This is a genomic window from Lentzea sp. NPDC037011 (assembly GCF_055607425.1).
Genome location: NZ_JBVJRT010000002.1, coordinates 734,634 through 789,742, shown reverse-complemented (window position 1 = coordinate 789,742; position 55,109 = coordinate 734,634). Strand labels below are relative to the sequence as shown.

The window sequence follows — 55,109 nt, the reverse complement described above, 5'->3', positions numbered from 1 at the left end:
TCCCCGGCCAGCACACCGGCCACCGCTCCCGGCTTCTCGACCGGCGGCAGGTGGCCGCAGTCCTCGATGACGTGGAACGACGCGGCGTTCAGCTGCTCCATCGCCTCGGGCGGCACCACGACGTCGTGCCGTCCGGCGATGGCGTGGACCGACCGTTCCACCTCCTCGGCCTGGAACCCGGCAAGTGCCTCGCAGGCCCAGGCGTAGGAGTCGTCGTCGACCTCGGTGAGGGCACGCAGCATGGCACCCGCCACGGCCGGTTCGCGGTCGATGAAGCCCGGCGCGAACCAGCGCCGTGAAGCGCCCTCGACCAGGACGGAGGTGCCCGCCCTGCGGACGAGCTCGGCGCGCTCGTGCCACATCATGGGGTCGCCGATCCTGGAGGCCGCGGCGATGCAGAAGACCTGGTCGAAGACACCTTTCGTGGCGAGCTCGAGCCCCACCGCGCCGCCGAAGGAGACGCCGGCGTAGGCGGTGGGGCGGTCTGGCGTGGGCCTTTCCAGTGCGTTTGCGATGTCCTGCACCGTGAACGGCCCGGTCGCGTTCTTGCCGTTGCCGTGGCCGGGCAGGTCCCAGCCGATCACCTCGACGTCGTCCAGCTGCTCGGCGCAGGTGCGCCAGAGCTGGGACACCGAGGAGCCCAGGGACGGGCCGACGATCAGCAGGCGCTGGGAGTTCTCGGTGCCGGCGAGGCGGGTCAGGGTGAGTTCAACCGCCATTGTTGTCAGACCCCTTTGAGATGATGGGAGTGGGGACTTGCGCGCCCCCTGGAGGGGGACCAGTCGGAATCGATTCGGCTGGGACCGCGATTGGTGGGGCGGCGTTTGCTGGGATGGCGTCCGCTGAGGCAGCGTCTATCGAGGCCGCGTCCGCTGGAGCTGCGCCCGCAGAGGTTGCGTCCGCCGGAGAAGCATCCGTTGGAGCTGCGCCCGCCGGAGCAGCGTTCGCTGGAGCCGCGCCTGTGGAGGCCACGTCCGCCGCGGCGTCCGCTTGAGCCGCGTCCGCCCGAGCCGCGTCCGCCCCGGCCGCATCCGCTGGAGCTGGCTCCGCCGAAGCCGCACTTGCAGCTACTGGTTCCGGTTCCGTTGGAGCCACGTTCGCCGACGCCGGTTCTGCCCCAGCCACGCCCGCTCCAACCGGGCCCGCTGAAGCCGCGCGCACCGACGCCGGCTCCGCTGCAGCCGCGCCCGCCCCAGCCACGCCCACCCCAGCACCGCCCACCGGCAACACTCCCAACGCCAGCGACTCCGCACACCGCCGCAGCACGTGATCGACGAACACCCCCGCAGCCCCGAGGTAGCCGCCCGGTTCCCCGTCACCACCCCGCTCAGCCAGCAGATCCGCGGCGACCTCCGCCACCCGCCGCGCCATCACCTCGGGGAACACCCGCAACCCCTCGGCCAGCTCCGCCGCCTGCGACGCCGCCACCACGGTCAGCTCCACCAGCCCCAGCAGCGCGGGCCACTCCGCGTGCCAAGCGCCGTCCGGTCGTTCGTCCACCGCCCGCGCGGCGCACAGGTGCAGCTGCGCGCCCAGCCCCGGCGCCCGCAGCGACGCGCTGTTCACCAGCACCGCGAGCACCGGGTTCTGCTTGTGCGGCATGGTCGACGACCCACCGCGACCCGCGACCGGGGCCTCGCGCACCTCGCCGATCTCTGGCCGGCCCAGCGTCAGCACGTCCGCCGCGAACACTCCGAGCGCGTCGGTCACCCGCACCAGTGCGTCGCCGATGCGCGTGATCGGTGCCCGCTGCGTGTGCCACGGCAGGCCCGGCCACTCCAGGTCCAGCTCACGCGCGAAAGCCGCGGCGGCCTCGACCGGGTCGGCCCGCAGCGCCGCCCGCGACAGCGTTCCGGCCGCTCCCCCGCACTGCACCGGGAACCGCACCCCCTCCAGGTCCGCGAGCGCGTCCAGCACGGAGTCCAGCCACCGGGCCGCCTTGAGCCCGAACGTGATCGGCACGGCGTGCTGCGTCAGCGTCCGCCCGGCCATCACCGAGGACCGGTGCTCGTCCGCGAGCCGTGCCAGTGCCGATGCCACCCGTACGAGGTCCGCCCGCACCCGCGCAACCGCGTCGCGTGCCAGCAGGACCAGCGCGGTGTCCAGGACGTCCTGGCTCGTCAGTCCCGTGTGGACCGGGGCCGGGACCCGTGAGCGCAGTGCGGTGACCAACGGCAGCACCGGGTTCCCGGCCGCCTCGACCTCGACGGGGTCCAGCTCGGGCGTCCAGTCCCGCAAGGCGGGCTCGATGTCGGAGCCGAGCACGCGCGCCCACGCGACCTCGACCCGCACCATCGCGCGGACGAGGTCGCTGTCCGCCCGGTGGGACCCCGGCAGCACGCGTCAGCTCCGGTGCCGGGGGAACGAGAAGAACACCGTCTCGTTCTCGCCCTGCAGGTGGATGTCGAACCGCAGCCCGCCGTCGTCCTCGCGCCGCGCCACGAGGCCGTCCACCGCGCCGTCGGTGCCGGGCAGGTAGATGCGCGTGAACAACCGGTCCAGCAGGCCGCGGGCGAACACCGCCACCGCGAAGAACGGCGCCGGGCCACCGGGTTCGACGGTGCTGAACCAGTAGCGGCCCGTCCGGTCGGTGCAGGACCGGCCCCAGCCGGTGAAGGCGGAGCCGCGGCGCCGCAGCGACCCCTCGCTCTCGGGTACGGCACCGGTGGCGTCGGCCTGACGGATCTCGATCATCGCGTCCGGCACCGGGGCGCCCGCGCCGTCGTGGACGTACCCGTGCAGCAGCACCGATCCCGCCGCGCCGAACGGCACCAGCTCGCTGTCACCGGGGTACGCCAGCGCGTGGTGGAAGAACGGCCCGACCGTCTGGCCGGGGGTCGCGCTAGTCATCGGAGGCCTCCAGGTGGGTGGCGTGGCTACCGGTCAACACGATGTCCCACCGGTAGCCGAGCAGCCACTCGTGCTCGGACAGCGAGTGGTCGTAGGAGGCGATGAGCCGGTCGAGGGCTGCGGGGTCGGTGATGGACTGCGCGATCGGGTCCAGCGCCAGCAGCTGGTCGCCGGGGAAGTACATCTGCGTGATCAGCCGCTGGGTGAAGTCCGTGCCGAACAGCGAGAAGTGGATGTGCGCCGGCCGCCAGGCGTTGTGGTGGTTGCGCCACGGGTACGGGCCCGGCTTGATCGTCGTGAAGTCGTACCAGCCGTCGTCGTCGGTGAGGCAGCGGCCGACGCCGGTGAAGTTCGGGTCGAGCGGCGCCGGGTGCAGGTCGCCCTGGTGGGAGTAGCGGCCGGAGGCGTTGGCCTGCCAGATCTCCACGAGCTGACGGCGCACCGGCCGCCCGTCCCCGTCGACGACCCGGCCGCGCACGCGGATGCGCTCCCCGATCGGTTCCCCGCCGCGCTGCACGGTCAGGTCGGCCTCGACCGGCGCCACGTCGGAGTGCCCGAAGACCGGCGCGACCAGCTCGACGCCCTCGGGGTCGGCGTGCCGCGGCTCCTTGGTCGGGTGGCGCAGCAGGGAGCTGCGGTAGGGCGGGTAGTCCAGCAGCGGCGCACCCCCCGGTGAGTCGGCCTTGATCTTCGCGATCTCGTCGCTGATCTCGTGCTGGCTGGTCGTCACCCACTGCACGCTAGAGATCAGCGGCGCTCGTAGTCGAGTCCGGCTTTCCACTCACCGGAAGCCGCTGCGGACTGCGCCGCCTCGTGACGGCCCCCGGTGGGCGGCCCGCTCAGTCGGTGCGGCAGGGCGCGCTGTTGAGCGTGAACGCCGTCGGCGCGCTGTTCGCCCCGGTCGCGGCGCCGTTGAAGCCGATCGAGATCGACCCGTTCGGTGTGATCAGCGCGGCGTAGTCGGCGTTGGTGGCGCTCACGACCGCGCCGTCCTGAACGTGGCTCGCGTTCCACATCTGACTCACCGTCTGGCCGTCGGTGAAGCGCCACCGCAACGTCCAGCCGTTGATCAGCACACCGCTGACGTTGCGCACGGTCACCTCGGCCTGGAACGCGCCGGGCCACCGGCTGGTCACCCGGTACGTCACCGCGCAGGGCGGCGGCGGCGGGGTCGTCGTGGAGGGTGCGGGAGGCGGCGGCGGGGCGACTGTCGCGCACTCCAGCGACCACAGGCCGATCTTGCCCTGGGCCGCGTCGCCCTCCGCCTGCGTCAACGGCCCACCGTCCACACCGGTCGTGCGCGCCACGCCGCTGCGCACCGCCAGCAACGCGTAGTCCGTGCCGTCCTCCAGCACCAGGCTGACCTCGCCAGGCGTGATGCTGCTGACCCGGACCTCCTTGTCCTGCAACGTCTTCCTGGCGAACTCCAGGGCCGCCTCGCCGCCGCAGCCGCTCGGTTCCGCGAGGTAGGAGATGCGCGCCTTCGTGCCGTCCGCGAGCTCGACCGTGCGCCCGTCGACGACCGCCACGACCCGGACCGGCGGCTGCTCGTCGCTCACCGACGAACGCGTGTTCGCCGGCGACGCCGCCGGGTGCGGAACGGACGCCACCTCTGCGGTGCAGGCGGCGGTGAGCAGGGCCAACAGCACCAGGAAGTGCTTTCGTGCTGCCATTGGACGACCGTATCGCTGCACGCTAGCCACGCAATCACCTGTTCGGACTTGATCGACTGTGGCGATCAGCCGTGGTCACAGCATTAGTTGCACCCCCGGTCGCCCGCCGTTCACCCCGTCTTGATGATCGGTGGACATGATCACGAGGTCCGCACCCCGCTGATGGAGGTCTGAAGTGCACACCCTGCAACCGCACTGGACTCACCGCCTGCTCGCCGCCTTCGCCGTCGTCGCCTCACTGCTGGTCTTCGCCACCCCTGCCGCCGACGCCCGCGTCTACCAGTCCTGCGGCATCTCCGGCTGCGCCGCGGCCCGCTCCGCCGACTCGATCTGGGAGTCGAAGGGCTATCCCTCGACCCGCGGCTGGAACAACTGGCCCGACGGCCGGTGCAACTTCGCCGGCGGCACCTACTACAACCGCGACGGCCAGCTGCCGGCCGGGCACCGCTACCAGGAGTTCGACGTGTACCCGCGGGCGGGCGGGGCGGCACGGGACGCGGCCCGGATCGTGGTGGACCGCACGAGCGGCCAGGTCTACTTCTCGCCGAACCACTACGCGGACTTCTACCTGGTGTACTGAGGTCCGTGCCGGGCGCTGCGGCGAACACCGCAGCGCCCGTTCGCAGGTGACCCACCCCACGTCCACGGACGTGGCGCAGCCCACTGCCCCACGGGAATCTCCCGGCCCGGTCGTCCGTTGTACAGGATGGTCGGTGCGGTCCGTGTCCCCCGGGCCTCATCTAACCGCCTTCGAGGATTACCGTCCGGCTGGAGCCTCGTTGTGCCTTTCGCCGAGAGGCGACCGCCGCACCGACCCCCGTACTCGCCTCCAGTCGTTCTCGAATCCCCCCGCGGCGACGGCTGGAGGCTGCCTCACCTACCTGCCCAGTGCGGTGAGCGCCTGCTTCAGGCACTCCTGCGCGGTGGCGGCGGCCGAGTCGACCACGAGGTGGTCCTCGGGCCAGTCCTCCCACAGGCCGCGCATGCGCTGCACGTGCTCCCACGGAACCGTTGCGCGCCAGCCGGGAATGCCGCGGTCGCGGCCTTCGACCCGTTGGCGGTGCACGGTTTCGTCGGAGCACACGCACTCGACGCCGGCGAACACGCCGCCGAGGCGTTCGGTGAGGGTGCGCAGGCGGGCGCGTTCTTCGCGTGTGTGGGCGGTGAGGTCGAGGACCACGTCCACGCCCAGCTGCACCTGCCGGGCCAGCAGGGCGGCGATGCTCGTGTCGACCACGTGCCAGGCGTTGTCGTCGGTCAGCACCTCGAACGGAACCAGGGCGCCGATCACCCAGTCCGCGGAGAACACCGGGGCGCGCAGGTGCCGGGCCAGGCCCTCGGCCAGGGTGCTCTTGCCGGCGCCCGGGATGCCCGCCACCAGCACGACCGTCGGCCGCGCGGTGGTCGGTGGCAGCGCCAGGTACCTCTCCAGTGCCCGTTCGGCGATCTCCCCCGGCGTCATGGAGCGACGCTATACCTCGATCCGCGCTCCCATGATCACTGTTCGCTCTCGGGGTAGACCGAAGTGCTCAGCGGCGTCCGCGGTGATGTACGAGGTGGCCACGAACAGGCGTTTGCGCCAGCCCGCCATCGTCGGTGCCGTGCCGCGTTGCAGCTCGATCTTCGACAGGAAGTACGAGGCGCGGTCGAGGTCCAGGGTGCCCTCGGTCTGCTCGGAGGTCAGCAACGCCAGCGCGGCCGGCACGTCCGGGGTCTCCATGTACCCGAAGCGCGCGCTCACGTGGATGATGCCGTCGTCGCCGTGCCCGAGGTCGTCCACGTCTACCCGGCGGTCGGACGGCACGCGCGGCACCGGTTCGGTCTCGATGGACACGATCAGCACGCGTTCGTGCAGCACCTGGTTGTGCTCCACGGTGGCGCGCAACGCCAGCGGGGCGGTCTGCTTGCCGCGGTTGAGGAACACCGCCGTGCCGGGGACGCGGACCAGCGACCGCTCGCGCAGCTCGTCGACGAACTCCTGCAGCGAGCCCTCGGCGTTCTGCCTGGCCTTCGTCACGATGGACCGGCCGCGCTGCCACGTCGTCATGACGGTGAACGCGGTCAGGGCGATCAGCAGCGGCAGCCACGCGCCGTGCAGCAACTTGGTCAGGTTCGCGGCGAGGAACAGCAGGTCCACGCCCAGCAGCACCACGCAGCCCAGTGCGATCGCCCACACGGGCGCACCGAACTTCCAGCGCGCGAGGAACAGGAACAGCGTCGTGGTGATGGTGATCGTGCCGGTGACCGCCATGCCGAACGCGAACGCCAGCGCCGCCGACGAGCGGAACGCGAACACCAGCGTCAGCACCGACACCATCAGCACCCAGTTGATCCACGGCACGTAGATCTGGCCGATCGTGGACTCCGAGGTGTGCGCGATCCGCAGCCGCGGCAGGTACCCGAGCTGCGCCGCCTGCGAGGCCACCGAGTAGGCGCCGGTGATCACCGCCTGTGACGCGATCACGGTCGCCGCCGTCGCGAGGACCACCATCGGCCACCGGCCCCACTCCGGCACCAGCAGGAAGAACGGGCCGCTGATGTTGGCCGGGTCGGCCAGGACCAGCGCACCTTGACCCATGTAGCTCAGCACGCACGCCGGGAACACGAGCAGCAGCCAGCCGCGGGCGATCGCGGGCCGCCCGAAGTGCCCCATGTCCGCGTAGAGCGCCTCGGCGCCGGTGACCGCGAGCACGACCGCGGCCAGCGCGAAGAACGCGATGTGGAAGTGCCCGAAGAAGAACCCGAGCGCGTACGTCGGTGACAACGCCTTGAGGATCTCCGGGTGGCTCGTGATGCCGACGACGCCCGCGGCGCCGATCGCCGTGAACCACGCGATCATCACCGGCCCGAAGACCCGGCCGACCACCGCCGTTCCCCTGCGCTGCACCAGGAACAGCCCGACGATGATCACCGCCGTGATCGGCACGACGAACTCGCCCAGCTCCGGCTCGACGATCTTCAGCCCCTCGACGGCGGACAGCACCGAGATCGCCGGGGTGATCATGCTGTCGCCGAAGAACAGGGCGGCGCCGAATATGCCGAACGCGGCGAGCGTGGCGGCGGCCTTGCGGCCCTGCTTCGACTTCCACCGGCGCAGCAGCGTGATGAGGGCCATGATGCCGCCCTCGCCGTCGTTGTGGACGCGCATCGCCAGCAGCACGTACGTGACGGTCACGATGATCGTGACCGACCAGAAGATCAGCGACACGACCCCGTAGACGTTGTTCGCGTCCACCGGCACCGGGTGCGGGTCGGCCGGGTTGAACACGGTCTGGATCGTGTAGATCGGGCTCGTGCCGATGTCGCCGAACACGACGCCGAGCGCCCCGACGACCACCGCGAGCCGTGCGGTGTCGTGCGCGAGCCCGGTGCGGGCCGCCACCTGTCGATCACTCACGAGCGGACGATAGCCGTGCGGACCACCGCCTGCCGAACAGAACTTTGACATACCCATACCCCCCTGGGGTATAAATGCGGTGAGCGCTCACCGCGCCCCCGGCAGCACGGCCGGCCGCGCGGTGGCCGGAGAAGGAGCGGGACGTGCACGGCTACACCGAGAACAAGGCTTCCCACCTGCGCCGCCTCAGGAGGATCGAGGGGCAGGTCCGCGGCCTTGCGCGGATGATCGAGAACGACGAGTACTGCATCGACGTGCTCACCCAGATCTCCGCAGCCACTCGGGCGTTGCAGGCGGTCTCACTGGGGCTGCTCGACGAGCACCTCAAGCACTGCGTGAGCCAGGCCATCGCCGAGGGCGGGACGACGGCCGACGCGAAGATCGCGGAGGCCGGCGACGCCATCGCACGCCTGGTTCGCTCCTGACCTGGAACGAGGAGAAACCATGAACGAGTCCGTCACCACCGCGTACACCGTCAAGGGCATGACCTGCGGCCACTGCGCCACCTCGGTCACCGAGGAGGTCAGCGCGATCGACGGCGTCGGCGCCGTGGCGGTCGACCTGCCGACCGGACAGGTCACGGTCACCAGCAGCGCGCCGCTCGCCCTCGACGACGTGCGCGCGGCCGTCACCGAGGCCGGCTACGAGCTGGTGGCCTGATGAGGACCGGGTACGGGGTCGCCGCGTACGGGCTGGCGCTGGCCGCCGTGTTCGGCGGCACCTGGGCAGCGGGCGCGGCGACCGGCACCACACCGCCACCGCCGGAACCGGCGACGGCGCACACCGGCGACGGCACGGACGCCGCCGGTCACGGCAACACCCACGGCAACACCCACGGCAACACCCACGGCGACACGGGTGAGAAGGCACCCGGCGCCGTCCCGCCCGGACTGTCCGTCTCGGACAGCGGGTACACCCTGGTGACGGGTGACCGGAGCTTCCGGATCACCGGGCCGGACGGCAAGCCGGTCACGCGGTTCGCGGTCGAGCACGAGAAGCGGCTGCACCTGGTCGCGGTGCGCCGCGACGGGTCCGGGTTCCGGCACGTGCACCCGGAGATGGCGGCGGACGGCACGTGGTCGTGGCCGCTGCAGCTCACCGAGCCGGGCAGCTACCGCGTGTTCGCCGACTTCCGGCCGGAGGGCGGGCCGAAGCTGACGCTGGGCACGGACGTGCAGGTCGCGGGCGACTACCAGCCGAAGCGGTACCACCACGACAGCAGGACGTTCACGGTCGACGGGTACGAGGTAACCCTGGACGGGACGCTCACCGCGGGTGCGGCGTCCGCGGTGGCCGTCACGGTCGTGAAGGACGGGCGGCCGGTCACCGACCTGCAGCCCTACCTCGGGGCCAGGGGCCACCTGGTCGCGCTGCGGGCCGCGGACCTCGCGTACCTGCACGTGCACCCGGAGGACGGGGAGCGGGTGAGGTTCGCGGTGGAGGTGCCGACGGCCGGGACGTACCGGCTGTTCCTGGACTTCCGGCACGACGGCGTGGTCCGCACCGCCGAGTTCACGATCACGACGGGAGAGGGGGACGGCCATGACCACGGCAACTGAGGCGAACCGGATCGAGCTCTCGATCGGTGGCATGACCTGCGCCTCCTGCGCCGCGCGGATCGAGCGCAAGCTCAACAGGCTCGACGGCGTGCAGGCCTCGGTCAACTACGCGACCGAGAAGGCGCGGGTCAGCTACCCGGACGGGTGCACGCCCGCCGACCTGGTGAAGGTCGTCGAGGCCACCGGGTACACCGCGGAGCTGCCCGCTGCTCCCGCGGACGCGGAGCCGGCCGAGGCGGTGGACCAGCTGGCGCCGCTGCGGCAGCGGCTGGTCACCTCGACCGTGCTGACCGTGCCGGTGGTCGTGCTCGCGATGGTCCCCGCGCTGCAGTTCACCTACTGGCAGTGGCTGTCGCTCGCGCTGGCCGGTCCGGTCGCGGTGTACGCGGCCTGGCCGTTCCACAAGGCGGCGTGGACGAACCTGCGGCACGGCGCGGCGACGATGGACACGTTGATCTCGATCGGCGTGGTCGCGGCGTTCCTGTGGTCGCTGTACGCGTTGTTCCTCGGCACCGCCGGTGTTCCCGGCATGACGCACCCGTTCACGTTCACCGTCGAACGCACCTCGGGTGCGGGCAACATCTACCTCGAGGTCGCGGCGGGCGTCACGACGTTCATCCTGGCCGGCCGCTACTTCGAGGCCCGCTCGAAGCGGCGGGCGGGTGCGGCGCTGAGGGCGCTGCTGGAGCTCGGCGCGAAGGACGTCGCGGTGCTGCGCGACGGCCGCGAGGTCCGCGTCCCCACCGACGAGCTGCGGGCCGGTGACCGGTTCGTGGTGCGGCCCGGCGAGAAGATCGCCACCGACGGCGTCGTCGAGGAGGGCAGCTCCGCGGTCGACGCGAGCATGCTCACCGGTGAGTCCGTGCCGGTCGAGGTGCGCCCCGGTGACGCGGTGGTCGGCGCCACGGTCAACGCGGGCGGGCGGCTGGTCGTGCGGGCCACCCGCATCGGCGCGGACACGCAGCTCGCGCAGATGGCGAGGCTGGTCGAGGACGCGCAGAACGGCAAGGCCGAGGTGCAGCGGCTCGCGGACCGGATCTCGGCGGTGTTCGTGCCGATCGTGATCGCGCTGGCCGTGGGCACGCTGGGCTTCTGGCTCGGCACGGGCGGCGGCACCGGTGCGGCGTTCACCGCGGCGGTGGCGGTGCTGATCATCGCCTGCCCGTGCGCGCTGGGCCTGGCCACGCCGACCGCGCTGCTCGTCGGCACCGGTCGCGGCGCCCAGCTCGGCATCCTCATCAAGGGACCGGAGGTGCTGGAGTCGACCCGGCGGGTGGACACGGTGGTGCTGGACAAGACCGGCACCGTCACGACCGGCCGGATGAGCCTGGTGGGCGTGCACGTCGCGGACGGCGAGACCGAGGAGCAGGTGCTGCGGCTGGCCGGAGCGCTGGAGCACGCCTCGGAGCACCCGATCGCGAAGGCCATCGCCGTCGCCGCCGGTGACGTGCCCGCCGTCGAGGACTTCCGCAACCTGGAGGGCCTCGGGGTCCAGGGCGTCGTGGACGGGCACGCGGTGCTGGTCGGGCGGTCGCGCCTGCTCGGCGACCGGAGCGTGCGGGTGCCGTCGTCGCTGGCCGACGCCCGGCGCGAGGCCGAGCAGCAGGGCCGCACGGCGGTGCTGGTGGCGTGGGACGGCGAGGCGCGCGGCGTGCTGGTGGTCGCGGACACCGTGAAGCCCACCTCCGCCGCGGCGATCAGGGGCCTGCGCGCGCTCGGGCTGCGGCCGGTGCTGCTGACCGGCGACAACGAGGCCGCGGCCCGTGCCGTGGCGGCCGAGGTGGGCATCGACGAGGTCGTCGCCGAGGTGCTGCCCGCCGACAAGGTCGACGTCGTGAAGAGGTTGCAGGACGAGGGCCGCGTCGTGGCGATGGTCGGCGACGGCGTGAACGACGCCGCCGCCCTCGCCCAAGCCGACCTGGGGCTTGCGATGGGCACCGGCACGGACGCGGCGATCGAGGCCGCCGACCTCACGCTGGTCCGCGGCGACCTGACCGCCGCCGTGGACGCGATCCGGTTGTCGCGGCGCACGCTCAGCACGATCAAGGGCAACCTGTTCTGGGCGTTCGCCTACAACGTCGCGGCACTGCCGCTGGCGGCGTTGGGCCTGCTCAACCCCATGATCGCGGGCGGGGCGATGGCGTTCTCGTCGGTGTTCGTGGTGAGCAACAGCCTGCGGTTGCGCCGGTTCGCGTAGCCTGGGAACCGCCGAACGAGTGGAAGGGGCGGGTGTGCGGAAGCCGGCTTGGGCAGCGGTGGTGCTGGTAGCGCTCACGGCCTGCTCGACTCCCCCACCCGCCCCCTCCCCCACCTCCAGCGCGCCACCACCGTCGTCCGCGTCGGCCTCGGCCTCGGCTGCGGAGAAGGTCCACGTGTCGATCGGCGACTCGTACGCGACCGGCTTCGGCCCCGGCGGCACCACCGGCGAGAGCTTCGCCTCCCTGGTCGCCCGGCAGTCCGGCCTGCGGCTGGTCAACCTCGCCTGCAACGGCGCGACCTCGGCCGACCTCGCCACCAAGCCGGCCTGCGGCCCGGACGCGGGCGGCCGCACCCAGCTCGATGCGGCCGTGGAGACGTTGCGCGGCAAGGAGGTCGACCTGGTGACGGTGGTGATCGGCGGCAACGACCTGACCCCGTGCGCCCTCGACCGGCAACCCCTGGAGTGCGCGAACCGCACCCTCACCGACGTCCGCGCGAACGTCGTCGCCGCGTTGACCAAGCTCCGCGCCGCGGCCCCGGACACGACGATCGTGGGCCTGACCTACCCGGACGTGTTCCTCGGCGCGTGGGTGAACCCGTCGTTCCCCGACGGCAAGAACCTCGCCCGCCTGTCGGTGTCGATGTTCGAGCAGTTCAACGGCGTGCTGGCGGCCGAGTACGGGAAGTTCGGGGCGAAGTTCGCGGACGTCACGAAGGCGACCGGGGCCTACCAGCCGCTGACGCAGACGACGCAGGACCCGAAGTACGGGGCGGTTCCGGCGTCCGTGGCGCAGGTGTGCTCGCTGACGTACTTCTGCGACCGGACGGACGTGCACCCGACTCCGGCTGGGCACAGGGCCATCGCGGAGGCGGTCAGCGCGGCCCGCTGAGCTCTCCGGCAGGCACGGCGACGGCGGCGGCACAGGCCCGAACGCTCACCACAGCGACTCCGGGAGCACCGCGGCCAGACCGTCGACCTCCTCGTCGGTGAGCGGACAGAGGTGGGCCAGGGCGTTGCGCACGTTCCGGGCTTGGAACAGCAGCGAGGTGTCCGGTTGGGACAGCCGCACCCGGCCCGTGCCGACCGCCCACGCCATGGAGCCCAGCTCCAGCGTGCCGTCCCTGGTACGGCGGCGCTCGGTGAAGTCCTGCCCGCGCTCGATCTCCTCGACGACTGCTTTCGACGCCTTGGAGCGCAACGCCTTCTCCAGCCGCGCCCGGCAGTCGTCCACGATCGGGGTGAGCACACGGCTCTGTCCACGCCAGACCAGTGTCTCGAGGCTGCCGCGTTCGGCGGCGGCCACCTTCGCCGCCGGACTCACCCGCACCCTCCCGTCCCACCTGTCCAGAACACCTCTGCGCCAGGCGGCTCTGAGCGCGTGGGGAGGACGTACGCCGTCCGCGCGGCCGTCCACGGTCACCGGCAGGACGTCGTCGGCCGTGTCGTACGGCAACGCCTCCACCTGTTCCAGGAGGGTGCCCACTCGACCGTCCCACCAGCGGGCCAGGTGGTCGGCCAGCAGCAGGTCGGGTCCGGCGACCTCGACCAGCACCTCGGTGGCGACCTGCTCGCGCAACGCGCGTGCCCTGCCCTTGGAGCTCCGCCAGCGCGACTGCCTGCGCACGGCAGCGGCGACGGTCGCGGTGTCCAGTCGCCCGAACACGTCCCACCACCAGTGCACCCTGGTCGTGAGCGGGTCGGCACCGTTCTGGGCCGACGGGGGAACGTCGTCGGCCTTCACGACCACCAGCAGCCGCGGCCTGAGCTCCGGCGAGACGCCGTGCTCCTTCAGCACGGCGGTGAACCTGGTGACGCAGGTCCCCAGATCCGCCACGTCCCAGCCGTCCCACCCGCACAGGACGAGCACCTTGCCCGCGACCTGGTCGTGCCGCACGAGCCGGGTCAGCGGATCACCCTCGGGCGAGATCTCGAACAGCTCGCACAGCTTGTCCACCACCGTCTCCACCGGCCGGTCCACCTCCGCCGGGACCGCGAACGGCGGCTCGTCGTCGTGTTCCAGCAGTCCCAGGCTCTGCTGAGCCCACGAGGGCAGGTTCGCGACCGGGTCCCTGCGGCGAGCCTCCGGCGGCGGAACGCGGCGCCGCTGCGGCGCCTGCACCCGCACGCTGTCCACCCACCCGCTCAGCAGGTCGACGAGGTCGTCGGCCGCTCCCCTCTCGACCAGCTCGTCCGGCAGCACCCAGACGCAGGTGAACCCGTCGGCCAAGTCGTTCGACACCGCCTCGAGGTGTGCCTGCGGCCCCGGCAACGCCGCCAGCTCCCACGCCGGTCTCATGACGACGCGCACAACGTCGCGAGACAGCGGTGCACCATCCGGTCGAGGGAGACGCCGAAACTGCCCTCGTCGAGCACCTCCAGCTCCGCGAGCTCCTCCAACAGCTCCGTCGTACTGGCGAGATCGATCTCCAGTGCGGCCGCGACGTCCGCGGGCGACACGGAGTCACCGGGGTCGAAGTACTCGACCCACACTCCGATCCGCTCCCGCAGACCGGCGCTCACCCCCGCCCGTTCGAGGAACTTGGCCGCCCAGCCGGGGTCGGCGGCGTTGCGCAGCACGAGCTCCACCGCCTGCTCCCTGGTCCGGCCCCTGCGCACCACGCTGATCAGGTTCTCCACCTGTTCCGGCCAGCCGCCGGTCGCCTCGATCAGCCTCGTCCTGGCGGCCAGCACGTCGAACGGGCACTCCGGCCAACTGCGCAGGCTGCCGGCCGTCCAGCGCGTGAGCCGCACCACGTCGGCGCCGAGCTTCTCCGCCTCGTCCCGTTCCAGCACCAGAACCGCCGTGACCGGTGCCTCGGTCAGCATCTGCTGCGCGCGCTTCACCTCCCCCGGCGACTTGCCCCTGAGGTCCGCGACGACCACCGTGCGGCGCCTGCGACGGGCAACGGCCTGCAGTGTCTTGGTCACGTCGTTGCCGGACCTGCACACGTCCATGTTGAGGCTGCGGACCTCGACGTAGTTCTTGATGGCGTCGGCGACGCGGTCGATCCCGAGCGCAAGGGAGCCCACGACGACCGACACGGCGGTGGCGGGACCGGTCAGCTCCGACAGCTGCCCCTCGGTGAGCGGGCTTCTGAACTCGGTTCCCTGCTCGTCGACCGCGAGCAACCTGCGCGCGTCGCGCGGGTTGTACTGGTAGGGCAGGTCGAAGTCGGTCTCCTCCAGCTCACGGCTCAGGTCCGACTTCGTGCCGAGCATGTTGACCACGTTCGGGCTGCGCACGGCGAACCGGTCCTGCCCGGACAACCGGATGAGCAGCCCGAGTCCCACCATCTCGTCGAGGTGGATCCTGGTCTGGGTGACCGTCATGTCGTCGAAGCCCGCCGGCCAGCGCTCCCTGGCCAGCCCGAGGAGCTCGTCAGCGCCGTAGTTGCTGCTGAACGAGTCCTTCAGGCTCTCCAGGGCGACGATCAGCATCAGGACCCGGTAGCGGTCCTCCAGGTTGATCGTGATGCGCAGCCGTTCGGCGATGCGCGCCCGCACCCGGTCACTCGCGGCGACGGCCTCGACGTCACTTTCCCTGATCTGCACCGGCACGTCCTGCAGCTGCGAACCCCGGCTGTGCAGGGTGCGCACCAGCTCCTCGCAGAAGATCTGGATGAGACCCGCCTGGTAGTTGGTCGCCGCGAGCAGGCGCCACACCAGTTCCGGCTGTTCGAAGGTGTACCCCAGCGCCGCGAGCGGCTCGGTGACCAGCCGCCGCGCGTCGGCGGGAGCGAGCGGACCGACCAGGATGTCCGGTCCGCCGTGCACGAGCGGCACGTTCGACAGGTCGCTGAACCGCTGCACCTGGTGCAGACCGGCGAACACGACCTTGAACCGGCGCTCGGTGGACTCCATCAGGTCCTTGAGCCGCGAGACGTTCGAGAAGGTCGCCACACCGCTCGCCGTCGGCACGCCGCGCGAGTCCGCGGTCAGGAAGGCATCGGCCTCGTCCGCCAGCAGGAGCAGCCGCTTGCCCGGGCTGTGGGCGAGCCACGCCCGCACCTGCGTGACCACGTCGTCCGCGGAGACGTCCGCGGGCACCTTCGACGTCAGCACACCGCGTTCCTTGAGCTCGACGACGATCTCGCGCCAGATCCGTCCCGCCGGCTCCGCCTCGCCGATGCCGCGGCCCTTCAGGTCGAGGTAGATGGCGTGCTGGTCCACCACCGCGTTGAACGTGGCCTCCACCCGGCGCAGCAGGGCGGACTTGCCGAGCTGCCGGCCGCCGTAGACGAACAAGCCGCCGTTCGGGTCGATCACCTCGGCCATCTCCTTGGCCCGGCCGACGAACACCTCCGGCGGCACCAGACCCGCGACGAACGGCGTGTAGGGGCTCAGCGCCGTCCAGGGCAGCGTGACGCGTTGCGTGGCCTTCCACGAGCCCGGCGCCGTCGCGGCGACCCAGCCGAACACCGCGGGGTCCACCACCAGCGCCTGCACCGCGGAGTTGACGGCCTGTGCCGCGAGCCGGCGCCGCGCGGACAGGTCCATCGGGTGCAGGTACAGGATGATGTTGGCCCGGCCTGCCTCCTCCGCACCGAGCACGTCGAGGACGGACCGCCCACGGCGTTCCTCGACCACCACGGTCACGGTGAACTCGGAGGCGGCGGACCCGAGCACCGACACGTAGGACCCGTCGCTCGGGACGCCCTGCACGCGGAACTTCCGGAAGCCGCGGCTCTGCCGCAGCTGGTACTCGCGCGGCCGGACCGAGGAGTTGAGGCCGAGGGTGCGCAGGATGTCCTTGACGACTCCGGGCAGCGCGTCGTTGCCGTGCCGTCTGCTGTCCGTCAACGAGTCCCACGCCCGCACACCGACCCGGCCGAGCTCGGCGGGCGCACCGTCGCGCACCACCAGCCTGGCCCACGGCGCCGCACCGGTCTGCGGGGCCGCGAGGCCGCGCCCCGCACCGTCCGCCAGCACCGCGGCGAACGACTTCAGGTCGTGACCGATCAGCTCGGCGTGCTCCGGCAGCGGTTTGCCCTCGCGCAGGAACGCCAGGAACTCCGCAGCGGTCACGGTGTCGTCGTCGTCGAGCAACGCGGTCACCCGCCGCTCGTCCTCGTCCGCGAGCTTCAACGCGGCGAGCTCCGCACGCAGCTCGGCGACCCACGACCGCTGCTTCGCCAGCAGGTCGGCGACCAGGTCGCGCACGTGGCGTGCGGCCTCGTCGAACCGGTCGTCGCGCACGGTGCCCAGTGCGACCAAGCGGCCGTGCACCACCGTTTCCTCGTCCTGGTCGAGGAGGTTCTGGGTGCGCACCCTGGCGAACAGCTCCTGCGCCTTCATCAGTTCGCCGCGGAACTGCCGGGTGAGCGTCTCCCTCGCTGCCGCGACCTTCTCGCGCGCTGCGGCCGCCACCTCGCTCTCTCGCCAGAAACCGGCTTCGGCCAGCTCGACCACCTTCAGCGCACTGCGGAGGTCGCCGGTGTCGCAGTAGGACTGGACCACCGCGTCCAGGTCGAGCGGCTCGGCGAGCCTGGCCAGCACGCCCGATGTGCGCGGGTCCTCCTGGTCGGGGCGGCCGTTCTGGTCGCGGGGCAGGTCCGGCAGCGGCAGGAGGACGTCGACGCTCGGCTCCGCGATGCGGGGTTCCCCACCGGGCAGCGGTGGCTCGTCGGCGCTGAAACCGGTCCAGACCGCGGTCGTGGTCGACTCAAGCCAGCTGCGCAGCAACGAAACCGCAGCGCCCACCATGCCCGGCGGGACCTCCGCGGCACCGGCCGCCGCCGCTTCGCGGAGGACCTTCGCCCCGAGAGCTGCGTCGTCGGCCTCGGCGGCGGTCAGCCGGCGGTTCACCGCGTCCGCCTCCTGGACGACCGCCCTGACCTCCTCGATGGCACGTTGCAGTGTGCGCAAGGCCGTGGCGACGATCGGTACCCGAGCCTGTTTGGGGGTGCGCATTTCGGCGTCGGCGGCCTCGATCATCTGCTCGACGGCGTCCGGTGCGGCGAGCTCGGCGACCAGGTCGGACACCGCCTGCCCGTTCGGCGCTCCCCGTCCCCAGTCGACCACCACCGTGAGTGCGCTCCACAAGGGCTGTCCGGTCACCATCAGCCGCTGCAGCACCCTGGTGGCGCGCTGGTAGTTGTTCTTGCGCCTGGGCAGTTCCTCCAGCAGCACGGCTGCCCGCCTGCCCAGCTCCGCCCGTGCCTCGTGCACGTCCTCCTCGGGCTGCACCAGCCCGACCTCGAAGTCGACCCGGTACTCACGGCGCACAGCGGCGACGCAGGCTTCCACCAGCGTCTTCCACGGCGCGGGCAACGGGAGGTCGTCTTCGAGCTGAGCCAGCAGGGGGTGCCCCCAGCCCGCCACCAGGCCGGCCCGCAGCGCAGCCGTGGTCACGACGACGGCGGCCTCCGGGTCCTCGCTCAGTTCCCGTGCGCCGAGGTCGAGTGCCGCGAGCACCGCTGTGGCCTCGGCGTTGCTCGTCACCGAGTAGGCGGCGGCGGCGAAGCGCAGCGCGGACGCGCGCCGGTCGACCTCACCCGACATGGCCGTCACCCAGTACGCCTCGCCGAGGCGGCCCGCACGCGTCAACGCCACCGCGAGCGGGGGGTCGCCCTCGTCCCACCCGTGAACGAGCTCGTACGGCGACTGGGACGTCTCCTGCTCGATCGCAGGCTGGGGCAGTGGCACGAGCTCCGGCTCGCTCACGGGCTCGGCCACGATCTTCGGCTCGGTCTCGGGCAGCGCCTCGTCGGCCGCCACGGCGACCGGCGTCACGGCGACCGGCGTCACGGCGACCGGCGTCATGGCGACCGGCGTCATGGCGACCAGGTCCGGCCGCGGTCCCGACGCGGGCTTCTCCTCCGGTGTTCTCACAGGGCCGGCGTCCGTTGTGGTCGTCAACGCCGCGTGGTCCCTGTGCAGCACCGCCAAACTGTTCAGCAGTCCGGCCTTGGCCTCCTCGGGAAGAGTGGCGAGCAGGGCTTCCAAGCCGGCGATCTGACCGCGCAGCTCCTCGGCGCGCGCCGCGACCGAGGCCTCTGCCCGCAGGCGGTCGGCTTCCTCCGCGCGCAGCTCCTCCACCCGCGCCTCGATCTCCACGAACTCCACGTGCTCCGGGAGGTCCAGCGCCAGCACCAACTGTTCCCGCTGGCTCGCGTACTCCTCGAGAGGCGCCGTCAGGACGACCGCTCCTCCCCGGTCGGCGACCTGCGCCGCAGCCCGCAGAGCAGCCGAGACCTCCGCGGCGAGGTCGCGGAGCCCGGTCAGCCGCAGCTCGTTCTCGGCGAGCCGGTAGCCGTCCCCCACGGCGCTCGCACGGTCTGTCACGTGGTGTTCCCCGCTCCCGATGAGGTCTGACAAGGTCTTCCTGGCCGCGCCGCCCACAGCGCGTTCGAGCTCGTCGCGATGACGCGTGGCGGCCGGAGTGGCCCTGGCGTTGCCGAGCAGGAGGCCGTACAGCGTCAGCCGCCCCACCAGCTGTCCGAGGCCAACGAGCATCGCGCTCAACTGCTCGTCGGTCGGATCGGCGACCTCGGCCTCGCTGAACGACAGGTGGTGGATCAGCAAGTGGGCAGCGGGGCTCAGCACGGCCTCCGCGACCAGTGCCAGCTGGTGGGTGTGCGCCTTGGCCAGCCAGGCGCGGACCGCTTTGAGCTCGCGGCGCACCGGCAGGCGTGTGGTGACCGCACCGTGGGAGAGCTTGGCTGCAGCTTGCAGCGGCCCGCTCAACACCACGACGACACCGAGGTCGGCGTCATCGAGCGTCTTGAGCCACCTGCGCAGTTCGTTGGAGACATCGGCGACGACTGTCACGGTGGGTAGTTGTACGCCTCACTCCAACGGAACCGGCCAGGCCGCTACTCAAGATCACCTGAGTGGAGCAGTGCAGTTGGCTCAATTGCGCTCGAACGGCCCAATGCAGCCAGCAGTACAAGTCAGTTGAATGACGCGAGAAGGCCGCCGTAACGCCGAACAAGGATCACGCGATAGGAGATCAACCACCCTCAGCAAAGTCGGGCTCAGACTGATTCGGACACATAACTCCTGCTCAACACAGTGGGCACGATCCGCTCCCGGCACCAGGCGTCAAATAAAATGGTGTCCAGTTTTTGTCCTTCTACTGTCACTTTTTCGCACCGGGAAAGCGCAACTCAATACGACAGCATCCGCTGTACGAGTTGCACGTGGACAAGGAGAATTTCCGCAACTCTCCACGATAACGCAAAGTGACACGCCGCTGCGCCGAAGAGGTCACGGAAAGCAGCCACCCACACCCGTGCGGAGCTGTGAGGCTGAACGGCTCGCGCGAGTTCTCAGCGCAGGCCGTGCGCGATCCGGGTCACGAACGCCACCAGCCGGTCCGGCGTGAACTTGTCCGGATCGGTCAGCACCAGCCGCCCTGACATCTCCGCCAGCGCCAGCATCGCGTGTCCCAGCAGGGCGGAGTCGAGGTCGTCGAGGCCGCCGAGCTCCTTCAGGCCGAGCGCGGCGAGCTCCTCGATCTGCGCCAGCACGCCGGAGCGCACCAGCTCGACCTGTGCGCGGAACTCGCGCGGGGTGCCCTCGGGGGGCAGCAGCACAAGGCGCCAGCGGTCCGGGCAGTCGACGACGGCCTGCACGAACACGCGGACGGCGTCGGCGAAGGCGTCGTCGGGGGCGCGGGTCGCGAAGTCGGTGGGCAGGGCGGCGAGGACCTGGTCGGTGGCGCGGGTGGCTTCGCGGTCCAGCAGGGCGGAGATCAGCTCGGCGCGGTTGGCGAACAGGTCGTAGAGCACGGGCTTCGTGACGGCCGCCGCGCGGGCCACCGACTCCATGGTCACCGTGTCGAAGCCGGCGGAGATGAGACCCAGGGCGGCGTCCAGCAGCTGCTCGCGGCGTTCTTCCGGGGGCAGGCGGGGGGCGTACTTCCTGCGCGTTGTGCTCACGGGTCCATATTGCTACGGTGGCGTAGCTTTCACAAAGCTACGCGTGCGTAGTAATCGTCGGGCCGAGGACGGAGCCGGACAACCGTTCGCGGTGGGACCGCACCGCAGCGGGTAACCCTCGACGTGCCGACACGTGCGGCGTGCGGATCTGCGGCGACTGCCTGGTGTTGGAGGAGATGTGAAGGTTCGCTCCGGAGAAGTCGACTTGGCCGTGCAGGTGCGCGGGACGTCGGGACCGGTGGTGGTGCTGGTGCACGGCTACCCCGACACGCACGCGGTGTGGGACCGGGTCGCGGCGTTGCTGGAGGGGGACTTCCGGGTCGTCACCTACGACGTGCGCGGCGCGGGTGGGTCCACCGCGCCGTCCACTGAGGACGGTTATCGGCTCGAACACCTGGCGCGGGACCTGTTCGCGGTGGTCGACGCGGTCAGTCCGGACGAGCCGGTGCACCTGGTCGGGCACGACTGGGGGTCGATCCAGTCGTGGGAGGCGGTCACGACACCGGGCGCGCGGATCGCGACGTTCACCTCGATCTCCGGACCGTGCCTCGACCACCTGGGCCACTGGTCGCGGAAGCGGTTGTCGCTCGCCCACGTCAAGCAGTTCCTCCGCTCCTGGTACGTCGCCGCGTTCCAGCTGCCGGTCGTCGCGCCCGCGTTCTGGCGCCTGTACCTCGCACGCCGCTGGGGTGGCGTGCTGCAGCGGCTGGAGGGCGTTGACGCGCGGCCGGCGAGGACCATCGCGTCCGACGCCGTGAACGGCATCTCGTTGTACCGGGCCAACATCCGGCAGGTGATGCGCTCGCCGCGGCAGCGCGTCGCCCCCATGCCGGTGCAGGTCGTGCAGCCGACCCGCGACCGCTACATCCGCACCGAGCCGCTCGACCTCGAACGCTGGGTGCCGTCCCTGCGCCGGCGCCGGATCGCCGCCGGTCACTGGGCGCCGCTGAGCCACCCGGAGCCGGTGGCGCGGATGATCAGGGAGTTCATCGCGGACTCCACTCCCCCGCGCGAGCTCGTCGTGATCACCGGCGGCGGCAGCGGAATCGGGCGGGCGACGGCTCTCGCCTTCGCCGCGACGGGTGCGCGGGTCGTGGTGTCCGATGTGGACTTCGTGGCGGCCGAGGAGACCGCAGCGCTGGCCGACGGGCACGCCTACGAGGTGGACGTGCGGTCGGAGGAGGCGGTGCGGGCGTGGGCGCGGCAGGTCGCCGACGAGCACGGTGTGCCGGACGTGGTCGTGAACAACGCTGGCATCGGGCACTCGGGGTCGTTCCTGTCGACCTCGACCGAGCAGTGGCAACGGGTGCTGGACGTCAACCTGTGGGGCGTCGTGCACGGGTGCCGCGCGTTCGGCGAGCTGATGGTGGAACGCGGCGAGGGCGGCCACATCGTCAACCTGTCCTCGGCGGCCGCCTACCTGCCGTCGAAGATCCTCTCGGCGTACGCCACCAGCAAGGCGGCGGTGTTCATGCTGTCGGACTGCCTGCGTGCCGAGCTCGCACCGCACGCGATCGGGGTCAGCGCGATCTGCCCAGGGGTGGTGAACACGAACATCACGGCCACCACGACGTTCTCCGGGGTCAGCGCCGACGAGGAGCGGCGCAAGCAGGACCGCGCGTCACGGCTCTACGCGCGGCGCGGGTTCGGGCCGGAGCGGGTGGCGGCGGAGATCGTCACGGCGGTGCGGCGCAACCGGGCGGTGGTGCCGGTGACCGCGGAGGCGAAGGCGGCCCGGCTGGCCAGCCGGGCGGCGCCGGGGTTGTTGCGGGCGTTCGCGAAACTGGACATCGTCTAGGACAACAGGATTCCCCTGGAGCGGGAAAGGTTTCCCCGAACAGAGCAACCCGCCGATCCGGTGTAACGAGCTGTCGGCACGCGTCGAAACAGGTGCCGTAAGACCTCGACACCAAGCCGGAAAGGTGTGTCCACTATGGCTCCGAAGTGTCCACATTGCGATGTCTCCATGTGGATTTACGAGACCGTGCAGAAGGCCGACGGACCGTACGGCCGCTACGAGTGCAAGACGCAGCACTGCCCGAAGTGCAACGGCAGGTGCACGCACACGGTCGGACAGACGATCTCCTGACCACCGCGTCCCCGACCAGGAGCAGCCATGGGCATTTTCGGCCGTCGCGAGGAAGTTCAGACCGTCGACGTGGAGAACGTCCCCGTCGATCCGGGGGTGGCTGAGCGTCTGCCCGACGCGGGCGACTTCCTGCTGCGCAACCTGTCGGACCTCCCGGCGAGCTCGCTGCGCGAACTCGCCGCGGAGATCGAACGGGTCCGGCACCCCAACGGCTCCATCACGAACCGCAACCTCGACGGTGTGGGGGTGCGGGACTGGAAGAGCGGGCCGCTCACGAACCTCGTGTGGATCACCGCCGCGGACTGGATCATCACGGGCGTCTGGGCGTCGTTCGGGCTCAGCGGCCGCGACCGACGCCAGGTCGAGCGCACCGCGGAGACCATCGCCAGGGGACAGGGGGTGGCCGCCGCCGCGACCTGGGCGTTGCGGGCCAGGCCGGAGGGCAGGCTCCGCATCGAGTCGCTCGCGTCGCAGCTCGAGGACTCGCACAGCGAGTGGTACGGCAAGCTCACGAACGGCGACGTCATCAAGTCGTTCAAGAAGTGGCGCCGGCAACCGGGGTGACCGCACCGGCCGCGGTGAACGCGGCCGGTGCGGGACCGGAGGTGCTCAGGCCACCGGTTCGCCGGAGAGGGCGGCAGCCAGGCGGAGCCACGGCGTGGCCTCGTCGGACCGCCCCTGGCGCTCCAGCGTGCGGCCGAGCAGCAGGTGGGCGTAGTGGTCGACCGGGTCGCGGTCGACGAGCACCCGCAGCTGCGCCTCGGCCTTGGTCAGCTGGGCCGAGTGGTAGTAGGCGCGGGCGAGCAGGAGGCAGAGGTCTGCCTGGAACGGCACCTCGTCGACCACCTCGACCAGCAGCGTCGCGGCCCTGGTGTACTCCTTGGCCTCGAAGAGCAGCTGGGCGCGTTCCCACTTCTCGGCCGCGGTCTCCTCGTGGCCGGTGTCGAACAGGTGCGTCGCGGTCACCCACCGGTCCGGCGACACGTGGCCGTTCGGCAGGTAGTCGGTGAAGTTGTCCTTCATGAAACCTCCTTCCGCTGCCTACAACGCCGCACGGCCGCTGCTATTCCCGGCCGTCGAGCAACGCGAGGACGACCGCCGGCGATCCCGTCACGACTTGGTGCTCGGGAACGCCATGTCCTTGAAGTAGGTGGTCGCCTCGCGTTCCCGCAGCTCCCCCAGCCGGTCGATGAACGCGGCGGCGTTCTTCTCCTGCACCAGCCGCTGTTCTGGCTCCTCGGTCACCGGGAAGTTGCCCGGCGCGGCCTTCCACTCCAGGTAGGCGGCGGTCACCGCCATCTCGGTGTTGCGCAACAGGATCCACGACTGGTCCCACCGGTAGAACGCGCGCAGCCCGGTCAGGCCCGCGACGAGCACACCGGCGAGCGAGATCAGCCAGCTCTTGCCGGGGTACTCCAGGCTGGTCAGCACGGGCAGCGCCGCGCCGACGAAGATCACCGCGACGCCGCTGAGGCGGTAGAACCGCCGGTGCCAGCGGGCGCGGACGTCGTAGAACGTCCTCAGCCACGCGCCGTACGCGTCCGCCGTCGCCACGACACCGTCGTTCAGCGACGCGATCCGAGCGGGAAACGACGGAATCCGCCTCATCTCCAGGCCCCCTCTGAGCATTGTGGCCACACGGTATCCACGACCGCGGCCGGGCCGCTCCCCGGCAACTGCGCGACACCGCTTTCTGATCCTCCACAACGCCTTCACGCTTCGCGCACAACTCGGACCTAGCGTGCGGCACGTGCTGGGGGAACTGGAGCGGTCGCGGGTGGCCGTCGTCGTGCTGGTGGTCGCTGCCGGAACGTCCGCGCTGGTGGCCTGGACGGCCGGGCTGGTGGTGGTCGCCGGCGGGTGGGTCGTCCCGGACTGGGCGGTCACCGGTGCGCTGCTGGTGGCGGCCGGACTGGTCGTGGTGGTCCGCTGGCGGGGCCGGACCCCGTGGCCGTTCCGGGTGGTCGCCGTGCTGACCGCGCTCGCGACCCTGCTGTCCGGGCTGGGCGACACCCTGGCGACCTACACCGTGCTGCCGCCGGACGGCTGCCGGGTCGTGGTGCGCGAGACGTCGTTCCTGTTCGCGGGCTCCGGTGACGTGTTCCTGACCGGGCCGCTGGGCGTCGGCACCCGCGTCGGCTCCTACCGCACCGACGACGGGTACCTGCCGGTGGCGAGTGGCGACTACTCGTTCCGCTGGGAGTCCGGCACCGGGCGGCTCGGCTTCGCCGGACGTCCTGGCGACCCGGTCCTGAACCTGGAGATCGAGCCGTTGCGCTGCTGACGGCCGCCTCCCCGGACACGGTTCCGGGAACCGCGGCGGGCGGGTGTCAGCGGCCTGCCAGGTGCTGGGCCGCGTACGCCCGCCACGGCCGCCACTGCCCCGTCCGCTGCTCCAGCGCCTCCGCGGACGACGGCAGCCCCAGCTCCCCCGCCGCCTGCCGGACCCGCGTGTCCACCGCGAACGCGTCGGGGTCGCCCAGCGCCCGCATCGCGATCGTCTCCACGGTGGTGCCGCCCATGCCGGTGAGACCGCCCAGCACCGCGCGGGCCTGCGCCCAGTCGCCGCCGACACTCAGGTCCACCGCACCGGAGACCAGCGCGCCGGCCACCGAGTGGATCGCGGCCGCCCTGCGCGGTGACACGGGCAGGTCCGCCTCGTGCAGCCGGTCCGGGCTCGGGAACAGGTGCGTGAGCCCGCCGCCCGGGTCCACGACGGGGTCGCCGTGCGCGGCCACCAGCTTCGCCGACGACGAGCCCGCGACGGCGCGCACGGCGAACTCGGCGCCGTCCACGGTGCGCGGCACCCGCCGGCCCGGCACCTTGGCCACGAGCGGCGCGAGCACCGGGTCGCGGCCCAGCAGGTCGTCCACGGCCACCGGGTCCGCGTCGAGGTCGAGCAGGAAGCGGCACCGGCTGATCGCGATCGACAGGTCGCGCAGGTCCGTGAGCGTCAGGTGGCAGCTCACGTGGTCGGGCAGGGCCCGCAGCTCGGCGATCGCGGGGCCGTGCGGCAGCCGCAGGGTGCGGCGGTAGGCGCCGTCGCGCCACTCCTCCACACCGGGCACCGCGGTGGCGACCAGCTGCTCGAACAGCTCGTCCGGCGCCAGCGGGGCGCGGAAGGGCAGCCGCAACGTCAGCGCGCCCGCCGTTCCCACCGGGCTCTTCCTCTTGCCGGCGCGCGCCCGCAGTTCCGTGGGGGACAGGGCGAAGACCTCGCGCACGGTGTCGTTGAACGTCCGCACGCTGGAGAACCCGGCCGCCAGCGCCACCTCGACCATCGGCAGGGCGCTGGTCTCGATCAGCAGCCTGGCCGTCTGCGCCCGCTGGGCCCTGGCCAGCGCCAGCGGACCGGCGCCGATCTCGGCGAGCAGCTGCCGCTCGACCTGGCGGGTGCTGTACCCGAGGCGCCGGGCCAGCCCGGGAACGCCCTCCCGGTCGACCACCCCGTCGGCGATCAGCCGCATGGCCCGCGCCACCAGGTCCGCGCGCACGTTCCACGCGGGCGAACCGGGGCTCGCGTCCGGCCGGCACCGCTTGCAGGCGCGGAACCCGGCCTGCTGGGCGGCCGCCGCGCTGGGGTAGAACCGCATGTTCTCCACCTTGGGCGGCACCACCGGGCAGCTGGGCCGGCAGTAGATCTTCGTCGTGACGACGGCGGTGAAGAACCACCCGTCGAACCGGGCGTCCTTGGACCGCACGGCACGAAGGCACCGCTCGCTGTCGTTGTGCACACCACGAGCATCACCCCGGCACCCCGGTGCGGTCTAGCAGGAATGCGACACGGTGATCCGTACGGGTGGTGATGTCGCAAAACCGCCAGACGGACCCCTCACCCGGTGGTGGAGTTGCCCGCATGACCAGTTACGCGCGCGAGGAAGCCGACCCCTACTGCGCCTGGCCCGCCGAGGCCGACCTGCTCGTCCGCGCCACCCCGTGGAAGCGGGTCGTGGTGGTCGGCGACAGCGTGGCCGCGGGCATCCGCGAGCCGCTGGAGGGCTACCGCGACCTCGACGGCACCGGCCGGGTCGCGGACGCCTTCGGCTCCTCGGTGGAGTACCTGAACCTGGGGGTGCGCGACCTGCGCATCGCCGAGATCCGCGCCACCCAGCTGGAACCGGCGCTGGAGTTCGCACCGGACCTCGCGATCGTGGCGGCGGGCGGCAACGACGTGCTCGGCCGCAAGTTCGACGAGCAGTACGTGGAGACCGAGCTGACCGCCGTCGTCGGACCGCTGGTGGCGCAGGGCGCGCAGCTGGCGATGATCGGCCTGTTCGACCTCGCCCGCTCCGGGCTCGTGCCCGCGGAGCACGCACCGGCGCTGGCCGAGCGGTTCGACCGCTTCGACGCGCTGACCAAGCGCGTCGCGCAGGCGCACGGCGGTGTGCAGTCGGAGAACCACGCGCACCCGCTGGCCGCCGACCCCAGCATCTTCTCCTCCGACCGGATCCACTGCAACGCCCGCGGCCACGCCATCGCCGCGACCACGTTGCTGGAGGCGTTGCTGGTGCTGTGGAAGCGCCAGGACGAGGAGCGCACCGCCTGACCCCGGTGACCGGAGGCCGGACCGCACGACCGGGGGCGCGGCGCTGAAGTTCGGGTCTCAGCCCGTTCTCAGAGCGATGTCAGCGCCCTCGTGTTGCATGAGTCCAGTTCACGGCCGACCGGTAAGGGAGATCAGCAGTGATCGTCGTCGGTTACAACGGATTCACCCGAGGCGCCGAACTCTTCGCCGGCCTCTACGGGGCCACGGGCAGGGACCGCCACAGCATCCTCGGCCACGACGCCGCGGTGGCGCTGATGATCGACGGCGAGCTGGTCGTGGCCGTGGAGGAGGAACGGCTCAACCGGGAGAAGAAGACCTCGGACTTCCCCATCGAGTCCCTGCGCTACTGCCTGGACCAGGCGGGGGTGGCGATCGACCAGGTGGACAGGTTCGCCTTCCCCTGGTCCTTCCCCTCGTCCACGGTCACCACGATGATCAACGCGATCGCCGCCACCGAGCTGCCGGACGCGGCCAAGTTCGACCGGCTGCGCAGGTTCGGCGACCTCCACACCGGAATCCTGAGCCACCAGGCCATCCGGGCCGACCTCGCGGCGAGGACCGGCTTCGACGTGCCGGCGGAGAAGATCGTCACGGTCCCCCACCACCTGGCGCACCTCAGCTGCGGCCGCCACTTCAGCGACGGCGGGGACGCCGCGTTCCTCATCAGCGACGGCCGGGCGGAGATGTGCTCCGCCATCGCAGGCGAGATCCGCGACGGCGAGATCACCGTCTTCGACGACATGACGATCACCGTCACCCACTCGCTCGCGCTGCTGTACGGCGAGATCACCCGCTACCTGGGCTTCATGCCGAACAACGACGAGTACAAGGTGATGGGCCTGTCGGCGTTCGCGGACACCGAGCAGCCCAACCCGCTGATCGAGCACGAGGTCGTGCAGCTGCTGCCGAACGGCCGCTACGCCCTCGCCATCCCGAACGACCCGGCCGGCACCAGGGGCTACTACGCCCTGCTGGACCGGATCTTCGGCGGTTCCGAGGACGTCCGGGAGGAACCGTCCTACCAGGCCAGGGTGGCGCGGGCCGCGCAGGACATGGTGGAGGTCGTGACGGCACACCAGGTCGCGGAGCTCGAACGGCGGACCACCGCGCCGCAGCTGCTGATCGAGGGCGGCCTGGCGCTCAACTGCGTCAACAACACCAAGCTGCTGGAGAACTCCCGGTTCGCCGACGCGCACGTGAGCTTCGGGGCGAGCGACCCCGGCGTCGCGATCGGCGCGGCGGTGTACGCGGGCGGCACCACCACCCGCGACCCCTCCCCCTACCTCGGCCCGCATTACTCCGACGACGAGGTGGAAACCGTTCTGCGGCAGTACACCGACCGCGTCCGCTGGGTCGTGATGGACGACATCGCCGGTGAGACCGCCAAGCTGCTGACGGAGAAGACGGTCATCGGCTGGTTCCACGGCAGGACCGAGTACGGCCCGCGGGCGCTGGGCAACCGCAGCATCCTCGCGAACCCGAGCTTCCCCGACATCAAGGACATCATCAACACCAGGGTGAAGCACCGCGAGCCGTTCCGCCCCTTCGCCCCGATCGTGCTGGAGGACGACGCGGCGAAGGTGTTCGAGCTGGGCAAGAAGAAGTCCTCGCCGTACATGACGTTCGTGTTCCCGGTGAGGCCGGAGTACGTGAGCGTCATCCCCGGTGCCGTGCACGTGGACGGCACGTCGCGCATCCAGACGGTGACCGAGGAGGGCAACCCGCTGCTGGCGGAGCTGCTCGGCCGGTTCACCGAGCTGACCGGCATCCCCTGCCTGGTCAACACCTCGTTCAACGTCGCGGGCGAACCGATCGTGTGCTCCCCGCGCGACGCCGTCGAGTGCTTCCTCAACACCGAGATCGACCACCTGGTGCTCGGCCGGTTCCTGGTCTCGAAACAGGACTGACCCGCCGTGGCCGGGGGGAAGTCGGTGCGGGACATGCTGGAGCACGCGCTCGGCGAGCTCCTGGAGGCAGGCCGCAGGGAGGAAGCACTGGTGGAGGCCAGCATCGCGGCCGTCGAGTGCGCGCTGCGGCTCGTGACGGTCTCCGAGGGGGCGCAGCGGGGCAACCCGAACCTGGTCGAACCCACCAGGGAGGCGCTGGCGTCGGCCAGGGCCTCGGTGGTCGCCACCAGCTGTGCACTGTGGACGATGGACGACGAGCGCAGGGAACGCACGCATGAGCGGTGAGCGCACTCTCGCGACGGAGCTGGCCACCTGGGCCGCCCGGCTGACGTACGCGGACCTCCCCACCCGGATCACCGACTATGCGGTCAGCGCGGTCATCTCGCACCTGGGGGTGCTCCGGGCGGGCATCTCGCACCCGTTGGGGTGGAAGCTGCTGAAGGCGTTCGGCTCACCGCTGGCCGACGACCCGGCGCGGGCCGCGCACGTGCTGGCCGGGCTGTCCTCGTGCCTGTACTACGAGGACAGCATGTACGTGGGGCACGTGACGCACTCGACGGTCAACGTGCCGCTGGCCTACCGCAGGCAGTCCGGTCTGGACGGACGCGCGCTGCTCGCCGCCGTGGTGGCGTCGAGCGAGTGCGCCGCGCGGGTCACCGCAGCGGCGGCGCTGGGCACGTTGCGCGGCCAGGGCGCGAGCTACGCGCAGCTGGTCGGCGCGGTGGCCGCGCGCTCCCACGCCCAGGGCGACCCGGTCGAGGCGTGGGTGAACGCGTGGGGCATCGCGCTGAGCGCACCGCCGTGGCCGCTGCGCAGGGCATTCCTGGGCAGCGACGCCAAGGTGCTGTCCGCGGCGGTGCCGGTGCGCATCGCGCTGGACGCCTGCGACGCCGCGGCGGCGGGGCTCACCGGCGCACCGGACCTGTTGGAGCACCCGAACGGGCTGCTGGCCAAGGTCTCCCAGGTCCCCTCGCCCGAGGTGATCACGAGCGGGTTCGGCGAGCGGTGGCACACCGAGACGCTGACGGTGAAGCTGCACCCCGCCGGTGCCTACGTGGACGCCGCGATCGACTGCGCGATGGCGTTGCACGACAAGCTGACCGCGCAGGACGCGGACGACATCGCGGAGGTCGAGGTGCGGGCGGCCGGGCTGACCATCGCCATGGACGCGGACGGCGCGCCGTACCTGGACCGGGAACGTTCGGCGATCATGGCGCTGAACCTCTCCGTCGGGTACAACGTGGCCACCGCGCTGCTCACCGGTGCCGTCACGCCCGCGGACCTGACCGGACCCGCCACCGCGGACCCGCGCCGCTGGGAGCTCGCCGAGCGGACGCGGCTGCGGTTCGACCCGGAGCTGAGCCGCAACCTGCTGCGGGCGACGGCCCCGCTGGGCGAGGCGGTCAGGCAGGCGGGCGAGCGGGCCCGCGGGTGGCTGGCCGACTTCTCCGGTGGCAGGGCCGCGCCACCGCCCGGTCCGCCCAGCACGACCTTCGAGAACGCGACCAAGGCCGTGGGTGCCGTGGTGACCCTCGTCTTCAAGGACGGCCGCAGGCTCACCGAGGGCCGTGCCCACGCCGCCGGCTCGGCCGGCGAGGAGACCAGGCGCGAGCACCGCGCCATGGCACGGGCGAAGCTGCTCGCGACCGGTGTCCCGCAGGAGGTGGCCGACGAGCTCGACCGGCTCCCCGAGCTCGACGCGCGGCAGCTCGACCACCTGATCCGCACCGCACTGACCGCCCACTGAGGAAGGACGTTCCGCCATGGCCGAACACACTCCGCGGTTCGCCTACCCGTTGCTGCGCACGAGTCCCGTGGACCCGCCGGAGGAGTACGCGCAGCTGCGCAGGGAACAACCGGTGTGCCCGGTCTCGCTCGCGACCGGTGACCCCGGCTGGATCGTCACGAGGCACGACGACGCGCGGGTCGTGCTGAACGACCGCCGGTTCAGCCGCGAGGCGGTGTTCCTGCCGGGCGTGCCCAAGGCGCAGCACGTGCTGCCCGACCCGAACAGCATGCTGAGCATGGACCCGCCGCGGCACACGCGGCTCCGCAAGCTCGCCAACCCCACGCTGACCGCGGCGAAGATCGACGCGATGCGCCCGCACCTGCAGAAGGTCACCGACGAGCTGCTGGACGGGCTGGCCGCGCAACCGCAGCCGGCCGACCTGCTGGAGCACCTGGCGCGGCCGCTGGCGCTGCGGATGATCTGCTCGATCCTCGGCGTGCCGTTCGCCGACCACCACCTGTTCGGCGGCTGGACCGACCGGTTCATGTCGCTGACCAAGTACCCCGGCGAGGAGATCGCCAAGGCCAACGCCGACATGCGCGCGTACTTCGCCAAGCTGATCGAGGACAAGCGGGCGGAGCCGGGCGACGACATGATCAGCTCGCTCGTCGCCAAGCACGACAGCGAGGGCGACGAGACGATCACCGAGACCGAGATCGTGAGCCTCGGCGTGCTGCTGCTGCTCGCCGGGCACGACACGACGGTCACCGTGCTCGGTTCGTCGGTGGTGACGCTGGTGCGCAACCCCGACCAGCTCGCGATGCTGCTCGAGGACCCGTCGCTCTACCCCGCCGCGGTCAACGAGATGGTGCGGCTCAACGGGCTGGGCGGCGGCACGTCCATCCGCGTCACGGTCGACGACGTGGAGCTGAGCGGGGTCAAGATCCCCTCGGGGTCGGCGGTGATCGCGTCGGTCGCGTCCGGCTGCCGCGACGAGTCCGTGATCGAGAACCCGGACACCTGCGACATCACCCGCGCCGAGACCACGCAGCTCGGGTTCGGCTTCGGGCCGCACTTCTGCATCGGCGCGAACCTCGCCAAGGCCGAGCTGGAGATCGCGCTGCGCGGCCTGTTCGACCGGTTCCCCGGCCTGCGGGTCGCGGTGCCGCTGGAGGAGCTGCGGTGGAAGGACTACGCCGCGCTCGGCGGGTGGGAGGAGCTCCCGGTCGCATGGGACTGAGCGCCGCGTTCTTCGACGTCGACGAGACGTTGCTGGCCGTCCGCAGCATGTTCCGCTTCCTGCAGCACCACCGGCCCGACCGGTTCACCGAGGTCACCACCCGGCTGCGCGCGCTCGCCGCGGCCGGGTGGTCGCGGGCGGAGGTGATCGGCGACTACTACCGCGTGTTCGCCGGTGAGGCGGTCGCGGAGCTGGCGGCGGCGGGCAGGGAGTGGTTCTCCGCGTACCCCGACCCGGAGGAGCTGTTCCTGCCCGCCCCGCTGGAGGCGTTCCGGTGGCACCGCGACCGCGGCGACCTCACCGTGCTGGTGTCCGGGTCGTTCGAGGTGTGCCTGGCGCCGATTGCCGCCTGGCTGGGCGCCGACCTCGTGCACGGCACCCGGCTCGCGGTGCGCGACGGGCGCTACACCGGCGAGGTCGTCACGCCGATGATCGGGCCGGACAAGGCCGACGTGGCGAACGCCGTGATGGCGGCGCACGGCCTGGACCCGGCGCTGTGCACCGCTTACGGCGACCACTCGACGGACCTGCCGATGATGCTGGCCGTCGGCACCGCCGTGGTGGTGGGCGACGATCCGGTGCTGGTGGAGCAGGCAGCCGCGCGGGGGTGGACGCGGCTGCCTGCCGCGGCTGCTCAGACGCGTTCCATCTCCAGCAACCGCATCTTGCGCGGTAGCCCGCCGCCGTAACCGGTCAACGAGCCGTTCGCGCCCACGACCCGATGACAGGGCAGGATGATCGAGATCGGGTTGCGCCCGTTGGCGGCACCGACCGCGCGTGACGCGGTCGGCTTGCCGATGGCCAGGGCGATCGCGCCGTACGTCGTGGTGACACCGCACGGCACCGTGCTCAGCTCACGCCACACCTCCAGCTGGAAGGGCGTTCCCCGTGGCGCGAGCGGCACGTCGAACACCTTCAGCTCGCCGGCGAAGTACGCGTCCAGCTGGCGTTCCAGCTCCCCGAACAGGCCGGGGTCGCGCACCCAGTCGTCGGCGATCGCCGGCATGTACAGCTGGTCCGGCATCATGTAGATGCCGGTGATCGACTCCCCGTCGCCCAGGAGCAGCAGCTCCCCGATGGGCGTGGGGGTGATGGTGAACCTGCGCGGTCCCCCGAGCGGGACCGCGAACTCCACGGGTGGCAGTGGTGCTGACGTCACCTGATCATGGTGGCGCATTCCCCGGCGCTTGACTGGCAGTTTTGCGACACGATCCGCACCGGGTCACGGCCCGGACGGGTGATGTCGCAAAACCGCCAGAGCCGCCCGGCGATCACTGCCATGGTCGACTCCATGACCCGGCCCGGCTTCACCACCGTCGTGCTGCTCGCGTGCGGAGCGACGTTCCTGTCGCTGCTCGACGCGACCATCACGAACCTCGCCATCACCGACCTGCACCGCACCTTCCCCGACGCCTCCGCCACCGACGTCACCTGGGTGATCTCCCTGTACGCGGTGCTGTTCGCGTCGCTGCTCGCACCCGCCGGCCGGCTCGCCGACGTCGTGGGACGGCGTTCGCTGTACACGTTCGGCGTGGGCCTGTTCACCGCGGCGTCGGTGCTGTGCGCCGTCGCCCCGACCCTGCCGGTGCTGCTGATCGCCCGCGGGCTGCAGGGCGTGGGCGCGGCCGCGATGATCCCCGCGTCGCTGGCCGTGGCGCTGGTCGACTCACCGCCGGAACGCCGTGCGGAGGCCATCGGCCTGTGGGCTGCCGCTGCCTCCGCTGCCGCGGCCGCCGGTCCCGTGCTGGGCGGCGTGCTGATCGACGCGTTCGGCTGGCGGTCGGTGTTCCTGGTCAACCTGCCGCTGGGCGTCGCGCTGCTGCTCGGCATCCGCAAGACCGAGAAGTCCGCGCGGCACAGCGGGAAGCTGCCCGACCTGCTCGGCACGGCGGTGCTGGCGTGCGGTGTCGGCCTGCTCACCCTGGGCGTGACCGAGGGGCAGACCTGGCGCTGGGACTGGCGGGCGCTCACCGCGCTCGGCGCCGGCGCGGTGCTGCTGGCGGTCGCGATCGTGCGCTCGTGGCGGCACCCGGTGCCCGCGCTCGAGACGAGGCTGTGGCGCACCAGGACGTTCGCGCTGGCCAATGCCGTCTCGCTGTTCTTCGGCGCCTCGCTGTACGCGTGGCTGCTGATCGGCGCGCTGGTGCTGGTGAACGTCTGGCACATCTCGTGGCTGGTCGCCGGTCTGGTGATGAGCCCCGGCGCGGTGGTGTCCGCGATCGTGGCCGCCCGCGTCGGCAAGGTGCTGAGCAAGCGCAACCCGCGGCTGGTGGTGTCGGTCGGCGCCCTGCTGGTCGTGGCCGCCGGGGTGTGGCTCTACCTCGGGCTCTCCGCAGAGCCGCAGCTGTGGTCCCTGTGGCTGCCGGTGGGCCTGGTGGCCGGGCTCGGCATGGGCGCGGTGAGCACCGGTGTGTCGAGCGCGGCGGCGTTGTCCGTGCAGCCGACCCAGTTCGCCGGCGCGACCGGGCTGAACATGGCCGTGCGGCAGATCGGCGGGGCGCTGGGCATCGCCGCGCTGGCCGCGATCCTGCCCGTCGAGGTGTCGTCCGATCCCGTCCCGCACGGCCACGTGGCGCTCTTCTGCTGCGTGACGGCCGCGATCGCGGGTCTGATCAGCCTCGGCCTGTCCATCCACACCGGTGCGCCGGCACCGCGCGCGGAGACCGCGCTGAAGCGGTGATCTCAGTGGAATGTAAGGACCTTCTGGCAGCATCGGTGTCGAACGAGGAGAGATTTCCGTAGTGGCCCAACGGAGGTCGGGCTCGCCCGATCGAGGCCCCCGTGGCTTCCGCAGGTTCGAATCCTGCTCTCTCCGCTGACAGCGAAGGGACCCCCGCATGCCGGTGATCATCACCAATCCCGTTGCCGGACAGGGTGGTCGGTCCCTCGCAGACGAGGTCGCCGGTACGTTCGCCACGGCGGACGTGCTGGTCACCGAGTACCCGGGACACGCGGAGGAGCTCGCCACCAAGGCGGCCGCCGACGGCGCCGACCTCGTCGTCGCGGTCGGCGGTGACGGCACCGTGCGCGAGGTCGCCTCCGGGCTCGTCCGGGCGGCCGGCGAGGCGCCACCGCTGCGGATCGTGCCCGCGGGCACCGGCAACTCCACCTACCGCGAGCTCTGGTCGGACCTGCCGTGGCGGGAGGCGCTGCGGGCGCCGTCGCGGGTCGCCCGGCTCGACGTGGGCTGGGTGCTGGAGACCGACCGCTACTTCCTGCTCGGCGCGTGCACCGGTCTGGTCGCGCAGGCGCTCGTGAGCGCCGCGCGGCTGACGCAGCACCACGGCCGTGAGCGCTACCAGCGGGCCGTCGCCGAGACCATCGCCACCTTCACGCCCTACCCGGGCCGGGTGCTCGTCGACGACCGGCTGGTGCACGACGGCACCGTGGTGCTGGCCAACGTCGGCGGCGGCCGGTTCCGCGGCGGCCGGTTCATGGTGCTCCCCCACTCCCTGCTCGACGACGGGCTGCTCGACGTCTGCGTCGTGAGCGGTGAGCTCGACCCGAAGGCGCTGCCCGGCCTGACCGCCGACGGCAGCCACGTCCACCGTCCCGAGGTGACCTACGTCCGCGGCCGCCGGTTCGTGCTCGAACGCACCGACGGCGAGCCGCTGGTGTTCGAGCACGACGGCGAGCTGCAGACCACGCCCGAGTCGCGGTACACGATCGAGGTCGTGCCCGGCGCGCTGCCCGTGGTCGTCCCCTCCGAACCTGTGGAGAGTTCCTGATGGACAGCACGAACTGGACGTTCCCCGCGGCCGGCGACACCTACTTCAGCTGGGACTACGACTCCGGCCGCGAACGGCTGCTGAGCCTGTACCAGAAGGGCAAGGACAAGCAGTGGGACAGCGTCAAGCGGATCGACTGGGACATCGAGGTCGACCCGTACGACGTGCTCGGCACACCGGAGAACACGCTGGCGCTGTACGGGTCGCGGCAGTACGAGAAGCTGAACGACCAGGAGCGCAAGGTGATGCGCCAGCACATGGCGTCGTGGGAGTTCAGCCAGTTCCTGCACGGTGAGCAGGGCGCGATGATCACCTCGGCGCGGATCGTGCAGTCGGTGCCCGACATCGACGCCAAGTTCTACGCCGCCACGCAGGTGATGGACGAGGCACGGCACGCGGAGGTGTTCTCCAAGTTCCTCGACGAGAAGATCGGGCTGACCTACCCGATCAACCCGCACCTCAAGTCGTTGCTGGAGGACGCGCTCAACGACTCCCGCTGGGACATGCCCTACCTGGGCATGCAGGTGCTGATCGAGGGGCTCGCGCTGGCCGCGTTCGGCATCCTGCGGGACAAGACGAACAAGCCGCTGCCCAAGCAGATCCTCGCGTACGTCATGCAGGACGAGGCGCGGCACGTGGCGTTCGGCCGGCTCGCGCTGAAGGACTACTACGCCGAGCTGTCGGCGAAGGAACGGGCCGAGCGCGAGGAGTTCGTCATCGAGGGTTGCTACCTGATGCGCGACCGGCTGCGCATGCAGGAGGTGTGGGAGAACCTCGGGTTCGACATGGCCGAGTGCATGGAGCTGATGAACAAGGGCCCGCGCATGCGCGCCTTCCGGTCGTTGCTGTTCGCGCGGATCGTGCCGTGCGTGCGCGACATCGGCCTGTGGGGCCCTGCCGTGCAGAAGGCCTACGACGACATGGGCGTGCTGGACATGGCGAACAAGGACCTGCTGAAGCTCATGGCGGCCGACGAGGACCAGGCAGAGCAGCTCGACCGGGAACGCCGGGAGCTCCAGGAGCGCCAGGCCGAGATTGACGAGACCATCTCGATGGCGGCGGCCGACTGATGCGCGTGCTGGCCGCGGTCACCACCGGTGGCCCGCTGAGCGTGGAGAAGATCTCGCTGCGCGCCCCCGGTCCCGGCGAGGTGCGGGTCCGCCTGACCGCCGCCGGTGTCTGCCACTCGGACCTGTCGCTGGCGCAGCGGACGCTGCCGCACCCGTTGCCCGCCGTGCTGGGGCACGAGGGCACCGGCGTGGTGGCCGAGGTGGGACCGGACGTCACCGGTGTGCGGGTGGGCGACCACGTGGTGCTGAGCTGGCGGCCGGCCTGCCGGTCGTGCCGCTGGTGCCTGCGCGGTCAGCCCTTCCTGTGCACCCGCGGGGACGAGGCGTCACGCCGCCCGCTGGGCACGTGGCAGGACGAACCGGTGTACCCCGGTCTCGGGGTGGCCGCGTTCGCCGAGCAGACCGTGGTGCCCGCGGAGGCCGTGGTCGTGGTGCCGTCCGACCTGCCGCCGGAGACCGCCGCCCTGCTGGGGTGCGCGGCGCTCACGGCGTACGGGGCGGTGCGGCGCAGCGCGCGGGTCGCGCCCGGTGACTCGGTCGCCGTGATCGGCACCGGTGGTGTCGGGCTCATCGCGGTGCAGGCGGCCAGGTTGAGCGGTGCCGAGCGGATCATCGCGGTCGACGCCTCACCGGCCAAGGAGTCCGCCGCCCGCGCCTGCGGTGCCACGGACTTCCTCCTGGCCGGCGAGTCGGCCCGGTCGCTCGTGGACGGCGGTGTCGACCACGCCATCGAGTGCGTGGGCAGCGCGGAGACGATCCGGCAGGCGTGGGACATGACCCGCCGCGGCGGTGTCACCACGGTCGTCGGTGCGGGCGGGAAGAGCCAGCAGGTCACCTTCTCCGCGCTGGAGCTGTTCCACTCCGCGCGCACGCTCGTCGGCTGCCTGCACGGCAACACCGATCCCGCTCGCGACCTGCCGGAGCTGCTGGAGCACGTCCGGACCGGCGCGATCGACCTCGACGTCGTGGTGACCGACCGGATTCCGCTGGAACGGGTCGGTGAGGCGTTCGAGCGGATGGAGGCCCGCACCGGCGGGCGTTCGCTGATCGTCTGGTAGTCCCCGGGCACCACCCGCCTGGTCCTGGTCGTTCTCGACGACCAGGACCAGTCGCGTCAGGGGCGGGTGAGCACCAGCACGGCGTTCTGGCCGCCGAACCCGAACGAGTTGCTGACCGCCACGTCGACCGTCGCCTCCCTGGCGATCTTCGCGACGACGTCCACCTCGATCTCGGGCGCGATGTTGTCGAGGTTCGCGGTGGGCGGGATGAGCCGGTCGCGCACGGTCAGCGCCGTCGCCACCGCCTCGATCGCCCCCGCTGCGCCCAGGGCGTGGCCGACGACGCCCTTGATGGACGTGACGGCAGGCCGGTCCCCCAGCACGCGGCGGATCATCCTGGCCTCGGCGACGTCGTTCAACGGCGTCGAGGTGCCGTGCGCGTTGACGTGGTCCACCTCGCCGGCACCGATCTGCGCGTCCCGCAACGCCGCGAGCACCGCCAGTTCGGCACCGGCGCCGTCCGGGTCGGGCGCGGTCGGGTGGTGCGCGTCGGCCGAGGCGCCGTACCCGCTGACACACGCGTGGATGCGCGCGCCGCGGGCACGGGCGTCCGCGACCCGTTCCAGCACCAGCACCGCCGCGCCCTCCGCCGGCACGAAGCCGTCCCGGTCGACGTCGAACGGCCGGGACGCCACGTCCATCTCGTCCCCGCGCGCCGACAGCGCGCCCATCTGGCTGAACCCGGAGATGATCGACGGCACCAGGCACGCCTCGGTGCCGCCGGTGATCACCACGTCGCACCTGTCGTTGCGCAACAGGTCCCTGGCCACACCGACGGCGGTGGTGCCGGAAGCGCACGCCGTGGCGGTCACCAGGCTGGGTCCCTTCGCCCCGCACTGGATCGCGACGTAGCCGGCGGACATGTTCATCGACAGCATCGGGATGAGCATCGGCGACACCTCCAGCGGACCGTTGTCGCGCAGGACGTTGTGCTGCTTCTCCCACGCCGCGGCGCCGCCGATGCCGTTGCCCAGCACCACCGCCACCCGCTCGCCGTTCCACCGCGCCGGGTCGAGACCGGAGTCCGCCAGCGCCTCGGCCGCGGCGGCCATGGCCATCTGGGTGCTGCGGTCCAGCCGCCACGCGGTGCGCTTGCCGAGGGCCGCGATCGCGTCGAAGCCGTCGGCCTGGCAACCGAAGTCCGCCGGGGTGCCCGCGAGCGCGGGCACCTTCGTGGCGGCGGTCGCCGAGCCGAGCAGGATGCGTTCCCACGCGGCGGCCGCGCCGACTCCGGCGGACGTCACCAGCCCGACCCCGGTGATCGCGGCGTCGAACCGGCCGGGCGTCACACCTTCACGCCCTTGCCCACGATCAGCTCCGCGGTCTGGGCGATGGTGAAGTCGGGGCTGACCTCGTCGTCGGCGATCTCGACGCCGAACTCCTTCTGCACCACCAGCACGAGCTCGACCAGGCCGAGCGAGTCGACCTCGAGCTCGTTGAACGTGTGGTGCGGCTGGATCTCGTCCTCCTCCATGCCCATCACGTCCATCAGCATCTTGACCAGCCGGTCGTAGACGTCGTTCATCTGCGTTTCCTTCCACTCAGGTCAGGGACAGGTCCGGCCAGCGCAACGCGCAGGCGCCCCAGGCGAGTCCGCCGCCGAAACCGGTCAGCAGCACGCGGGTGCCCGGCGCGAGCCGCGCGTCGGAGAGGGCGAGCGGGATCGACGCGGCGGCGGTGTTGCCGACCCGGTCGAGGTGCACGGCGCACCGGTCGCGGGACACGCCGAGCTGGCCCGCGACGGCGTGGATGATGCGCAGGTTCGCCTGGTGCGCCACCAGGACGTCCGGTTCGGCCCAGCCGGCGGTCCGCAGGGCGGTGCGCGCCGACTCGGTCATGCGTTCGACCGCGTGCCGGAACACCGCGCTGCCGCGCATCCGGAAGTACGGGTCGGTGCCGAACGGGTCGCGCGCGCCGCCGGACGGGATGGTGATCATGTCGTGGCCGGTGCCGTCGCTGCCGAGCTGCACGGGGCCGAGCGCACCCAGCTCGTCCGGCTCGCCCGCCCGCAGCACGACCGCTCCCGCGCCGTCACCGAAGATGACCCGCGTGCTGCGGTCGGCGGGGTCGAGGATGCGCGAGTAGGTCTCCGCGCCGATCAGCAGGACCCGCTCCGCGGCACCGGACGCGATCAGCCCCGCGCTGATGCCGAGCCCGTACAGGAAACCCGTGCACACGGCCTGGACGTCGAACGCCGGCACGGTGCCGAGCCCGAGCCGCGCCGACACCAGCGGTGCCGTCGCCGGGCACCGCTGGTCGGGTGTCGTCGTGGCGAGCACGACGGCGTCCACGGACGCGGCACCCGCCGACTTCAACGCCCGCGCACCGGCCTCGACGGCCAGGTCGGACGTCGCGAGGGACGGGTCGGCGACGTGCCTGCTGCGGATGCCGGTCCTGGTCGTGATCCACTCGTCGGAGGTGTCCAGCTCGGCGGCCAGGTCGTCGTTGGTCACGACCGCGGGTGGCAACCAGGCGCCGAGGCCGCACAGGACGGCGGTCACACCTTCCCCAGATCGCGGACGTCGTCGCTGACCTCGCCCAGGTAGTCGGAGACCTCCAGGTACGAGCGGGCCAGCGACACCTCGACGTAGGGCAGTCCCTGGCGCAGGCAGAAATCCTTCACCAGCGGCTGGGCGCGGTGCAGGTTGCTGCGCGGCATCGACGGGAACAGGTGGTGCTCGATCTGGTAGTTCAGCCCGCCGTAGAAGAAGTTCGTGACCCGGCTCGGCAGCATGTTGCGCGAGGTCACCACCTGGCGGGTCAGCCAGTCGAGCTCCTCGGACTCGCCGTCGCGCACGGGCAGGCCCTTGTGGTTGGGCGCGAACAGCAACCCCATGTAGAAGCCGAAGAGCGCCTGGTGCACCACGATGAACGCGAGCGCCTTCAGCGGCGACATCACCAGGAACACGGCCACGAGGTACACGACCAGGTGCAGCGTGATGACGACGAGCTCCGCGTTGCGGTACCTGGTCAGCGCGCCCTTGCTGGCGGCGACGTAGCCGGACAGGTGCAGCCGCACGCCCTCCATCATGATCAGCACGTAGAACATCCACGACTGGTGGCGCACCACGAACCGGGAGAACGCGCTGGTGCGGCTGGCGCTCTGGCTCTTGTCGAAGATCACCTGCCTGCGCAGGATGTCCGGGTCGAGCGAGAGGTGGTTCGGGAAGTTGTGGTGCTTGGTGTGGTGCCCGACCCACCAGCCGAAGCTGACGCCGGTGAGCACGTTGCCGTGGACGTAGCCGATCACCTCGTTCGGCGTCTTGGTGCGGAAGATCTGCCGGTGGCCGGCGTCGTGGCCGATGAGGTCGGTCTGCGCGAAGCAGAACGCCAGGTAGACCGCGACCGCGAGCTGCCACCACGAGTCGCCGACGAGCACGAACGCCACCCAGCCCGCCGCGAGCAGCACCAGGTTCGAGATGATCTTGATCGTGTAGTAGACGGGCCGGGAGTCCATCAGCCCGGCTTGCTTGACGATCCTGGTGATCTCGGCCAGCGCGGTCGGCGGCTGGCTCTTGATCGAGGTCATGCCGTTCCTCCCTCCAGTCCCATGTAGGCGAGCCGGACGCGCTGCATCTGGTCGGTCCACTCGTGCGCGGTGCCGACCCGTTCCTCGACGGTGGTGTCGGCGAGCCGCCTGCCCGGCCAGATCTCGTAGTCGCCGAGCAGGTGCCCGTGCAGGCGGATGCCCTCCTGGAACAAGGACTCGCGGCGCACCAGCATGTCCTCGGTCGGCAGCTTCGCCCACAGCTCGTAGCCGTGCTGCATCAGCTCCAGCACGCGTCCCCTGGCCTCGGGGTTGTGCCGCAGGTAGTCGCGGGCGATGGCGCTGCCGACGGTGAGGTGGCGGATCTCGTCGATGCCCGCGCCGCGTTCGATCTCCGCGGCGGCCGGGTCGAAGACGCGCCACTTGCGCTCGCTCAGCTCGGCCGCCGGCGCCAGCACGCCCTCGACCAGCACGGTCAGCACGACCACGCCGCCGATGAAGTCGCCCTCGTCGCGCAGCACTCGCAGGCCGAGCTCCTCCAGCGGCACGAGGATGCGGTCGCGGTCGGTCTCGGCGAGCCGGTCGATGGTGGACCACAGGTCCTGCGCGGCGACGCCCAGCTCCAGCAGGTGGTTGCGGAACACCATGGCGTGCCGCGCCTCGTCCATCAGCTGGGTGGCGTAGAACTCCATGGACGCGTTGTCCGGTGCGAGCGCCACCAGGTAGGAGATCGCCCGCGTGGCCTTCTCCTCCGCGATGGAGCGGAACGCGAGCTCCTGGGTGAGCGCGTCGTTGAGCGGGCCGGGTTGCGCGGTGACGTCGAGCGGCACCACGTCCGGCGCGTGCCCGAGCACGTGACCGCGCAACGTTCCCTGCGGCACGTTGCCGAACCAGTACTTCAGGTCGCAGGTCTCGGCCGTGAGGTCGAGGCTCATCGCGCCGTCGACGAGCGAGGGAGCGTTCTCCCAGTCGGCCTCGGCGGGAATCGTCGTGCGGTCGGACACCGTCAGCTCCTCGGGTCGGTTCGAAAGGTGTTCGAGAGCGGGGCACCCGCACCGAGCTCGGCGCGCAGCACGCGGCCCAGCACGAGGACGTGGTCACCGGTGGGCACCACCCGGTCGACCGTGCACTCCAGCCAGCCCGCGGCGTCGGCGAGCAGCGGCACCTCGGTGCCCTCCCGCCACACCTCCGGCTGCCCGCGTCCCCTGGTCGCGCTGGCGAAGTAGCGGGCGAGGTCGGCCTGCCCCTCCGCGAGCCGGTTGACGGCGAACCGCCCGGCCGCCAGCAGGGCGGCGAGGCCGCGGCTGCCCGAGCGCAGCGCGAACGACACCATCGGCGGGTCGACCGAGGCGAGGGCGAGCGTGCTGACCGTGACGCCGTGGACGGACGGCCCGGTGCCGCAGCTGAGCACCGCGACACCGTTGGTGAAGTGCCGGCTGAACCTGGGCACCGTGCCGACGCTCACCGCGTGCCCACCAGCTCGGTCACCCCGCGGTCGGCGGCGTCGAGCTCGGCGCGGAACCGCAGCCACGCCGGGTGGGCGACCGGTTCGAACGACAGCACGAACGGCTTGAGCAGGTTGCCGAACAGCGCGCGGTCGCCGAAGAGGTGGATCGGCAGGGCGAGCAACGCCCACTCCGGTCCGATGAGGACGATCCACGCGATGGCGACGAGTCCCTGCGTCACCAGGCTGTGCATGGTGTTGTAGAGGACGTAGTAGACCTTGGGGATCTTCTTGTCGGCGCTGCGGTGGTAGGCGACCGCCCCCGGCAGGTAGCCGATCAGGTCGATGTAGAGGAACAACCCGATCGCGGGCAGCCAGCGCACCTCGCCGATGTGCCAGAAGAACAGCACGACGGCGACGACGAGACCGAGCCCGTACTCCGCGCGCAGCAGGTTGTACGTGGTGCGGGTGGTGAACGTGTTCTTGGCGTCCATCACCGCACCCCCGCCGCGAGTGCGAGGGCGGCGTCGTCGCCCACCACGTCCACCCGGTCGAACAGGCCGGCCACCGCGCGGACGATGGTCTCCTTCAGCACCCGCTCGGCGATCGGGTCGAGCAGTCCGGCGAGGCTCGGGATGCCGAAGTCGAACCCGGCCGTGAACGCGACGGCGCTGCCGGTGCCGTGCGGTGTCACCACCCAGGTGCCCGCGAACTCGGCGAAGTCGCCTTCGAGCTGCTCGAACGTGATCGTCAGCGCGTCCGCGTCGAACCGGTCGACCTCGGTCCAGCGCAGGATGCCGTTGCGGAAGAAGACCTCCCAGTCGCTGTGGTCCTCGCCGGGGCCGACGGGCCGGACGCTGACCGAGCGCACGACATCGATCAGGTCCGGGTACGCGGCGAAGTCGGAGATCCGCTCGAACGTGGTCGCCGGGCCGACGTCGGCGACGAGGATCGTCACCTGCGCGTCACGCATGGGTCTGCACCCCTTCCGGGTATCGGGCGGCCTGCACCGCGCACGCGCGGTCCAGCGCCTCGTAGAGGAAGTCGAGCTCGTCGCGGGTCAGCACCGCGGGCGGCGTCAGGCGCAGGACGAGGTGGGAGTTGAGCGAGTGGTTGGCGATCACGCCGTGCTCGACGAGCTCGATCAGCAGGTCGCCGGCGAGACCGGGTTCGGTGAACTCGACGCCCATCAGCAGGCCGCGGCCGCGCACCTCGCGCACCAGGTCGCCGAAGTGGGCGTGCACGATCCTGCGCACCTGCCCGAGGATCTCCTCGCCGAGCACGCGGGACCGTTCGACGAGGTTGTCCTCCTGGATCGCCTCGATCGCGCCGCGGGCCGCCGCCATCGCCAGCGGCACACCGGAGAACGTCGAGGTGTGCAGGAACGGGTCGCGGTCGAGCGCGCGGAACGCCCGTGCGGTGGCCACGACGGCGGCGACCGGGACGACACCGCCGCTGAGCCCCTTGCCGACGAGCAGCAGGTCCGGCGTGACGCCCTCGGTGTCGACGCCCCACCACGAGCCGAGCCGGCCGAGACCGGTCTGGATCTCGTCGACCACGAGCATCGCACCGTGCGCGCGGCAGGAGTCCGCGACCGCCCGCAGGTAACCCGGCGGTGGCAGCACCACCCCGGCTTCGCCCTGCACCGGTTCGACGAACACGCAGGCCTCGCCCGGCATCGTCGCGAGCAGCGCGTCGAGGGCCTCGGCGTCGCCGTACGGGACGTGCGAGGTGCCGGGCAGCAGCGGCAGGAACGGTTGCTGGAACACGTCCTTGCCGGTGAGGCTCAGCGCGCCCATGGTCTTGCCGTGGTAGCCGGACCCCATCGCGACCAGCCGCCGCTTGCCGTTCGTGCGGGCGATCTTGATGGCGGTCTCGACGGCCTCGGCGCCGGCACCGGAGAAGTGCACGCGTTCCAGTCCCGGCGGTGAGACGGACACCAGGGCGTCGGCCGCGAGTGCCGCCTGCGGTTCGAGGAAGATCCGCGTCGACACCGGGTGCCTGCTGAGCTGCGCGAGCACGTGCCGCAGCACCGTCGGGTGCCGCGCGCCCATCAGGAACACGCCGTAGCCGCCGCAGTTGAGGAACCGGCGGCCCTCCTGCGTGGTGACCCAGGCGCCCTGCGAGCCCACCTCGACGTGCCCGCCGAACATCTCGCCGAGCGTCGCGCGGCCCTTGCTGAGCCTGGACCGGTACAGCCGGCCGAGTGCCTCGCGGTCGGGCGTGGCGGTGTCCAGCACGCTCATGACCCACTTCCCAGTCGCAGCGGCTGCCCGCCGACGTGTGCGAGGAACGGAACGGTGAAGCTGCCGCGCGAGGGCGGGTGGAACGCGAGCGCGTGCGTGACCGCTGCCAGGTAGGCGACCTCGGGCGAGGAGATGAACGCCATGCCGCCCAGCAGCTCGACCGCGCGGTTCACGGTGTCGGTCAGCGCGTCCTGCGCGGCGTACCTGGCGACGAGCGTCTTGCCCAGTGCGACGTCGTCCACCTCACCGGCCATGATCATCCTGGCCATGCCCTCCAGCAGCAGCGTCGCGGACTCCAGCCGCAGCACCACCGCCGCCCGGTCGGACTCGCTGCCCTTGGCCGCGGCGAACACGCGTTCCACCAGCGCGCTCGCCATGCCGAGGTAGGACGAGGAGATCAGCAGCTCGAACCAGATGAAGCCGATGGTCTGCAGGTCGTCCAGCTCGTCGCGGGCCGCGTCGGTGCGCATCAGCAGCTGCTCGTCGGCGAACACGTCGGTGAGCCGGATCTCGTCGCTCTCCGCACCGGCGAGCGCCCAGCTCGACCAGAACGGGTGCACCGTGATGCCCTCGCTCTGGCGGGGCAGCAGCAGCACCGCCATCTCCTGCTGACCGTCGTCGCCGGTCACCGACACGCTGGCGGTCAGCAGGTCGAAGGACCGGGACAGGCTGCACGGCTTCTTCGAGCCGTTGATGAGGTACCCGCCCTCGGCCTTGACCGCGGACATCGTCGGCGTGAGGATGCCCTGCCCCGGCTTGCCCTCGGCGAACCCGGAGGCCACCAGCAGGCGTTGCGTGGCAACGCCTTCCAGCAGCGCCCACTCCATCCCGCTCGACTTCACGCTCTCCGCCAGGGTGAACAGCGTCGCCACGGAGAAGTGGTGCATGGTCGTGGCGACCGCCAGCGAGGGCGCGCGGGAGGCCAGGGCGCGGGTGACGGCCATGGCCTGCAACGGGTCCGCGCCGGCGCCCGCGTACGCCCGCGGGATCACCAGCCCCGGCCCGCCGGCCGCGCGGAAGAGCGCGATGGCGGAGGACTCCGGTCCTTCCAGCTCATCGAGCTCCAGCGCGGCGAGCTGGTCCTGCAGGCCGGGGAGGAACGCCTCGCACGTCTCGCGAGCGGCGTCCAGTGCACGCATGGGTGGTCCCTTCAGTTCGCCGTGCCCAGTGCCGCCTGCCACGCGCCGAAGATCGCGTCCCTCGGACGGATGCCGGTGGCGATGCTGACACCCTGCAGGTGGGAGGTGCGCAGGATCGGGTAGTTGGCCTCGCCGAACACGCCGCCGGTGAGCCCGGTGCCGCCGTGGGTCGGGAGGTAGGGCAGGAAGCCGATGTGCGAGTCGTTGACCTTGAGCAGGCCACCGCCGTTGATCCGGTCGACGAACCGTTCGACGACCTCGGGGTCGTTGGCCCACACCGAGTTCCGCAGCCCGTACCGGTTGCTGTTGACGAAGTCGACGAACCGGTCGAGCAGCACCTCGTCGCTCGCGGGCTCGGCCACGACCAGCGGCAGCAGCGGGAAGAACGTCTCCTCGCGCACCGCGTCGACCTCGCGGGCGCCCTCCAGTCCGCGCACGAGCACCACCGTCGGTTCCAGGAAGACGCCGTTGGGGTCCCTGGTCTCGTCGGTCTGCATCGCGTACCCGCCGCACACGAGCTCGGCGCCCTTGTCGAGCGCGTCGGCGAGCACGGCGAAGAACTTGTCGTTGCGCAGCACCGGGGTGAGCAGCACGTCCTCCTCGGAGGCCGGGCCGGGGCGGATGTGCAGCGCGGTGCGGACCAGCAGCCGGACCAGCTCGTCGGCGACGTCCGGGTGGACGAGCACGTGGTTGGGGATCATGCAGAGCTGGCCGGAGCCGAAGAAGCTCTCCGACAACGCCTCCGCCGCCAGCTCCAGGTCCGCGTCCTTCCAAACCACGACGGCGTCGTTGCCGCCCAGCTCGAGGATCGGCTTCTTGCCGGCGGAGACGCAGCGGTCCTGGAAGCGGATGCCGTTCTCGCTGCTGCCGAAGTACATGATGTCGTCGACAAGGGGGCTGTCCAGCCAGACGTTGAGCATCGGCGCCGGGTCGCCGCACACCACGTTCAGCGTGCCGGGCGGTGCGCCGATCTCCTCCAGCGCCGGCACCACGACCTCGTGCAGCACGTACATGACGCCCAGTGGTGCGCTGCGCGGGGCGCGGACGACCAGCGAGTTGCCGGCCATCAGCGACGTGACGCCGAGCAGCGCGCTCGACAGCGGCGCGTTCTGCGGCGGGTTCAGGCACACCACGCCGTCGGGCTGGCGGCGCACCAGGATGCGCCGCTCACCGTGCTGGAACTCCTGGCGCATCTGGGACCGGTAGAAGGCCAGCGACTCCGGCCCGTAGCACTCCAGCATCCCGGACACCTGCCAGCGCGCGAGCGCCAGCGGGTGGCCCTCCTGCACGAGGACCTCGGTGATCTCACCGGCCTTCTCGACGAGCCGGGCGTGGATGAGCTTGCCCAGCTCCTCCAGCCTGGTGTCCAACGGGAACGCCGCCCACACCGGTTGCGCGCGGGCCGCGGCCTCGACGGCCCGGTTCACGGTCTCGCGGTCGGCCTTCGCCACCTGCCCGACGATCGAGGCGGGCAACGCGTCGGGGAGGTGCGCGCCGTCTTCCAGCCTGCGCTTCAGCGTCAGGCTGGCGAAGACGTCGTCGAGCAGGCTCGCGGCGTCGACGACGTACACCCAACCGGCGCTGGAGACGTTCCGGCCGTCGACATAGGACAGATATGTGCGCATGGCTCGACGTGGCCCCCTGTTCTGTCGATGTGCCGGTGACTCTTCCAGCCGCCGCTGAGAACCCCCGGAGACAGCGCTGACACCGCGCTTTCAGCACGGTCTCCGGCTCGTCGGCGATGCTGGGCCCCTCCCGGCCACCGAAGGAGATCCGCATGAGCACCGTGGACGACACCGTCCGCTTCGACCTGGCCCGGCACGCGGTGCGCGAGTTCGGTGAGAACCCGAGCGCGTTCCTGGCGCTGAACTCGGGCAACGAGTACTTCACCGCCGCAGGTCACACGGGTGTCATCGCCTACCGCACGGCCGGTCGGTACCTCGTGCAGTTCGGTGGGGTGCTGGCGGCGCCGGAGGACCAGGAGCCGCTGCTGCGGGCGTTCCTCGCACACGCGGGTGCGCACAAGCGAAAGGTCGTGTCCATCCAGCTGCAGCCGGCCGATGTCGAAACGTACGTTCGTGCGGGGTGCACGATCAACCAGGTCGGTGCTTCCTACTCCCTGGAATTGTCCGGTTTCTCCCTGCGCGGCACGAAGTTCATGAAGCTGCGCAACAAGATCGCGAAGGCGCGGCGCAGCGGGGTCGAGGTCGCGGAGGTGCCGTACGAGCAGCACCGGGACGACCTGAAGACCATCGACGGCCAGTGGCTGCGGTCGAAGGGGCGGCACGTCAAGGAGATCGAGTTCCTCGTCGGCGAGTGCGGCGGCGCGGTGCAGGAGGACCGCAGGCTCTTCCTCGCGACGATCGGCGGCGAACCGATCGCCTACGTGTCGTACTCACCGGCGTTCGGCAGCAGGAGCGGGTGGCTGCACGACCTCAGCCGGCGGGTTCCGACGGTTCCACCGGGGGTGATGGAGCTCGTGAACTCCGTCGCGATCGAACGGTTCCGCGAGGAGGGCGCCGCGTGGCTGCACTTCGGCTTCACGCCGTTCACCGGTCTGTCACCGGATCTCCGCACGTCTACGGCGAGTCCGTTCACCGACCGGCTGATGCGGTTGCTCGCCACGCACGGTGACGCCGTCTACCCCGCCGCGAGCCAGTTGGCGTACAAGGAGAAGTGGGGACCGCAACTCGTTGTGCCGGAGTACCTGGCGTTCCACGGCAAGGCGTCGCTCGGCGCGGTCTGGCAGATACTCCGGATCACCAGGTCGGTGTGACCGTTCAGCGCAGCAGGGCGGGGTCTTGCTGGAGGATCCCGTGGAACTTGTCGCGCAGCGCCTGGCTGGGTTCGAGTCCGAGGTCGACGGCCAGGCGCTGGCGCAGCTGGTGGTAGAGGTCCAGCGCCTCCGCCTGGCGTCCGGCCTGGTAGAGAGCGGTCATCAGCTGCCCGCAGAACCGCTCGCGCAACGGGTGCTGCTGGTGCAGCTGTTCCAGCTCGGTGATCAACGCCCGGTTCTCGCCGAGGGCGAGCTGCGCGTCGAACAACCGCTCATAGGCATTCAGCTTCGTCTCCGCCAATCGGGCGTACGCGAGCCGGGAGATGCGGCCGTGGCCGGTGTCGATGAGTGCCGGACCGCGCCACAGGGACAAGGCCTCGGTAAGGACCGCGATGACGTTCAACGAATCCATGTCCGGTCGCAGGCCGACCTGGTTCACCATTTCACAAAACTTCAGCCCGTCGATATCTTGGGGTGCCAGCGCCAACGCGTAACCGGCATCCGAAGTCTGCACGATATCGCGCAGGGACTCGCGCCCGGTCTCCTCGCCGAGAATCTTGCGCAACCGCGCGACATGCCCCTGCAGGGAGTTCGCTGCATTCCGCGGCGGGGAGTCCGGCCACAACTCGTCGATCAGCTGCTCCTTGGTAGCGGGCCGACCTGCGCAGAGAGCGAGCGCCGCCACCAGTGCCCGCAGCTTCTCGCCCGGCACCCTGAACTTCACGCCGTCCTCGGATAACTCGAGCGGTCCGAGAATGCTGATCTTCACGAATACCCCCGACTACCGTGTGCGGACGTTCGGAGGTTGATTTCGCAGGAAAGCGCGCACGCCAGCGTGCGCCCCCCAACGCGACCCCCCGCAGCCTTGTCAGCAGACTAACCTCACGCAACGTCGTCGTCAAACGTCACAGCGTGATCCAGGGCTGCAATCCGATAGGCAGGATGCAAGAGCCCTGTACCCTCGAAAACCGGTATTGTTCGGCTTGCGTCGCACACGTATTCGGGGTCAGGGGGAAAAATGACTGAGACACGGCTGGCGGGGGTGACGCCCGACGCACCGTGGCGTCGGCTGGTGGCACTCGGCGACCCCGGTGGCATCGGCCCGTCCTCGCGCAAGGGACTCGCCAGGCACCTGCGCGACACCCACACGAGCCTCGCGTTCCTCGACCTCTGCCGCACCAGGGCGTCCATTTCGGACACCCGCGCCCGGCACCTCACCCGCGCACTGGACTTCCGCTGCGACCTCGCGCTGGTGCTGTGCGGAGGACAGGACGACGCCGCGAACCCGTACGACGCGGAAGTGGAGCTGGGCCGCGTGATCGGGCCGTTGCGCGACGCCGGTGCGGACGTGCTGACGATCGTGCCGCCCACGTCGACCCGTTCCCCGCTGCGCGACCGGTTCGCCGCGGTGTCCATGCGGCACGGGGCGTTGTACCTGCACCTGGAGTCGACGGCGCAGACCTCGGTGCTGGGCGAGGTCGTGCGCACCCTCAACGCGAAGGTCTGGTCTCGCCGGCAACGCGTCTCGTCGTGACAGTCCTCAGCAGACGGTCGTCCGGCCTTTTCGGACGGACGACCGTCTGTTGTGGATCGGGTCAGTTCCCTGCGGCGAACCAGTCCTCGATGCTCGTCGCCTGCAGCTGCGCGCCGGCGTTCGGGACGAGCTGCCTTCCGGTCAGCGCCGTGCCGAAGTACTGCGCCCGTGGGTCCGACACGACCTCGCGCTCGTCCTCGCGCCGCGTGAGCACCGTGCGGATCCACCCGTCCATCGTGAACTCCTCGGGCCCGCCGATCTCCAGCACGCCGTTCACCGGCTCGGTCGCCGCCGTCCTGGCCACGACCGCCGCCACGTCCGCCGCGGCGACCGGCTGGACACCGCCGTGCGGGAGCCGCACCACGCCGTCCGCGGTGGCGCTGTTCGCGATGGCGCCGGCGAACTCGAAGAACTGCGTGGCGCGGATGACCGAGTACGTCAGGCCCGACGCCCTGATGAGCTCCTCCTGCGCCACCTTCGCCCGCAGGTAGCCCGAGTCCGGCAGCTCGTCGGCGCCGACGATCGACAGCGCGACGTAGTGACCGACCCCGGCCTGCCGTGCGGCGTTGACCAGGTTCGTCGTGGCCGTGGTGAAGAAGCGCAGGACGTCCTCGTCGGCGAACGACGGCGAGTTCGACACGTCCACGAGCACGTCGGCGCCCTTCACCACCTCCTCGACGCCTGCGCCGGTGACGGTGTCGACGCCGCTGCTCGGGGACGCCGCCACCGCCTCGTGGCCGTGCTCCCCCAGCCGCTTCACGACCTGGCTGCCGATCAAGCCGGTGCCGCCGATGACAACGATCCTCATGGTCCGTCCCTCTCGTGGGCCCGCTGGTGTGCGGGCGTTCACGAGCTAGGACAAGACAGCCGGCGCGGTTGTGACGCGCTGCGAACGCCCTCCTAGGCGAACGCGCCCAGCTTCTCCGGGTTGACCAGCCACATCACCTGGTCGATGCCCTCCTCCGACACCGCTACCGTGATCACGCCGAACACCGTGCCGTCGCGTTCCAGCCGGATCGCCGCCTGCCCGTTCGCCTCCACGTACGAGACGTCCTCGGCCGTCCAGAACGTCGGTGCCCAGGCCGCGAAGATTTTCGCCAGCGCGGTGGCGCCGTACAGCGGGCGGCCGGCGGCGCGGACCTTGCCGTTGGAGTCGGACCAGCTCACCACGTCCGCGGCGAACAGCTTTTCCAGGCCGGCGAGGTCACCTGCCTGGGCGGCGGCGGCGAAGGCCTCCAGCAGCTCGCGTTGCCTGGCGGGGGTGGCCGGGGTGCGGCGGGAGTCGGCGAGGTGCTTGCGGGCGCGGCTGACCAGCTGGCGTGCGGCGACCTCACTGGTCTGGACGACCTCGGCGATCTCGCGGTACGGGTAGTCGAACGCCTCGCGCAGCACGTAGGCGGCGCGTTCGGTGGGGGTGAGCTTCTCCAGCAGCATCAGCACGGCCAGCTCCAGCACGGCACCCCGTTCGGCGCCCAGCTGCGGGTCGGCGGCCGTGTCGACCGGTTCGGGCAGCCACGGGCCGGCGTAGGTCTCGCGGCGGGCGCGGGCGGTCCGGCTCTCGTTGATGGCGAGGCGGGTGATGGCCGTGGCCAGGTACGCCTCGGGGTTCAGCACCGCGGCGCGGTCGGCGGCCTGCCAGCGCAGCCACACCTCCTGCACCAGGTCCTCGGCGTCGGCCACGCTGCCGGTCATCCGGTACGCGATGCCGAAGAGCCTGGGCCGCGCGGCCGCGAACGCCGACTCCGCCTGCTCGAGCTGCGTCATCCGCCACTCCGTTCCGTCTCCGCACCCACCGTAGCGCCGGCCCCCGGCGGCGGTCGCCGCGGTGGCGGATCTCCACAATGGAGGGCGTGATCGACCGACCTGAGCCGCCGCTGACCGGGAACGAGCGCGACACCCTGCGCGCGTTCCTCGACTTCCACCGCGCCACCCTCGCGCTCAAGTGCGCGGGGCTGTCGGACGAGCAGCTGCGCCGCCGGTCGATGCCACCGTCCACGCTCACCCTGCTGGGGCTGGTGCGGCACATGGCCGAGGTCGAGCGCACGTGGTTCCGGCGCGTGATCAACGGCGAGGACGTCACCAACGTGTGGTCCGCCGACAACGACTACCAGGTCGCCTACGACGCGAGCGGCTCGACGCGCGCGGAGGCGTTCGCGGCGTGGGAGGCCGAGGTCGCGCACGCCCGCAGGATCGAACGCGCCGCCGAGTCGCTCGACATCACCGGCTACCAGCCCAAATGGGAGCAGCACGTGTCGTTGCGGCTGGTCATGCACCACCTGTGCCACGAGTACGCACGGCACAACGGCCACGCCGACTTCCTGCGCGAGGCCCTCGACGGCTCGACCGGCACCTGACCCCTGCCTCTGCCAGCATCTGCAAGTACCACCAACTCAACATCAACAGGCACTTTTCCACTACCAACAGCGCCGCCGACCGTCCGTGGGTCCGGAGTCTCCTTCGTCAGACGGCGAACATGTTGGTGGTACTTGCAGATGCCTGGGCAGCAACGGGGGTGGCGGTGGTACCGGCTAGAGGGATCGCCAGACGTAGAGGTGCTCCCCGGCGGCGCGTGAGCGCGCGGCCAGTGCGATCAGCTCGTGCAGGTGCGGGGCCAGGTCGAGCGGCTCACCGGTGTGCGTCGCGAGCTCCTCGATGCCCGCCCAGCGCCGCGCCAGCGCGGGCACGTCGGCGGCGGGGATGTCGGCCAGGGTGTCCCTGACGTCATCGGCGAACTCGCAGACCCACGCCTCGAACTCGCTGTCCTCGTCGCTGACCAGCGTGGTGGCGGACAGGCCGGGGTGCCACTCGACGTCGCGCACGAACCCGATCAGCTGACCCAGCACCACGTCGGGTTCGAGGCCGGCGACGGTGTCCAGGTGGTTCAACGGTCCGCCGTCCACCACGAGCGCCGCCTGCTCGGCGCCGGGTGCGCGGAAGTAGTCGTTCAGAACGCCCACGTGCTCCCCCAAAAGATGTCCGGCGGAGCATAACCACACGGGTCCCGGGGCTGGAGTTGTGGTCGTCGCGGCTCGCATCGAACGGGCCCGGGGCGGGTATTCCCCGTGACGGCGGCACCTCGACCCGCGAGGGCCGCCGACCTGCGGAGGTGAGCTCGTGCTCTTCCACGTGCGAATGGACGTCTCGCTCCCCCACGACCTGGATTCCGCGCGACGGGCGGAACTGGTCACGGCGGAGAAGGAGCGGGCGCTGGAGCTGCAACGCCTGGGGGTCTGGCCGCACCTGTGGCGGGTCGTGGGGCGCAGCGACGTCATCGGGATCTTCGACGTGCCGACCAACGACGAGCTGCACGCCGTGCTGTCGTCGTTGCCGCTGTGGGAGTTCATGGACGTCGAGGTGACGCCGCTGGCGCAGCACCCGTCCGACCTCGCGGCCCAGGGCTAGGCCGCAGGCCGAGCTGGCGGTCGTGCAGCCGCCGCCACACCAGCAGGGAGACCACCGCTCCGCACAGGCACAGGAACATGTCCCACTGCGTGTCCCACTGGTCGCCCTGCGTGCCGAGGAAGTCGTCGGCACCGGCTCCCAGGACCACCGCGCTCAGCCACTCGACGAACTCGAAGCACGCGCTGATCGCCAGGCACACGCACGTGCTGAGGAACGCCACCCAGCCGCCCGGCCGCAACGGCGTCCGGCGCAGCAGGACCTCCCGCACCGCGACCGCGGGCACGAACCCCTGGACCACGTGGGCGAACCGGTCGTAGTTGTTGCGTTGCGTGCCAAGCCATTCCTGTGCCCACTCGCCGAGCGGTGTCTCCGCGTAGGTGTACTGCCCGCCGTAGCAGAGCACCAGCGCGTGCAGCACCAGCAACCAGCACAGCAACCGGGTCAGCGGAAAGCGCTTGCGCAGCAACACCACCAGCGGCAGGCCGACGACCACCCACACGACCTCCAGCGCCCACGTGCCGGGTGACCTCGCCAGCACACCGGTCACCACCAGCGCGGCGACCACCACGCCGACCAGCACCCGCCCCTCGATCCGGCCCGGCCCGTGCACAGTGGACTCCATGCCGGATCACCGTAGTGGTGCGGCGGCACCGGTCTCGGCACCCGGCCGTACCACCGCGCCGAGCAGTCCCGCAGCGGCGGCGCCGAGGAACGCGGTGAGGTGGCCGAAGTGGTCCACCGCCACGCCGGCGAGCAGGGCGCCGACGGCCTGCCCGACAGCGATCAGCAGGAACGACGTTCCGACACCCGTGGCCGGCCGGTCGCCGTGCACGCGCGTGCTCCATACCAGCAGCAGCCCGCTGAGCGCGATGTAGGAGGCACCGAACAGGCCGGCGGCGGTGAACGACACGGCGACGTCGCCCGGCCACAGCGCGAGTGCGGCGGTGGCCGCGGAGAGCAGGACGAGCACGGCGGTCCAGGCGGTGCGCAGGCCCAGGACGCCGGTCAGGTGACCGCTGACCGCGCCGAGCAGCCCGGCCAGTCCGATCAGCGACCACATCAGCGCGGCGGCGGTCGGCCCGGTGCGCACGACGTCGCGGCCGAACGTCCACACCGCCGAACTGGCCAGGCCCAGCAGGAACGCGGCGGTGAG

Annotated in this window: 56 protein-coding genes and 1 tRNA gene (2 of these 57 cut by a window edge); 25 read left to right on the top strand and 32 right to left on the bottom strand. The window is 71.3% G+C overall.

All coding sequences use genetic code 11. The features are described from left to right. From ACZ7CH_RS08530 to ACZ7CH_RS08510, 5 genes are all read right to left on the bottom strand, one after another. Positions 1–719: the 5' portion of an alpha/beta fold hydrolase gene (locus tag ACZ7CH_RS08530; RefSeq protein ID WP_470373450.1), read on the bottom strand. 13 nt of this gene lie to the left of the window's left edge; only the first 719 of its 732 coding nucleotides appear in the window; it begins with the start codon at positions 717–719; its stop codon lies off the left edge, out of view. Continuing rightward, positions 709–2,340 carry a lyase family protein gene (locus ACZ7CH_RS08525; protein WP_470373449.1) on the bottom strand — a complete coding sequence of 544 codons (1,632 nt, stop codon included), beginning with the start codon at positions 2,338–2,340 and terminating at the stop codon, positions 709–711. Before ACZ7CH_RS08525 ends, ACZ7CH_RS08530 begins: the two co-directional genes overlap by 11 nt. Before the next feature lie 3 nt (positions 2,341–2,343). Further along, complete coding sequence (gene pcaG, locus ACZ7CH_RS08520; RefSeq protein ID WP_470373448.1) at positions 2,344–2,850, bottom strand: protocatechuate 3,4-dioxygenase subunit alpha; 507 nt, start codon at positions 2,848–2,850, stop codon at positions 2,344–2,346. Next, entirely contained in the window at positions 2,843–3,580 is a 738-nt protein-coding gene (gene pcaH, locus ACZ7CH_RS08515) for a protocatechuate 3,4-dioxygenase subunit beta (protein WP_470373447.1), read from the bottom strand. The genes pcaG and pcaH overlap by 8 nt, the downstream gene beginning before the upstream one ends. A 109-nt stretch (positions 3,581–3,689) precedes the next feature. Then, positions 3,690–4,523, bottom strand: coding sequence for a cellulose binding domain-containing protein (locus ACZ7CH_RS08510; protein WP_470373446.1), 834 nt, complete (start codon positions 4,521–4,523; stop codon positions 3,690–3,692). Positions 4,524–4,698: 175 nt separating this feature from the next. On the opposite strand from ACZ7CH_RS08510, the gene ACZ7CH_RS08505 reads away from it, so the two are divergent. Further along, positions 4,699–5,103 carry a ribonuclease domain-containing protein gene (locus ACZ7CH_RS08505; protein WP_470373445.1) on the top strand — a complete coding sequence of 135 codons (405 nt, stop codon included), beginning with the start codon at positions 4,699–4,701 and terminating at the stop codon, positions 5,101–5,103. Positions 5,104–5,400: 297 nt separating this feature from the next. On the opposite strand, the gene ACZ7CH_RS08500 is transcribed toward ACZ7CH_RS08505, so the two are convergent. Both ACZ7CH_RS08500 and ACZ7CH_RS08495 read right to left on the bottom strand, forming a co-directional pair. Next, positions 5,401–5,985, bottom strand: a complete 585-nt coding sequence (locus ACZ7CH_RS08500) for a P-loop nucleotide/nucleoside kinase family protein (protein ID WP_360387917.1) — start codon at positions 5,983–5,985, stop codon at positions 5,401–5,403. Between the two features lie 9 nt (positions 5,986–5,994). Then, positions 5,995–7,920, bottom strand: coding sequence for a potassium transporter Kup (locus tag ACZ7CH_RS08495; protein WP_470373444.1), 1,926 nt, complete (start codon positions 7,918–7,920; stop codon positions 5,995–5,997). Positions 7,921–8,063: 143 nt separating this feature from the next. Here ACZ7CH_RS08495 and ACZ7CH_RS08490 point away from each other — a divergent pair, with 143 nt between their 5' ends. The 5 genes from ACZ7CH_RS08490 to ACZ7CH_RS08470 are packed head-to-tail and all read left to right on the top strand — an operon-like array spanning position 8,064 to position 12,568. Beyond that, the gene (locus tag ACZ7CH_RS08490; RefSeq protein WP_470373443.1) at positions 8,064–8,345 is read left to right on the top strand and encodes a metal-sensitive transcriptional regulator; all 282 of its coding nucleotides are present in this window, start codon (positions 8,064–8,066) and stop codon (positions 8,343–8,345) included. 19 nt (positions 8,346–8,364) lie between these two features. After that, entirely contained in the window at positions 8,365–8,580 is a 216-nt protein-coding gene (locus ACZ7CH_RS08485) for a heavy-metal-associated domain-containing protein (RefSeq protein WP_360387909.1), read from the top strand. Continuing rightward, positions 8,580–9,479 (top strand): hypothetical protein, encoded by a 900-nt coding sequence (locus ACZ7CH_RS08480; protein ID WP_470373442.1) that lies wholly within the window; start codon positions 8,580–8,582, stop codon positions 9,477–9,479. Before ACZ7CH_RS08485 ends, ACZ7CH_RS08480 begins: the two co-directional genes overlap by 1 nt. Beyond that, positions 9,463–11,676 carry a heavy metal translocating P-type ATPase gene (locus tag ACZ7CH_RS08475; RefSeq protein ID WP_470373441.1) on the top strand — a complete coding sequence of 738 codons (2,214 nt, stop codon included), beginning with the start codon at positions 9,463–9,465 and terminating at the stop codon, positions 11,674–11,676. The genes ACZ7CH_RS08480 and ACZ7CH_RS08475 overlap by 17 nt, the downstream gene beginning before the upstream one ends. Positions 11,677–11,710: 34 nt before the next feature. After that, a complete protein-coding gene (locus tag ACZ7CH_RS08470; protein ID WP_470373440.1) occupies positions 11,711–12,568 on the top strand; it encodes an SGNH/GDSL hydrolase family protein in 858 nt (285 codons plus the stop codon). Positions 12,569–12,613: 45 nt separating this feature from the next. Here the strand turns inward: ACZ7CH_RS08470 and ACZ7CH_RS08465 are convergent, their stop codons facing one another. From ACZ7CH_RS08465 to ACZ7CH_RS08455, 3 genes are all read right to left on the bottom strand, one after another. Continuing rightward, a complete protein-coding gene (locus ACZ7CH_RS08465) occupies positions 12,614–13,975 on the bottom strand; it encodes a hypothetical protein (RefSeq protein ID WP_360387900.1) in 1,362 nt (453 codons plus the stop codon). Continuing rightward, on the bottom strand, positions 13,972–19,449 hold the full coding sequence (locus tag ACZ7CH_RS08460) for a hypothetical protein (RefSeq protein ID WP_470373439.1): 5,478 nt from the start codon (positions 19,447–19,449) through the stop codon (positions 13,972–13,974). The genes ACZ7CH_RS08465 and ACZ7CH_RS08460 overlap by 4 nt, the downstream gene beginning before the upstream one ends. A gap of 500 nt (positions 19,450–19,949) precedes the next feature. Next, the gene (locus ACZ7CH_RS08455) at positions 19,950–20,561 is read right to left on the bottom strand and encodes a TetR/AcrR family transcriptional regulator (RefSeq protein WP_470373438.1); all 612 of its coding nucleotides are present in this window, start codon (positions 20,559–20,561) and stop codon (positions 19,950–19,952) included. A 133-nt stretch (positions 20,562–20,694) separates the two neighbouring features. Here ACZ7CH_RS08455 and ACZ7CH_RS08450 point away from each other — a divergent pair, with 133 nt between their 5' ends. The 3 genes from ACZ7CH_RS08450 (at position 20,695) to ACZ7CH_RS08440 (ending at position 23,214) form a co-directional block, all read left to right on the top strand. Then, a complete protein-coding gene (locus tag ACZ7CH_RS08450; RefSeq protein ID WP_470373437.1) occupies positions 20,695–22,359 on the top strand; it encodes an SDR family oxidoreductase in 1,665 nt (554 codons plus the stop codon). A gap of 168 nt (positions 22,360–22,527) precedes the next feature. Then, complete coding sequence (locus tag ACZ7CH_RS08445; protein ID WP_360387889.1) at positions 22,528–22,650, top strand: hypothetical protein; 123 nt, start codon at positions 22,528–22,530, stop codon at positions 22,648–22,650. Positions 22,651–22,677: 27 nt separating this feature from the next. Continuing rightward, positions 22,678–23,214, top strand: a complete 537-nt coding sequence (locus ACZ7CH_RS08440; protein WP_458433140.1) for a hypothetical protein — start codon at positions 22,678–22,680, stop codon at positions 23,212–23,214. Between the two features lie 45 nt (positions 23,215–23,259). Here ACZ7CH_RS08440 and ACZ7CH_RS08435 read toward each other — a convergent pair whose 3' ends face one another. Continuing rightward, entirely contained in the window at positions 23,260–23,673 is a 414-nt protein-coding gene (locus tag ACZ7CH_RS08435; protein WP_470373436.1) for a tetratricopeptide repeat protein, read from the bottom strand. Positions 23,674–23,760: 87 nt separating this feature from the next. After that, positions 23,761–24,279 carry a DUF4231 domain-containing protein gene (locus tag ACZ7CH_RS08430; RefSeq protein WP_360387881.1) on the bottom strand — a complete coding sequence of 173 codons (519 nt, stop codon included), beginning with the start codon at positions 24,277–24,279 and terminating at the stop codon, positions 23,761–23,763. Positions 24,280–24,400: 121 nt separating this feature from the next. On the opposite strand from ACZ7CH_RS08430, the gene ACZ7CH_RS08425 reads away from it, so the two are divergent. Further along, on the top strand, positions 24,401–24,934 hold the full coding sequence (locus ACZ7CH_RS08425; RefSeq protein WP_360387879.1) for a hypothetical protein: 534 nt from the start codon (positions 24,401–24,403) through the stop codon (positions 24,932–24,934). 46 nt (positions 24,935–24,980) lie between these two features. On the opposite strand, the gene ACZ7CH_RS08420 is transcribed toward ACZ7CH_RS08425, so the two are convergent. Beyond that, positions 24,981–26,384, bottom strand: coding sequence for a DNA-3-methyladenine glycosylase 2 family protein (locus tag ACZ7CH_RS08420; RefSeq protein WP_360387876.1), 1,404 nt, complete (start codon positions 26,382–26,384; stop codon positions 24,981–24,983). 122 nt (positions 26,385–26,506) lie between these two features. Here ACZ7CH_RS08420 and ACZ7CH_RS08415 point away from each other — a divergent pair, with 122 nt between their 5' ends. The 6 genes from ACZ7CH_RS08415 (at position 26,507) to ACZ7CH_RS08390 (ending at position 32,761) form a co-directional block, all read left to right on the top strand. Further along, complete coding sequence (locus ACZ7CH_RS08415) at positions 26,507–27,196, top strand: SGNH/GDSL hydrolase family protein (RefSeq protein WP_360387873.1); 690 nt, start codon at positions 26,507–26,509, stop codon at positions 27,194–27,196. A 137-nt stretch (positions 27,197–27,333) separates the two neighbouring features. Then, complete coding sequence (locus ACZ7CH_RS08410) at positions 27,334–29,103, top strand: carbamoyltransferase family protein (protein WP_360387870.1); 1,770 nt, start codon at positions 27,334–27,336, stop codon at positions 29,101–29,103. A gap of 6 nt (positions 29,104–29,109) precedes the next feature. Next, positions 29,110–29,388: a hypothetical protein gene (locus ACZ7CH_RS08405; protein WP_360387868.1), complete on the top strand. Its 279-nt coding sequence runs from the start codon at positions 29,110–29,112 to the stop codon at positions 29,386–29,388. Further along, complete coding sequence (locus tag ACZ7CH_RS08400; protein WP_360387865.1) at positions 29,378–30,850, top strand: MmgE/PrpD family protein; 1,473 nt, start codon at positions 29,378–29,380, stop codon at positions 30,848–30,850. Before ACZ7CH_RS08405 ends, ACZ7CH_RS08400 begins: the two co-directional genes overlap by 11 nt. Before the next feature lie 16 nt (positions 30,851–30,866). Next, positions 30,867–32,072, top strand: a complete 1,206-nt coding sequence (locus tag ACZ7CH_RS08395; protein WP_360387863.1) for a cytochrome P450 — start codon at positions 30,867–30,869, stop codon at positions 32,070–32,072. Beyond that, positions 32,063–32,761, top strand: a complete 699-nt coding sequence (locus ACZ7CH_RS08390; protein WP_470368456.1) for an HAD family hydrolase — start codon at positions 32,063–32,065, stop codon at positions 32,759–32,761. Before ACZ7CH_RS08395 ends, ACZ7CH_RS08390 begins: the two co-directional genes overlap by 10 nt. Here the strand turns inward: ACZ7CH_RS08390 and ACZ7CH_RS08385 are convergent. After that, entirely contained in the window at positions 32,707–33,231 is a 525-nt protein-coding gene (locus ACZ7CH_RS08385; protein ID WP_470373435.1) for a methylated-DNA--[protein]-cysteine S-methyltransferase, read from the bottom strand. The two genes, ACZ7CH_RS08390 and ACZ7CH_RS08385, sit on opposite strands and share 55 nt — an antisense overlap. Next, entirely contained in the window at positions 33,228–33,353 is a 126-nt protein-coding gene (locus ACZ7CH_RS08380) for a hypothetical protein (protein WP_360387855.1), read from the bottom strand. Before ACZ7CH_RS08380 ends, ACZ7CH_RS08385 begins: the two co-directional genes overlap by 4 nt. 10 nt (positions 33,354–33,363) lie before the next feature. Between ACZ7CH_RS08380 and ACZ7CH_RS08375 the strand changes: the two genes are divergently transcribed. The 5 genes from ACZ7CH_RS08375 (at position 33,364) to ACZ7CH_RS08355 (ending at position 37,928) form a co-directional block, all read left to right on the top strand. Then, positions 33,364–34,752: an MFS transporter gene (locus ACZ7CH_RS08375; protein ID WP_360387852.1), complete on the top strand. Its 1,389-nt coding sequence runs from the start codon at positions 33,364–33,366 to the stop codon at positions 34,750–34,752. 46 nt (positions 34,753–34,798) lie between these two features. After that, positions 34,799–34,887 (top strand) — tRNA-OTHER (locus ACZ7CH_RS08370). 22 nt (positions 34,888–34,909) lie between these two features. After that, the gene (locus tag ACZ7CH_RS08365; protein WP_360387850.1) at positions 34,910–35,800 is read left to right on the top strand and encodes a diacylglycerol/lipid kinase family protein; all 891 of its coding nucleotides are present in this window, start codon (positions 34,910–34,912) and stop codon (positions 35,798–35,800) included. Then, positions 35,800–36,870, top strand: a complete 1,071-nt coding sequence (locus tag ACZ7CH_RS08360) for a ferritin-like domain-containing protein (protein ID WP_360387847.1) — start codon at positions 35,800–35,802, stop codon at positions 36,868–36,870. Before ACZ7CH_RS08365 ends, ACZ7CH_RS08360 begins: the two co-directional genes overlap by 1 nt. Next, complete coding sequence (locus ACZ7CH_RS08355; RefSeq protein ID WP_360387844.1) at positions 36,870–37,928, top strand: alcohol dehydrogenase catalytic domain-containing protein; 1,059 nt, start codon at positions 36,870–36,872, stop codon at positions 37,926–37,928. The genes ACZ7CH_RS08360 and ACZ7CH_RS08355 overlap by 1 nt, the downstream gene beginning before the upstream one ends. A 56-nt stretch (positions 37,929–37,984) precedes the next feature. On the opposite strand, the gene ACZ7CH_RS08350 is transcribed toward ACZ7CH_RS08355, so the two are convergent. Genes ACZ7CH_RS08350 through ACZ7CH_RS08300 form a run of 11 tightly spaced genes read right to left on the bottom strand, consistent with a single transcriptional unit; the run spans position 37,985 to position 47,869 of the window. Next, complete coding sequence (locus ACZ7CH_RS08350) at positions 37,985–39,217, bottom strand: beta-ketoacyl-[acyl-carrier-protein] synthase family protein (protein WP_360387842.1); 1,233 nt, start codon at positions 39,215–39,217, stop codon at positions 37,985–37,987. After that, the gene (locus ACZ7CH_RS08345) at positions 39,214–39,453 is read right to left on the bottom strand and encodes an acyl carrier protein (protein ID WP_360387840.1); all 240 of its coding nucleotides are present in this window, start codon (positions 39,451–39,453) and stop codon (positions 39,214–39,216) included. Before ACZ7CH_RS08345 ends, ACZ7CH_RS08350 begins: the two co-directional genes overlap by 4 nt. 16 nt (positions 39,454–39,469) lie before the next feature. Next, positions 39,470–40,429 carry a beta-ketoacyl-ACP synthase III gene (locus tag ACZ7CH_RS08340; RefSeq protein WP_360387837.1) on the bottom strand — a complete coding sequence of 320 codons (960 nt, stop codon included), beginning with the start codon at positions 40,427–40,429 and terminating at the stop codon, positions 39,470–39,472. Then, positions 40,426–41,457 (bottom strand): fatty acid desaturase family protein, encoded by a 1,032-nt coding sequence (locus tag ACZ7CH_RS08335; RefSeq protein WP_360387834.1) that lies wholly within the window; start codon positions 41,455–41,457, stop codon positions 40,426–40,428. The genes ACZ7CH_RS08340 and ACZ7CH_RS08335 overlap by 4 nt, the downstream gene beginning before the upstream one ends. Further along, positions 41,454–42,419 carry a VlmB-like protein gene (locus ACZ7CH_RS08330; RefSeq protein WP_360387831.1) on the bottom strand — a complete coding sequence of 322 codons (966 nt, stop codon included), beginning with the start codon at positions 42,417–42,419 and terminating at the stop codon, positions 41,454–41,456. The genes ACZ7CH_RS08335 and ACZ7CH_RS08330 overlap by 4 nt, the downstream gene beginning before the upstream one ends. Before the next feature lie 2 nt (positions 42,420–42,421). After that, the gene (locus tag ACZ7CH_RS08325) at positions 42,422–42,865 is read right to left on the bottom strand and encodes a flavin reductase family protein (protein WP_360387828.1); all 444 of its coding nucleotides are present in this window, start codon (positions 42,863–42,865) and stop codon (positions 42,422–42,424) included. A gap of 11 nt (positions 42,866–42,876) precedes the next feature. After that, positions 42,877–43,353, bottom strand: coding sequence for a hypothetical protein (locus tag ACZ7CH_RS08320; RefSeq protein WP_360387826.1), 477 nt, complete (start codon positions 43,351–43,353; stop codon positions 42,877–42,879). Continuing rightward, positions 43,353–43,832, bottom strand: coding sequence for a type II toxin-antitoxin system RatA family toxin (locus ACZ7CH_RS08315; RefSeq protein ID WP_360387823.1), 480 nt, complete (start codon positions 43,830–43,832; stop codon positions 43,353–43,355). The genes ACZ7CH_RS08320 and ACZ7CH_RS08315 overlap by 1 nt, the downstream gene beginning before the upstream one ends. Continuing rightward, positions 43,825–45,105, bottom strand: a complete 1,281-nt coding sequence (locus ACZ7CH_RS08310) for an aspartate aminotransferase family protein (RefSeq protein WP_360387820.1) — start codon at positions 45,103–45,105, stop codon at positions 43,825–43,827. Before ACZ7CH_RS08310 ends, ACZ7CH_RS08315 begins: the two co-directional genes overlap by 8 nt. Next, a complete protein-coding gene (locus ACZ7CH_RS08305) occupies positions 45,102–46,244 on the bottom strand; it encodes an acyl-CoA dehydrogenase family protein (RefSeq protein ID WP_360387818.1) in 1,143 nt (380 codons plus the stop codon). Before ACZ7CH_RS08305 ends, ACZ7CH_RS08310 begins: the two co-directional genes overlap by 4 nt. An 11-nt stretch (positions 46,245–46,255) precedes the next feature. After that, positions 46,256–47,869 carry an aldehyde dehydrogenase family protein gene (locus ACZ7CH_RS08300; RefSeq protein ID WP_470373434.1) on the bottom strand — a complete coding sequence of 538 codons (1,614 nt, stop codon included), beginning with the start codon at positions 47,867–47,869 and terminating at the stop codon, positions 46,256–46,258. A gap of 152 nt (positions 47,870–48,021) precedes the next feature. Here ACZ7CH_RS08300 and ACZ7CH_RS08295 point away from each other — a divergent pair, with 152 nt between their 5' ends. Then, the gene (locus ACZ7CH_RS08295; RefSeq protein WP_360387813.1) at positions 48,022–49,020 is read left to right on the top strand and encodes a bifunctional lysylphosphatidylglycerol flippase/synthetase MprF; all 999 of its coding nucleotides are present in this window, start codon (positions 48,022–48,024) and stop codon (positions 49,018–49,020) included. Between the two features lie 4 nt (positions 49,021–49,024). On the opposite strand, the gene ACZ7CH_RS08290 is transcribed toward ACZ7CH_RS08295, so the two are convergent. Beyond that, a complete protein-coding gene (locus tag ACZ7CH_RS08290) occupies positions 49,025–49,789 on the bottom strand; it encodes an AfsR/SARP family transcriptional regulator (RefSeq protein ID WP_360387810.1) in 765 nt (254 codons plus the stop codon). 249 nt (positions 49,790–50,038) lie between these two features. On the opposite strand from ACZ7CH_RS08290, the gene ACZ7CH_RS08285 reads away from it, so the two are divergent. Beyond that, entirely contained in the window at positions 50,039–50,554 is a 516-nt protein-coding gene (locus tag ACZ7CH_RS08285) for an SGNH/GDSL hydrolase family protein (RefSeq protein ID WP_360387807.1), read from the top strand. A 61-nt stretch (positions 50,555–50,615) separates the two neighbouring features. Here ACZ7CH_RS08285 and ACZ7CH_RS08280 read toward each other — a convergent pair whose 3' ends face one another. After that, positions 50,616–51,362 (bottom strand): SDR family oxidoreductase, encoded by a 747-nt coding sequence (locus tag ACZ7CH_RS08280; RefSeq protein ID WP_360387805.1) that lies wholly within the window; start codon positions 51,360–51,362, stop codon positions 50,616–50,618. A 92-nt stretch (positions 51,363–51,454) separates the two neighbouring features. Next, positions 51,455–52,318 (bottom strand): RNA polymerase sigma-70 factor, encoded by an 864-nt coding sequence (locus ACZ7CH_RS08275; protein WP_470373433.1) that lies wholly within the window; start codon positions 52,316–52,318, stop codon positions 51,455–51,457. An 86-nt stretch (positions 52,319–52,404) separates the two neighbouring features. Between ACZ7CH_RS08275 and ACZ7CH_RS08270 the strand changes: the two genes are divergently transcribed. Then, complete coding sequence (locus ACZ7CH_RS08270) at positions 52,405–52,908, top strand: DinB family protein (RefSeq protein ID WP_470373432.1); 504 nt, start codon at positions 52,405–52,407, stop codon at positions 52,906–52,908. A gap of 174 nt (positions 52,909–53,082) precedes the next feature. Here the strand turns inward: ACZ7CH_RS08270 and ACZ7CH_RS08265 are convergent, their stop codons facing one another. Next, on the bottom strand, positions 53,083–53,511 hold the full coding sequence (locus ACZ7CH_RS08265) for a hypothetical protein (RefSeq protein ID WP_470368463.1): 429 nt from the start codon (positions 53,509–53,511) through the stop codon (positions 53,083–53,085). A 157-nt stretch (positions 53,512–53,668) separates the two neighbouring features. Here ACZ7CH_RS08265 and ACZ7CH_RS08260 point away from each other — a divergent pair, with 157 nt between their 5' ends. Then, positions 53,669–53,956 (top strand): muconolactone Delta-isomerase, encoded by a 288-nt coding sequence (locus tag ACZ7CH_RS08260; protein ID WP_360387795.1) that lies wholly within the window; start codon positions 53,669–53,671, stop codon positions 53,954–53,956. Here ACZ7CH_RS08260 and ACZ7CH_RS08255 read toward each other — a convergent pair. After that, positions 53,895–54,578 (bottom strand): DUF2238 domain-containing protein, encoded by a 684-nt coding sequence (locus tag ACZ7CH_RS08255; RefSeq protein WP_470373431.1) that lies wholly within the window; start codon positions 54,576–54,578, stop codon positions 53,895–53,897. The two genes, ACZ7CH_RS08260 and ACZ7CH_RS08255, sit on opposite strands and share 62 nt — an antisense overlap. Before the next feature lie 6 nt (positions 54,579–54,584). Further along, on the bottom strand, positions 54,585–55,109 hold the final stretch of the coding sequence (locus ACZ7CH_RS08250; protein WP_470373430.1) for an MFS transporter. It continues 609 nt past the right edge of the window; the window shows 525 of its 1,134 coding nt (coding positions 610–1,134); the start codon falls outside the window, past its right edge; the stop codon is at positions 54,585–54,587.

Coding starts and splice junctions, on each gene's coding strand:
- pcaG (WP_470373448.1), bottom strand. CDS start 2,850: ATGACTAGCGCGACCCCCGGCCAGACGGTCGGGCCGTTCTTCCACCAC.
- ACZ7CH_RS08510 (WP_470373446.1), bottom strand. CDS start 4,523: ATGGCAGCACGAAAGCACTTCCTGGTGCTGTTGGCCCTGCTCACCGCC.
- ACZ7CH_RS08500 (WP_360387917.1), bottom strand. CDS start 5,985: ATGACGCCGGGGGAGATCGCCGAACGGGCACTGGAGAGGTACCTGGCG.
- ACZ7CH_RS08485 (WP_360387909.1), top strand. CDS start 8,365: ATGAACGAGTCCGTCACCACCGCGTACACCGTCAAGGGCATGACCTGC.
- ACZ7CH_RS08480 (WP_470373442.1), top strand. CDS start 8,580: ATGAGGACCGGGTACGGGGTCGCCGCGTACGGGCTGGCGCTGGCCGCC.
- ACZ7CH_RS08475 (WP_470373441.1), top strand. CDS start 9,463: ATGACCACGGCAACTGAGGCGAACCGGATCGAGCTCTCGATCGGTGGC.
- ACZ7CH_RS08465 (WP_360387900.1), bottom strand. CDS start 13,975: ATGAGACCGGCGTGGGAGCTGGCGGCGTTGCCGGGGCCGCAGGCACAC.
- ACZ7CH_RS08445 (WP_360387889.1), top strand. CDS start 22,528: ATGTGGATTTACGAGACCGTGCAGAAGGCCGACGGACCGTACGGCCGC.
- ACZ7CH_RS08440 (WP_458433140.1), top strand. CDS start 22,678: ATGGGCATTTTCGGCCGTCGCGAGGAAGTTCAGACCGTCGACGTGGAG.
- ACZ7CH_RS08435 (WP_470373436.1), bottom strand. CDS start 23,673: ATGAAGGACAACTTCACCGACTACCTGCCGAACGGCCACGTGTCGCCG.
- ACZ7CH_RS08430 (WP_360387881.1), bottom strand. CDS start 24,279: ATGCTCAGAGGGGGCCTGGAGATGAGGCGGATTCCGTCGTTTCCCGCT.
- ACZ7CH_RS08415 (WP_360387873.1), top strand. CDS start 26,507: ATGACCAGTTACGCGCGCGAGGAAGCCGACCCCTACTGCGCCTGGCCC.
- ACZ7CH_RS08400 (WP_360387865.1), top strand. CDS start 29,378: ATGAGCGGTGAGCGCACTCTCGCGACGGAGCTGGCCACCTGGGCCGCC.
- ACZ7CH_RS08395 (WP_360387863.1), top strand. CDS start 30,867: ATGGCCGAACACACTCCGCGGTTCGCCTACCCGTTGCTGCGCACGAGT.
- ACZ7CH_RS08390 (WP_470368456.1), top strand. CDS start 32,063: ATGGGACTGAGCGCCGCGTTCTTCGACGTCGACGAGACGTTGCTGGCC.
- ACZ7CH_RS08380 (WP_360387855.1), bottom strand. CDS start 33,353: ATGGCAGTGATCGCCGGGCGGCTCTGGCGGTTTTGCGACATCACCCGT.
- ACZ7CH_RS08375 (WP_360387852.1), top strand. CDS start 33,364: ATGACCCGGCCCGGCTTCACCACCGTCGTGCTGCTCGCGTGCGGAGCG.
- ACZ7CH_RS08365 (WP_360387850.1), top strand. CDS start 34,910: ATGCCGGTGATCATCACCAATCCCGTTGCCGGACAGGGTGGTCGGTCC.
- ACZ7CH_RS08360 (WP_360387847.1), top strand. CDS start 35,800: ATGGACAGCACGAACTGGACGTTCCCCGCGGCCGGCGACACCTACTTC.
- ACZ7CH_RS08355 (WP_360387844.1), top strand. CDS start 36,870: ATGCGCGTGCTGGCCGCGGTCACCACCGGTGGCCCGCTGAGCGTGGAG.
- ACZ7CH_RS08345 (WP_360387840.1), bottom strand. CDS start 39,453: ATGAACGACGTCTACGACCGGCTGGTCAAGATGCTGATGGACGTGATG.
- ACZ7CH_RS08335 (WP_360387834.1), bottom strand. CDS start 41,457: ATGACCTCGATCAAGAGCCAGCCGCCGACCGCGCTGGCCGAGATCACC.
- ACZ7CH_RS08320 (WP_360387826.1), bottom strand. CDS start 43,353: ATGGACGCCAAGAACACGTTCACCACCCGCACCACGTACAACCTGCTG.
- ACZ7CH_RS08315 (WP_360387823.1), bottom strand. CDS start 43,832: ATGCGTGACGCGCAGGTGACGATCCTCGTCGCCGACGTCGGCCCGGCG.
- ACZ7CH_RS08310 (WP_360387820.1), bottom strand. CDS start 45,105: ATGAGCGTGCTGGACACCGCCACGCCCGACCGCGAGGCACTCGGCCGG.
- ACZ7CH_RS08305 (WP_360387818.1), bottom strand. CDS start 46,244: ATGCGTGCACTGGACGCCGCTCGCGAGACGTGCGAGGCGTTCCTCCCC.
- ACZ7CH_RS08300 (WP_470373434.1), bottom strand. CDS start 47,869: ATGCGCACATATCTGTCCTATGTCGACGGCCGGAACGTCTCCAGCGCC.
- ACZ7CH_RS08295 (WP_360387813.1), top strand. CDS start 48,022: ATGAGCACCGTGGACGACACCGTCCGCTTCGACCTGGCCCGGCACGCG.
- ACZ7CH_RS08285 (WP_360387807.1), top strand. CDS start 50,039: ATGACTGAGACACGGCTGGCGGGGGTGACGCCCGACGCACCGTGGCGT.
- ACZ7CH_RS08280 (WP_360387805.1), bottom strand. CDS start 51,362: ATGAGGATCGTTGTCATCGGCGGCACCGGCTTGATCGGCAGCCAGGTC.
- ACZ7CH_RS08275 (WP_470373433.1), bottom strand. CDS start 52,318: ATGACGCAGCTCGAGCAGGCGGAGTCGGCGTTCGCGGCCGCGCGGCCC.
- ACZ7CH_RS08255 (WP_470373431.1), bottom strand. CDS start 54,578: ATGGAGTCCACTGTGCACGGGCCGGGCCGGATCGAGGGGCGGGTGCTG.